Consider the following 56,613-nt stretch of genomic DNA (forward strand, 5'->3'; position numbering starts at 1 on the left):
CCCCTGGCCGGGTACGCCCGCCCTTCAGAGGTACGTCGATTCCCATGAACCGCACCGGCCGCGCCCTTTCACTGGGCTGCCTGTTGCTCCTTCAGCCGCTGCTGGCACATGCAGGCGGTAACTCGTTGTTGATCCCGGCGATGGGTCGCTGCACCCTCAATACCCAGCCGCAGGATCTCGCCGAGGCCCTGACAGCCTGCGAACAGGCGGCCAAGGGTGGTGATGCGGAGGCGCAATACGAGTTGGGCGAGTTCTATTACGACGGCAAGAATGCGCCGCGCGACCTCAACAAGGCCCTGAACCTCTTCGAACAGGCTTCGCTGCAGGGCCACGCCCAGGCGCAATTCCAGCTCGGCACCATGTTCTACAAGGGCGAAGGCGTGCCGGCCAACAATGTCCAGGCTTATATCGTGCTGAAGATGGCGGCGGTCAATGGCGCCGAGGACGCGCTGGACACCGCGGACGAAGTCGCCGCGCAGATGCCGCGGGACGAACTGGAGATGGCGACCCAGGTACTGGGACAGATTTTCCGCAAGTACCTGCTGGAACTGCAGACGGCTGACGGGCGCACGCCCTTCTCACCGCTTCCCTGAATCCATTCCCCTGTAGGAGCCGGCTTGCTGGCGATGGCGGTGTGTCAGTCGACAACGATGCAGGCTGATAGACCGCAATCGCCGGCAAGCCGGCTCCTACAGATATCGGTGTCGGTGCAGGAAATGGCTTATTTCTCGGGCATCGGCATCGGAAACGGCATGACATTGCTCATGCCCCGCGCCTCGCTGATCTTTGGCGTGCCCAGGCGCTCGACCTCGTCGATCCGCACGATCGAATGCATCGGCACGAAACTGCGCACCACGCCTTCGAACTGGGCCTTGAGTTTTTCTTCGCCCGGGTCGACCACCAGTTGCGTACGCTCGCCGAAGACGAACTCTTCGACTTCCAGGAAGCCCCACAGATCGCTCTGATAGATCTGCTTGGCGTACATTTCGAACACCTGGCCCTGGTTGAGGAAAATCACCTTGTAGATCGGGGCTTCACGTTTGGTCATGGTGGGCGGGCAACACATCGGGGATATAAAAGAGGGCGCGAACTATAGCATAGCCGCCGGACGCACAATGCTAGGAAGCGACCGCGATGACCCTTATAATGCGCGGTTCTTTGAATCACTTGATGAAACCCCATGGCCAAGAAGCTTTATATCGAAACCCACGGTTGCCAGATGAACGAGTACGACAGCTCGCGCATGGTCGATCTGCTGGGCGAACATCAGGCCCTGGAAGTCACCGCTCGCGCCGAAGACGCGGACGTCATCCTGCTCAACACCTGCTCGATCCGCGAACGCGCCCAGGACCGGGTCTACTCCCAGCTGGGCCGCTGGCGCGAGCTGAAACTGGCGAACCCGGAGATGGTGATCGCCGTCGGCGGCTGCGTCGCCAGCCAGGAAGGCGCGGCGATCCGCGACCGCGCGCCCTATGTCGACGTGGTCTTCGGCCCGCAGACCCTGCACCGCCTGCCTGAAATGATCGATGCCGCGCGCCTGACCAGACTGCCGCAGGTGGATGTCTCGTTCCCGGAAATCGAAAAGTTCGACCATCTGCCCGAGCCACGCATCGATGGCCCCAGTGCCTATGTGTCAGTCATGGAAGGCTGCAGCAAGTACTGCACCTTCTGCGTGGTGCCCTACACCCGCGGTGAAGAGGTCAGCCGGCCGTTCGACGACGTGATCGCCGAAATCATCCACCTGGCCGAGAACGGCGTACGTGAAGTGACCCTGCTGGGACAGAACGTCAACGGCTATCGCGGCAGCACCCACGACGGGCGCCTGGCCGACCTGGCGGAACTGATCCGGGTGGTCGCCGCCGTCGAGGGCATCGAGCGCATCCGCTACACTACCTCGCACCCGCTGGAGTTCTCCGACAGCCTGATCCAGGCCCATGCCGAGGTGCCCGAGCTGGTCAAGCACCTGCATCTGCCGGTGCAATCGGGCTCGGACCGGATTCTCGCGGCGATGAAACGCAACCACACCGCGCTGGAATACAAGTCCAAGCTACGCAAGCTGCGGGCCGCGGTGCCGGGAATCTGCATCAGTTCGGACTTTATCGTCGGCTTCCCGGGCGAAACCGAGAAGGACTTCCAGCAGACCATGAAGCTGATCGAAGACGTCGGCTTCGACTTCTCCTATTCGTTCGTCTACAGCCAGCGTCCGGGCACCCCCGCCGCGGACCTGCCGGACGACACCCCGGAAGAGCTGAAAAAGCAGCGCCTCAATGCCCTGCAGCACCGCCTGAACCAGCAGGGTTTCGAGATCAGCCGACAAATGGTCGGCTCGACCCAGCGCATCCTGGTGACCGATTACTCGAAAAAGGACCCCGGCGAACTGCAGGGGCGGACCGAGAATAACCGTATCGTCAACTTCCGCTGCGACAATCCGCAACTGATCGGCCAGTTCGTCGACGTCCATATCGACGCAGCACAGCCACATTCGCTCCGCGGCTCGATGCTGCAATGAGCGCTTTCACCCCCAGGCTGCTAGCGTTATCCTTGAATCCATATCCATTGCCGTCGGGCGGCTAAAAACAACCTTGAACGCACCCATAGAACCCCATCGTTTCATTCTCGAGCCTTTCGAGGCTCGCCGCTTCGCCAATCTGTGCGGGCAATTCGACGAGCATTTGCGCTTGATCGAACAGCGCCTGACGATCGAGATCCGCAACCGCGGCAATCAGTTCGAACTGATCGGCGAACCCAAGCTCACCACTTCCGCAGAAAACCTGCTGCGCCGCCTGTACCGGGAAACCAAGGGTACCGAGCTGTCTCCGGACATGGTGCACCTGTTCCTGCAGGAGTCGGCCGTCGAAGACCTGAACAGCAACCCGGTGGCCGAAGCCGCCGTGGCCCTGCGCACCAAGAAAGGCATGATCCGCCCCCGCGGCATCAACCAGCAGCGCTACGTCAAGGAAGTCCTGGCCAACGATATCAACTTCGGTATCGGCCCGGCGGGCACCGGCAAGACCTACCTGGCCGTGGCCTGCGCGGTGGACGCCCTGGAGCGCGAGCAGGTGCGACGCATCCTGCTGGTGCGCCCGGCGGTCGAAGCCGGGGAAAAACTCGGCTTCCTGCCCGGCGACCTGGCCCAGAAGATCGACCCGTACCTGCGCCCGCTCTACGATGCGCTGTACGAGATGCTCGGCTTCGAATACGTGGCCAAGCTGATCGAGCGCCAGGTGATCGAGATCGCCCCGCTCGCCTACATGCGCGGGCGCACGCTGAACAACAGCTTCATCATCCTCGACGAAAGCCAGAACACCACCGTCGAACAGATGAAGATGTTCCTGACGCGGATCGGCTTCGGCTCCACCGCCGTCATCACCGGTGACATCACCCAGGTCGACCTGCCCAAGGGCACCAAGTCCGGCCTGGCCCATGTCATCGAAGTGCTCAAAGACGTACCGGGCATCAGCTTCACCCACTTCCAGCCCAAGGACGTGGTCCGCCATCCGCTGGTGCAGCGCATCGTCGAAGCCTACGAGCGCTTCGAGAATCGCCCGGTCGAACCGTCTGCATCGAAGGACAGCCGTCGCGATGCTTGAACTCGACCTGCAACTGGCCAGTGAAGCACCAGCCCCGAGCGAAGCGGACTTCCGTACCTGGTGCGAACTGGCCCTGCGCCAGCGCAGCGCCGACTCGGAACTGACCATCCGCCTGGTGGACGAAGCCGAAGGCCGCGAACTCAACCATACCTGGCGACAGAAGGACTACGCGACCAACGTGTTGTCCTTCCCCGCCGATGTGCCGGACGAACTGCTGGATATCCCCTTGCTGGGAGACCTAGTGATCTGCGTACCGGTGGTCGCCCGCGAGGCGGCCGAACAAGGCAAGGCACTGGACGCGCACTGGGCCCATCTGGTCATTCACGGCTGCCTGCATCTATTGGGTTACGACCATATCGATGACGAGGAAGCCGAGGAAATGGAAGCACTGGAACGAGAGTTGCTTGCTGAACTGGGTCATCCCGACCCGTATATCGATGACGAAAACTGATCACTCAACAACCAAGGGAAACGAGTAAATCGCTATGAGCGAAGACCGATCGAGCAACGGGCAGAAGTCCTGGCTGGGTAAACTGACCCAGGCTTTTGCCCATGAGCCGAAAAACCGCCAGGAGTTGCTGGAGCTGCTGCGCGAAGCCCACCAGAACAAGTTGCTGGACAGCGAAGCGCTGGCCATCGTCGAGGGCGCCATCCAGGTTGCCGACCTGCAGGTACGGGACATCATGGTCCCGCGTTCGCAGATGATCAGCATCAAGGCGACCCAGACACCCCGGGAATTCCTCCCTGCCGTGATCGACGCGGCGCACTCGCGCTATCCGGTGATCGGTGAAAGCCACGACGACGTCATGGGCGTCCTGCTGGCCAAGGACCTGCTGCCGCTGATCCTCCAGGAGAACGGCGACGGCTTCAACATCAAGGACCTGCTGCGGCCGGCGACCTTCGTCCCCGAGTCCAAGCGCCTGAACGTCCTGCTGCGCGAGTTCCGCGCCAACCACAACCACATGGCCATCGTCATCGACGAATACGGCGGCGTGGCGGGCCTGGTGACCATCGAGGACGTGCTGGAACAGATCGTCGGCGATATCGAAGACGAGCACGATGTCGAGGAAGACAGCTACATCAAGCCATTGCCCAGCGGCGACTTCCTGATCAAGGCGCTGACGCCGATCGAGAACTTCAATGAGTTCTTCGACAGCGAATTCTCCGATGACGAGTTCGACACTGTCGGCGGGCTGGTGATGAGTGCGTTCGGGCATCTGCCCAAGCGTAATGAAATCACCGAAATCGGCGCGTATCGTTTCCGCATCCTGAATGCCGACAGCCGTCGGATTCATTTGATTCGCCTGACTCCCATCAGCCGCTAAGGATCCACATGCTGCGCTTAACCCGTCCCGGCTGGCCCGGTAATCTGCTGGCCGTGGTGGCTGGCGCACTGACCACCCTGGCCCTGGCGCCGTTCGACATCTGGCCGCTGGCACTGCTCGCGGTCGGTCTGTTCTATGCCGGCCTGCGCGAGCTTTCGCCACGCCAGGCGCTATGGCGCGGCTGGTGCTTCGGTTTCGGCCTGTTCGGCGCGGGCACCAGTTGGATCTACTACAGCATTCACCACTTCGGCGGCGCCTCGGTGCTGTTGGCGAGCATGCTGATGCTGCTGTTCACGGCCGCCATTGCCTGGTTTTTCGCCTTGCCCGCCTGGGTCTGGGCACGCTGGATTCGCCGCAATGAAGCACCACTGGCCGACGCGCTGGCCTTTGCCGCCCTGTGGGTGGCGCAAGAGGCCTTCCGCGGCTGGTTTCTCACCGGTTTTCCCTGGCTCTACTCCGGTTACAGCCAGCTCGACGGGCCACTCTCGAGCCTGGCACCGCTGGGCGGGGTGTGGCTGATTTCCTTTGCCCTGGCCCTCACCGCTGCCCTGCTGTACAACGCACCGCGCCTGTTCAAGACCGGGCGCAAGGCCTTTATCGCCATTGGCCTGGTGTTGCTGCTCGGCCCCTGGGCCATCGGCCTGGCGCTCAAGCACTACGCCTGGACCAGCCCGGCGGGCGAGCCGCTGAGCGTGGCGGCAATCCAGGGCAATATCGAACAAAGCATGAAGTGGGACCCCGAACAGCTCAATGCGCAGCTGGCCTTGTACCGCGACATGAGTTTCACGGCCAAGCGAGTCGACCTGCTGGTCTGGCCGGAAACCGCGGTGCCGGTACTGAAGGAGTCCGCCGAAGGCTACCTGTCGATGATGGGCAACTTCGCCGCCGACCGGCATACGGCACTGATCACCGGCGTGCCGATCCGCCAGGTCGTGCATAACGAAAAACGCTACTTCAACGGCATTACAGTCGTAGGCGAAGGCGATGGTATCTATCTCAAGCAGAAGCTGGTGCCGTTTGGCGAATACGTGCCGCTGCAGGATGTACTGCGCGGCCTGATCGCCTTCTTCGACCTGCCGATGTCCGACTTCGCCCGCGGCCCGGCCGACCAGGCGCTGCTGCAGGCCAAGGGCTACCAGATCGCCCCGTTCATCTGCTATGAAGTGGTGTACCCGGAGTTTGCCGCCAGCCTGTCGGCGCGCAGCGACCTGCTGCTGACCATCAGCAACGACACCTGGTTCGGCACTTCGATCGGCCCGCTGCAACACCTGCAGATGGCGCAGATGCGCGCCCTGGAAGCCGGGCGCTGGATGATTCGCGGCACCAACAACGGGGTGACCGCGCTGATCAACCCGTTCGGCCAGATCACCGCGCAGATTCCCCAGTTCGAACGGGGCATCCTCTACGGTGAAGTGGTGCCGATGCACAACCTGACGCCTTACCTGCAATGGCGCTCGTGGCCGCTGATCATCCTCTGCGGCCTGCTGTTCGGCTGGGCGCTGCTGGCCAGCCGGATCGCCAAGATCGTCTGAGCCTGACCCACTGTGGGAGCCGGCTTGCCGGCGATGGCGCCCGCGAGAGCAACGCAAGACTCACGGGCCTCATCGCCAGCAAGCCGGCTCCTACAAGGTTGACTTGATCGTTCCCACGCTCTGCGTGGGAATGCCTGTCAGGACGCTCTGCGTCCGCCTTTTTGACGCAGAGCGTCACGGGCTGCATTTCCACGCGGAGCGTGGGAACGATCGGGGAGTGATTTCAACGGTAAAACAGCTGGTAGCCAACCTGCCCCACCGCTTCATTGATCAACTGTCCGCTGCGCCAGATCGCCTTGAACTCCGGCAGCCAGCCGCCCAGCGGGCTGGCGTTGTCTCGTCCGAGAAAGCCGACCGGTGCCGGCACGACACTGAAGCCGGCCTTTTCAAAACTCCACACCGCCCGCGGCATATGGGCCGCATGGGTCACCACGACCACCCGCCGGATACCCAGCGGCGCCAGCAGCTCATGACTGAACTGGGCATTTTCCCAGGTGGTGGTGCTGCGCTCTTCCTGCCAGCGCACGGTCACGCCGGAATCGTCCAGCATCGACTGCGCCATCAGCGCCGCCTCGCTGGGTGGCGAACCGTAATGCAAACCACCACTGGTCAATACCGGCAGGCCCGAGGCCTTGGCCAGGCGCGCCGCGTAGCGCTGGCGCTCGAGGCCGATACCGGTGGGCTGGTCGCTGCCCCAGGCCGGATCGCCCCGCTCCCGCCCCGAGCCCAGCACCACGATCGCATCGGCCCGCTGCGCCAGGCCCGCCCATTCATCGCGCTGCAGGGGCGGCACGGTTTCCAGCACCCGCGCGGACCATTCGACCACCACCGGCAGGCTGATCAGCCAGAACCCTCCCAGTCCCAGGGCGAAACACAGCCCCGCCAGGCGTGGCCGGCGGCGACGAAACCACCAGGCAAGCGCCAGCAGCAGCAATAAGAGACCGGGCGGCAGGAGTAATTGTTTCAGGATGAAGCGAACAGGCATCGAGCACCTCCAGAAGATGCTCGAAGCCTAAGTGCATCAGGATCAATCAACAACATTCCAGATCCATGGCTTTCGAATACCAGCCAGGTCAACGACAGACAACAGGATGCAGCCGGGCAGATCCTCACTTGATCCGCAGTGACTTGAAGCGCGCCGAATAGAGCTTGGGCGCCCTGTCCTTCAGCCAGACAACCTCGGCCGAACGCACCCCTTCCTTCTGTTGCGCCACGGCTGTGGCCGACTCGGGCACGTCGCCACCGCTCAGGTCCAGGTAGGCCCTGATCAGCTCGAACTCGGCACGACTCAAGCCTCGTAACTCCAGCTCGGCAGGACGCTCGTCACGCAAGCGGACCGCCGTCCTTGCAGCGTCGAGGGCAAGCCCAAGACGCGTGATCAGACGCTCGTACAACTCGGGATTAGTTACATTTCGCTGCGACTCCACCATCCGTTCACCTCATTGAAGATAAGAATCACTCCCCCTCTATGAGCTTAGCGGTGCCCGGCCAACCGGCTGGCCGCCGCGACCAACGGCTTTTGTCGCGCAATCAGGGTTTCCCTCGATAGAGCGGCGTCATGTATGCTACGGCGCTTCCTGTAACTCCACTTCCAGCAGCACCCAGACGGTGCGTTGAAGAGGATTAGGCCACCCTTTCCAGTACAAGTAGCCATGCACGAACACTATCAGCCCCGTGAAATCGAAAACGCCGCCCAATCGTTCTGGGATGAGCAAAAGTCCTTTGAAGTCAGTGAACAGCCAGGCAAGGAGACTTACTATTGCCTGTCGATGTTCCCTTACCCCAGCGGCAAGCTACACATGGGGCACGTGCGCAACTACACCATCGGTGACGTGATCGCGCGCTATCAGCGCATGCAGGGCAAGAACGTCCTGCAACCGATGGGTTGGGACGCCTTCGGCATGCCGGCGGAAAACGCCGCGATGAAGAACAACGTCGCACCGGCCAAGTGGACCTACGAAAACATCGCCTACATGAAGACCCAGCTGCGCAGCCTGGGCCTGGCGGTGGACTGGTCCCGCGAAGTGACCACCTGCAAGCCGGACTACTACCGCTGGGAACAATGGCTGTTCACCCGCCTGTTCGAAAAAGGCGTGATCTACCGCAAGAACGGCACCGTCAACTGGGACCCGGTGGACCAGACCGTACTGGCCAACGAGCAAGTGATCGACGGCCGCGGCTGGCGTTCCGGCGCGCTGATCGAAAAGCGCGAAATCCCGATGTACTACTTCAAGATCACCGCCTACGCCGATGAGCTGCTGGAAAGCCTCGACGACCTGCCGGGCTGGCCCGAGCAAGTCAAGACCATGCAGCGCAACTGGATCGGCAAGTCCCGTGGCATGGAAGTGCAGTTCCCGTACGATGTCGCCTCCATTGGCGAAGCCGGCGCCCTGAAAGTCTTCACCACCCGTCCGGACACCCTGATGGGCGCGACCTATGTCGCGGTTGCCGCCGAACACCCGCTGGCGACCCAGGCCGCTCGCAACAACCCCGAACTGCAGGCCTTCATCGCCGAATGCAAGGGCGGCAGCGTGGCCGAAGCCGACGTCGCCACCCAGGAAAAGAAAGGCCTGCCGACCGGCCTGTTCGTCGAACACCCGCTGACCGGTGAGAAACTCCCGGTGTGGGTCGCCAACTACGTGCTGATGCACTACGGCGACGGTGCCGTGATGGCGGTTCCGGCTCACGACGAACGGGACTTCGAGTTCGCCACCAAGTACAACCTGCCGGTCAAGTCGGTGGTGCGCACCAGCTCGGGCGACACCAACCCGGCGCCCTGGCAGGACGCCTATGGCGAGCACGGCACGCTGATCAACTCCGGTGAATTCGACGGCCTGGACTTCGCCGGTGCGTTCGACGCCATCGAAGTCGCACTGATCAAGAAAAACCTCGGCGCCTCGCGCACCCAGTTCCGCCTGCGCGACTGGGGCATCAGCCGCCAGCGCTACTGGGGCTGCCCGATCCCGATCATCCATTGCGACACCTGCGGCGACGTTCCGGTACCGGAAGACCAACTGCCGGTGGTGCTGCCGGAAGACGTGGTGCCGGACGGCGCCGGTTCGCCGCTGGCGCGCATGCCCGAGTTCTACGAGTGCACCTGCCCGAAATGCGGCGCACCGGCCAAACGCGAAACCGACACCATGGACACCTTCGTCGAATCGTCCTGGTACTACGCTCGCTACGCCTCGCCTCACTACGAGGGTGGCCTGGTCGACCCGAAGGCCGCCGACCACTGGCTGCCGGTGGACCAGTACATCGGCGGTATCGAACACGCGATCCTGCACCTGCTCTACGCGCGCTTCTTCCACAAGCTGATGCGCGACGAAGGCCTGGTCAGTTCCAACGAGCCGTTCAAGAACCTGCTGACCCAGGGCATGGTGATCGCCGAGACCTACTACCGTCGCGAAGCCAATGGTGCCTACACCTGGTTCAACCCGGCGGACGTGGAGCTCGAGCGTGACAGCAAGGCCAAGGTCATCAGCGCCAGGCTGATCTCCGACGGTTTGCCGGTGGAGATCGGCGGCACCGAGAAGATGGCCAAGTCGAAGAACAACGGCGTCGACCCGCAGTCGATGATCGACCAGTTCGGCGCGGACACCTGCCGCCTGTTCATGATGTTCGCCTCGCCACCCGACATGAGCGCGGAATGGTCCGACTCGGGCGTCGAAGGTTCGCACCGTTTCCTCAAGCGCGTCTGGCGCCTGGCGCAGGCCCACGTTTCCCAGGGCCTGCCGGGCAAACTGGACGTCGCCGGCCTGAACGACGAGCAGAAAGCCATTCGCCGTTCGATCCACCTAGCCATCAAGCAGGCCAGCCACGACGTCGGCCAGAACCACAAATTCAACACCGCCATCGCCCAGGTGATGACGCTGATGAACGTGTTGGAAAAAGCCCCGCAAGACACCGCGCAGGATCGCGCCCTGATCCAGGAAGGCCTGGAAACCGTGACCCTGCTGCTGGCGCCGATCACCCCGCATATCTGCCACGAGCTGTGGCATCGCCTGGGTCACGCCGATCCGGTGATCGACGCCGGCTGGCCGGTGCAGGATGACAGCGCGCTGGTGCAGGACAGCCTGGTGCTGGTGATCCAGGTCAACGGCAAGCTGCGCGGCCAGATCGAAATGCCGGCCAGCGCCACTCGCGAAGAAATCGAAGCGGCGGCGCGGGTCAACGAAAACGTACTGCGCTTCATCGATGGCCTGACGATCCGCAAAGTGATCGTCGTGCCCGGCAAGCTGGTCAATATCGTCGCTAGCTAATTGGACCAGGTGCCCGTCCCGGACGAGCACCTTACAAGACTTCCGGGGTCGCAGTGTCGACCCACGGTTTCAAGGGGAGCAACAAGATGATCAAACGCAATCTGCTGGTAATGGGCCTTGCAGTGCTGCTGAGCGCATGCGGCTTCCAGCTGCGCGGCACCGGCAATACCGAACTGACGATCAAGGAACTGTCGGTCAGCGCCCGCAACGCCTACGGTGACACGGTCAAGCAGTTGACCCAGGTCCTGGAGCACAGCGGCGTCAAGGTCTACAACGGCGCGCCCTACAAGCTGATCCTGACCAGTGAACAGGAAACCCAGCGGGCAGCCAGCTACAGCGGCTCGGGCCGTACCGCCGAGTACGAACTCAACACCGTGCTGACCTATGAAATCCATGGCGACAAGGACCTGACACTGCTGGGCGGCAAGCTGGAAGTGCAGAAGTACTACGTGCACGACGGCAACAACATCACCGGCGGCGACGCCGAGGCCGAGCAGCTGCGCAAGGAAATGCGTCGTGACCTGGTACAGCAGATGGTCATCCGCCTGCAACTGCTGACCCCGGAACAACTCGACGGCCTGCAGCAAACTGCCGATGCCAAGGCCAAGGCGGATGCCGACGCCCTGGAAGCCGCGCGCAAGTACGAAGAGTCGATACCGAAGCAATCACCTCTGGAACTGCCGCAGCAGTAAGCCGGACGGGGCGCCCCAGGCGCCCCGCCGCTATCCGCCTATGAAACTCGCCCCCGCCCAACTCGCCAAACACCTGCAAGGCAGCCTCGCGCCCGTCTACATCATCAGCGGCGACGATCCGTTGCTGTGCCAGGAAGCCGCCGACGCCATTCGCGCCGCCGCGCGCCAGCAAGGCTTCGACGAACGCCAGGTGTTCAGCGCCGACGCCAACTTCGACTGGGGCACGCTGCTGCAAGCCGGTGCCAGCATGTCGTTGTTCGCGCAAAAGCGCCTGCTGGAACTGCGCCTGCCCTCGGGCAAGCCCGGCGACAAGGGTGCCGCCGCCCTGATGGAATATTGCGGCCGGCCGGCCGAGGACACCCTGCTGCTGATCAGCCTGCCCAAGCTCGATGGCAGCGCGCAGAAAACCAAGTGGGGCAAGGCCCTGGTCGAAGGCCAGCAGACCCAGTTCATCCAGATCTGGCCGGTGGACGCCAACCAGTTGCCGCAATGGATTCGCCAGCGTCTCTCGCAAGCCGGGCTGTCCGCGCAGCAGGATGCGGTGGAGCTGATTGCCGCGCGGGTCGAAGGTAACCTGCTGGCGGCGGCCCAGGAAATCGAAAAGCTCAAGCTGATGGCCGAGGGCGGCCAGATCACCGTCGAAACGGTGCAGGCCGCAGTGGCCGACAGCGCCCGTTTCGACGTGTTCGGACTGGTCGATGCCGTGCTCAATGGCGAATCGGCCCATGCCCTGCGCATGCTGGAAGGCTTGCGCGGCGAAGGGGTCGAGCCGCCGGTGATTCTCTGGGCCCTGGCCCGGGAACTGCGGCTGCTCGCCAGCCTGTCCCAGCAGTACAGCCAGGGCGTGCCGCTGGACAAGGCGTTCAGCCAGGCCCGGCCACCGGTCTGGGACAAACGCAAGCCGCTGATGAGCAAGGCCCTGCAACGGCATTCGGCACAACGCTGGAGCCAGCTGCTGATGGACGCCCAGCGGGTCGATGCGCAAATCAAGGGACAGGCCGCCGGTTCGCCCTGGAGCAGCCTGAGCCGTCTCAGCCTGCTGATGTGTGGGCAACGGCTGGCATTGCCGCCGGAATAACCCCGCGCCGCGAGCATCACCCTACCCACTGGACAGGCAACCCCATCTGCCCGATCATTCGCACTCTTCACCCAACCCGAGAGTGCACCCTCATGAGCAAGCCGTCCCGGCGCCGTCCCAACAAGGCCAAATCGATCATCGCCCAGCCACTGTTCCGCAGCCGTCAGGAACAACCCGCCAAGGGCAAAGGCAGCTACCGCCGCGAAGCCTTCCAGTCTAAAAGCTGGGAGGCTTCTGACTTTCTGGCCGCGTAAAAGTGTCATCACGACCTGCACCCCTCTGGCGTGATAAGGTCAGCACCTGATTCGCATTCTCCGGACCCGCGCATGCCCTTTAGTCTCACCCTCCGTTGGCCGTTGCGCCGACTGTTCGCCGCCACCAGCTTCATCCTGCTCGTCGCCTGTGCGGAAAAGCCCACCGCCGCCGACGCCCAGCCGCTCCAGACCTTGCCCGCGGCCCCTGCTCCCGTCCCTGCGCCACAGCCCGCCAGCGACGAGTTGAGCATCCAGCCCGCCCAGAGTTTCGATGACTGGCAAGCCGCCTTCCGCGCCGAAGCCTTGCGCGCCGGTATCACGGCGAGCACCTTCGACACCGCCTTTGCCGGCGTCACCCCGGACATGAGCGTGATCAAGGCCGATCGCAGCCAGCCGGAATTCACCCGCCCCGTATGGGAATACCTCGACGGCGCACTCTCGGCGCTGCGCGTGCGCAAGGGCCAGTCGCTGCTGGTCCAGAACAGCGCCCTGCTGCAAAGCATCGAACAACGTTACGGCGTCGACCGGGAAGCCCTGGTCGCCGTGTGGGGCATGGAAAGCAATTTCGGCCAGTTCCAGGGCGACAAGTCGGTGATCCGCTCGCTGGCGACCCTGGCCTACGAAGGCCGTCGCCCCGGTTTCGCCCAGAGCCAGTTGCTCGCGGCGCTGCAGATCATCCAGCACGGCGACATCCTGCCCGGGCAGATGCTCGGCTCCTGGGCCGGAGCCATGGGCCAGACCCAGTTTATCCCGACCACCTACAACACCTATGCCGTGGACTTCGATGGGGACGGTCGCCGCGACATCTGGAACGACTCCGCCGACGCCCTGGCCTCGACCGCCAACTACCTGCAAAGCTCCGGCTGGCAGAAAGGCCAGCCCTGGGGATTCGAAGTCACGCTGCCGACCGGCTTCGACTACGCCCTGGCGGACGGTGCCATCCGCAAGCCGGTGAGCGAGTGGCTGCAGATGGGCGTGCAGCTCCCTCCAGGGGTCGCCCTGCCCTATGGCGCCGCGCCGCTGTCGGCCTCGCTGCTGCTGCCGGCAGGCTATCGTGGACCGGGTTTCCTGGTGCTCGACAACTTCCGCGCCATTCTCAAGTACAACAATTCATCGTCCTATGGCCTGGCCGTCGGCCTGCTGTCCCAGCGTTTCAATAGCGGTGGCGTGATTCGCGGGAGCTGGCCGAAAGACGACCTGCCGCTGAGTCGCAGCGAGCGGATGGAATTGCAGACGGTGCTCAGCGCCAATGGCCACGACGCGGGCAATCCCGACGGGATCATCGGAGCCAATACCCGCAAGGCGATCCGCAGCGCACAGCAGTCGCTGGGCTGGCCGGCGGATGGGTATCCGACCCACAAGCTGCTGGAGAGCTTGCGCAACCGATAGATCCGCCGGAGCCCTCAAGACCGCCAAAAGCTTCGGGGGCAAGCCCCCTCCCACAGGTATTGCAAGGACCGCAATACCCGGTACCACTCGAACACCGTGGGAGCGGGCCGGGCGGCTGAACAGGCGAGCGGACTTACGCGATCAGCACCACGTCCTGCTCCAGGACAAGCTGCCGGGCATCGGCATCCAGGCGCACCTGAGCCCCCAACGGCAGCGTCAGGTTCGGGTCGCAATGTCCGCTGCGCCACCCCGCCAGCACCGGAATCCCCAAGGGCGCCAGCTCCTGCGTGAGCAGGCGCGTCAGCGCATCGCGGTCGACACCGGCGAAATCCCCCACCAGCACGCCCCTGAGGCCTTCCAGCTTGCCGGCCAGGCGCAGGTGGGTCAGCAGCCGATCAACCCGGTACAGCGGCTCGTTGACGTCCTCGATCAGCAGGATCAAGCCATGGGTGTCGATTTCATAGGGCGTGCCCAACGTAGCGCAGATCAACGACAGGTTGCCGCCTTGCAGACGTCCCGAGGCGGCGCCCGGAACAACGGTGGTCAGCGGGAACGCGGCGGGATGCTCGAACAGGCTACCGGCGCGCACCTGCCCGGTCAGCAGGTTGAATAACGAGGATTCGGTCGGCGGCAGTTTGTCCCCGAGCAGATCCGCATTGAACAGCGGCCCGTGAAAGGTCATGAACCCCGCGTAACGGGCGATCGCCAGATGCAGCGCGGTGATGTCGCTGTAGCCGACCAAGGGTTTTGGATGTTTTTTGAGCAATTCGAAATCAATAGCGTCCAGCAGGCGCGGGCAACCGTAGCCGCCACGCAGGCAGAGGATCACATCGATTTCAGGATCAGCAAAGGCATCGTGCAAGTCCCGCAAGCGGACCTCATCGCTGCCGGCCAGGTAACCGTCCCGTTGCGAGACACCCGGAAATATCCGCAGCCCATAGCCACGGGCTTGCGCCCACTGCTTTGCCTTCAGCGGATCAAGGGCCGCCGGACCGGCCGGGGCGATCAAACCGATCACCCCGCCCTGACGTAGCGCCGGCACCGCGCTCTGGACCTGACAAGAAGCCTGCACGGGTCGACGACGGTTCAAGGTTACGCTCCGATCAGCTCTGCCTTGACCAGCTTGGCCTGCTCGTCGGCGTGATACGAGGAACGTACCAGCGGGCCCGAGGCAACGTTCTTGAAGCCCATCTTGTAACCTTCCTCGGCGAACCAGGCGAAGGTGTCCGGGTGCACGAAACGCTGCACCGGCAGGTGGCTGCGGGACGGTTGCAGGTACTGGCCGAGGGTCAGCATGTCGATGTCGTGTTCGCGCATGCGCTTCATGACTTCGATGACTTCGTCGTCGGTCTCGCCCAGGCCGAGCATCAGGCCGGACTTGGTCGGAATGTGCGGCATCATCTGCTTGAAGCGTTGCAGCAGGGTCAGCGACCACTGGTAGTCCGAGCCCGGACGCGCGGCCTTGTACAGGCGCGGTACGGTTTCCAGGTTGTGGTTGAACACATCCGGCGGCTCGGCGGCGGTGATTTCCAGCGCGATGTCCATGCGTCCACGGTAGTCCGGGACCAGGGTCTCGAGCTGCACGTTCGGCGACAGCTTGCGGATCTCGCGGATGCAGTCGGCGAAGTGCTGGGCACCGCCGTCACGCAGGTCGTCGCGGTCCACGGAGGTGATGACCACATACTTCAGGCGCAGGTCGGCGATGGCGATGGCCAGGCTTTCCGGCTCGTTGACATCCAAGGGCTTCGGCCGACCGTGGCCGACGTCGCAGAACGGGCAACGACGGGTGCAGATATCGCCCATGATCATGAAGGTCGCGGTGCCGCCGCTGAAACACTCGCCCAGGTTCGGGCAGGAAGCCTCTTCACAGACGCTGTGCAGCTTGTGCTTGCGCAGCAATTGCTTGATGCGGTCGACTTCCGGCGATACCGGGATGCGTACGCGAATCCAGTCCGGCTTCTTCGGCAGCTCGGTGGTCGGGATGATCTTCACCGGAATCCGCGCCACCTTCTCGGCGCCACGCAGCTTGACGCCGGTTTCGACTTTCGCACGGGCCGGACGCTCGGAAACATCCAGCGCCGGGATCAGGGTTTGCACAGCGTCTTGCGCAGTAGTCATATCAATCGATTCCGCCCGTTAGGGTCGTCTGCTCAGCATAGTCGAGGTGTTTGACGAGCTGCGCGCGCAGCCGGGCACTTACCTCGGCAAATTCAATCGGTCCTGTGTGGTCACGCAGCTGGGTCATCGCCAGCCCAGCATAACCGCAGGGGTTAATCCGCCGAAACGGCTCCAGATCCATGTCGACGTTCAACGCCAGGCCATGGAAGGAACAACCGTTGCGAATCCGCAGGCCCAGGGAGGCGATTTTCGCGCCGTTGACATACACCCCGGGGGCGTCGGCCCTGGCTTCGGCATCCACACCGTAGCTGGCCAGCAATTCGATCAGGCAGCGCTCCATCCGGCTGACCAGTTCGCGCACGCCAAAACCCAGGCGGCGAACGTCCAGCAACAGATAGGCCACCAGTTGGCCAGGCCCATGATATGTCACTTGGCCGCCGCGATCGACCTTGACCACCGGAATATCGCCCGGCAGCAGCAGATGCTCGGCCTTGCCGGCCTGGCCCTGGGTGAAGACCGACGGGTGCTGCACCAGCCAGACTTCATCAGGAAATTCCGCGGACTTGCGTCCATCGGTGAATCGCTGCATGGCATGCCACACCGGCTCGTAAGGGGTCTGGCCGAGCTCGCGAAAGCCCAACACGCCCGCCATCACAGCACCATGTGTACGAAGCCGGTGGCCCGCAACTCGCTGTTGATGTTGTACAGCTGGTCCTGGTCGGTGGCCACGATGTGCAGCTGGATCGTGGTGTACTTGCCGTTGGTGCTCTGGCGTTCGTCCACCCGGTTGTCGTTGATCGTCGCGTGTTTCCTGACGATCTCGACGATCTTGTCCTTGTTGCCCACACCCGTGTCACTGATCACCTTGACCGGATAGTCGGTGACGGGGAATTCGATTTTCGGCGCTTTTACTTCAGTGTCTGTCATGACAATAACGGCCTCGTAAGCCCAGGCAACGGACATACCTCGCGCCCGGGTCAGGCGCGAGGTACGTAAATCGACACTATTGGTTCAAATTGCTACGTGTTCAAACTGCTGCAGTTCAAGGTGCTTCAGTTGAACATGCCGTAGAAGAACATGCGGATGCTATCCCACAGGCGACGGAAGATACCACCTTCCTCGACCGCTTCCAGCGCGATCAGATCGGCACTGTGAACGACCTTGTCATCCAGTTTGACTTCCACTTTACCGATCACGTCACCCTTGGCGATAGGAGCGACCAGTTTCGGGTTGATGGTCATGCTGGCGGCAAGCTTCTTCAGCTGGCCTTTAGGCATGGTCATGGTCAGGTCTTCGGCCAGACCGGCCTTGATCTGGTGGGTGGTGCCTTTCCAGACCGGGGCCTGGGCCAGTTCGGTGCCCTTCTGGTAGAAGGTCTGGGTTTCGAAGAAGCGGAAACCGTAGGTCAGCAGCTTCTGGGTCTCGGCCGCACGGGCCGATTCACTGTTGGTACCGAACACCACCGCGATCAGGCGCTGGCCGTCACGGACCGCCGAGGACACCATGCAGTAGCCGGCTTCTTCGGTGTGACCGGTTTTCAGACCGTCGACGGTCTTGTCACGCCACAGCAGCAGGTTGCGGTTCGGCTGCTTGATGCCGTTCCAGAAGAATTCCTTCTGCGAGTAGATCGCGTAGTGCACCGGGTCGACACGGATGATCGCGCGGGCCAGCAGCGCCATGTCGTGAGCCGACGAGTAGTGCTCCGGGTTCGGCAGGCCGGTCGGGTTCATGAAGTGGCTGTTGCTCATGCCCAGGTCGCCGGCGGTCTTGTTCATCATGTCGGCAAAGGCGTCTTCGCTGCCGGCGATGTGCTCGGACAGCGCCACGCTGGCGTCGTTGCCGGACTGGATGATGATCCCGTGCAGCAGATCGCTGACGGTGACCTGCGAGCCGACCTTGATGAACATCCGCGAACCGCCGGTACGCCAGGCGTTCTCGCTGACCGTCACCGGATCGTTTTCGCCGATCTGGCCACGACGGATTTCCAGGGTCGCGATGTAGGCGGTCATCAGCTTGGTCAGGCTGGCCGGTGGCAGGCGCTGGTCGCCGTTGTTCTCGACCAGCACGTTGCCGCTGGCGGCATCCATGAGCACATAGGCTTTGGCGGCGAGTTGCGGCGAAGCCGGCAAGGCCATGTCATCGGCGGCCCAGGCAGCGGGCGCAATGATCAACGGCACAAGCAGGCACAAACGTTTGGCAAAGGTGGTGATGTTCATCCGTCTCTCGAAATCGCTAATGGAAACTTGCCCTTGCGGACAAAACTAATCAGACAGCCAACGGCTGCCCCGTGTTAGGTTGCTCGCTCCACCACCCTTTTATCAGGGCGCATGAAAACTGCTGCGCTCGGTAATACGGCGTTAAAATCAGGCCCAGAATGCTCATTTACAGCAGTAAACTGCGCTTCCTCGCCTGCTTTTGCCTTGTCTTGCCTTCGCTCGCTACGTTTTCAAGCGCCCTTGAGGCTTTTATTATCAGACGAACCAACAACCAGGACCCGGCCCTTCGGATGCGGCCGAATCCACAATTGTGCCTGTGTTATTCCGACGTCACCAGACTTGGCGAGCCGAGATTGGCCAGGCGGACGCTGTTCTGTACCTGCTGCACTTCATCCGGCGTGCCGATCGGCCCCATCCGGACCCGATGCAGCGTCTGCTGGTTGCGCACGATCGAACTGACGAACACCGGCGCCTTGACCATCGAGCTTAGCTTCGATCGCAGCAGTTCGGCAGCGTCCGGGTTCGCGAAGGCGCCCACCTGGAGATACTGGCCAGAGGCTGGTACAGAACCGTTTTTTTTTGCATCGGCCTGTACAGGGACAACGTCGGTCGCGTGTTGTTGCGGCGGCGGAGTCCATTGCTCGATGGTCCCGGTGGACGCGGTCAGGGCCGGTGCAGGAGCCTGCGCGACTTGCGGCTCATTGAGCATCAGCGGCGCCGGGCGACCGCGCTGGGCCCACCATTGCTGCGGATCGATACCTTCGACCTTGACCCGCGCGGTGCCGATCTCGGCGTAGCCGAGCTTCTTGGCGGCGGCGTAGGACAGGTCGATGATCCGGTCCGAATAGAACGGCCCGCGGTCGTTCACCCGCAGGATCACGCTGCGATTGTTGTCCAGGTTGGTCACCCGCACATAGCTGGGCAGCGGCAGGGTCTTGTGCGCGGCACTCATGCCGTAGAGGTCGTAGACCTCGCCGTTGGCGGTGTTCTGGCCATGGAACTTGGTGCCGTACCACGAGGCCGTGCCCTGGGCGACATAGTTTTTCGAGTCCGGCAGCGGGAAGTAGGTCTTGCCCAGCACGGTGTAGGGGTTGGCCTTGTAGGCACCGGTATGCAGGGTCGGCGTGGCATCGGGAATCCGCGACACATCCACGTCCCACCACGGCGCGCCGTCCTTGTGGGCCCGGTTGATATCCAGCCCCGGCTTGGCGCGGATGGCATTGGAAGACGACGACTGGTAAGGCGAGCGGCTGGTCGAACAACTGACCACCAGCACCGCCAACGCGGTGTAAGCCAGCAGTTTCAGTGGTTTTTGAATCGGCAAAGCCTGCATTACTTGACGCCCCGTGCTTGGACCAACAGGTCAGACAGCTGATGCACGGCCATGGCGTACATTACGCTGCGGTTATAGCGCGTGATCGCATAAAAATTCTTCAGGCCCATCCAGTATTCAGGGCCATTGTCGCCTTCCAGGCGAAATGCCGTGACCGGCATATCATCGCGCAGCGCATCATGACTCGACCAGCCCAGCGCCCGCAACTCCCCAACGGTCTTCACCGGGTCGATACCCGGGCTCAAACCCTGGTCGACCAGGTCGCCGCGCACGTCGGCGCGACTCACCACCGGCTCGCCGGCCACCCAGCCATGACGCTTGAAGTAGCTGGCAACGCTGCCGATGGCATCGTCGGCGTTGGTCCAGATATTGATATGGCCGGTGCCGTCGAAGTCCACCGCATAGGCGCGGAAACTGCTCGGCATGAACTGCGGCAGGCCCATGGCGCCGGCGTAGGAACCCTTGAGACTGAGGGGATCGAGCTGTTCCTCGCGGGCCAGCAGGAGGAACTCGCGCAGCTCCTTGCGGAAAAACTCGGCGCGGGGCGGATAATCGAACCCCAGGGTCGACAAGGCATCGATCACCCGGTAGTTGCCGGTGTTGCGACCAAAGAAGGTTTCCACGCCGATGATGGACACGATCACCTGGGCCGGCACACCGTATTCCTGCTCGGCGCGGGCCAGGGCCGCCTCATGCTGGCGCCAGAAGTCGACACCGCGGGCAACCCGGGCATCGGTGAGGAACATCGGCCGGTATTCCTTCCACGGCTTGACCCGCTCGGCCGGGCGGGAAATCGCATCGAGAATGCTCTGCTTGCGCTCGGCCTGGCGGAACACCTCCATCAGCTGTTCGCCGGCGAAACCGTAGTCGCGGGTCATTTCACCGACGAACTCGGCCACTTGCGGTGATCCTTCGTAATCACCGGCCAGCGCACTCTGCGCCGCCCCCAGGCAGCCGACAAGGCTCATCCATGGAGCGCATCGAGCCGCCCAGCCGCGCATCACTTGCATTGAATTCTTCACCTTAATCAAACCTGTGCGATCCACTTGCGGTGGGTATGGATCGACATCAAAACCCCAAACGCTGACAGCAGCGTCACCAGCGAAGTTCCGCCATAGCTAATGAATGGCAACGGCACGCCCACCACCGGCAACAGGCCACTGACCATACCGATGTTGACGAAAACATAAACAAAAAATGTCATGGTCAGGCTGCCCGCGAGCAGCTTGCCGAAGAGGGTCTGGGCCTGGGCGGTGATCACCAGCCCCCGGCCGATCAGCAGCAGGTAGATCAGCAGCAGGGCGCAGATGCCCACCAGGCCGAACTCCTCGCCCATGACCGCGATGATGAAGTCGGTGTGGCTTTCCGGCAGGAAGTCCAGGTGCGACTGGGTGCCCAGCAGCCAGCCCTTGCCGAACACGCCGCCGGAACCGATGGCGGCCTTGGACTGGATGATGTTCCAGCCGGTGCCCAGCGGATCGCTTTCCGGGTCGAGGAAGGTCAGGATCCGCTGCTTCTGGTAGTCGTGCATGATGAAGAACCACATGCCGACCGCCACCGGCACCGCCGCCGCCAGCACGCTGAGGATCCAGCGCCAGCGCAGGCCGCCCATGAACAGCACGAAGGCGCCGCCGGCCAGGACCAGCAGCGAGGTACCGAGGTCGGGTTGGCGCACGATCAGGATAAACGGCACGCCGATGAGCATCAGGCTGATGCCCACGTGCTTGAGCTGCGGCGGCAACGTGCGCTTGGACAGGTACCAGGCGATGGTCGCCGGCATCAGGATCTTCATGAATTCCGACGGCTGGAAGCGGATCACCCCGGGAATATTGATCCAGCGCGTGGCGCCCATGGCGTTGTGGCCCATGACATCCACCACCACCAGCAGCATCACCCCCAGCACGTAGGCCAGCGGCACCCAGCGGGCCATGAACCGCGGTTCGAGCTGGGCGATGACGAACATCGACACCAGGCCGATACCGAAGGAAGTCGCCTGCTTGATCAGCAGGTCCCAGCTTTTGCCGCTGGCCGAATACAGGACGAACAGGCTGCCGGCCGCCAGGGTCAGCAGCAGGACCAGCAGCGGCCCGTCGATGTGCATGCGCTGCAACAACGTGGCCCGGCGGCGCATCACATCCTCACTGGAGAGGATGCGATCGAAATTGGCGATCAAGGCGTAGCCTCCGCGGTAGTGGTGCCTGCATATTCAGGTTTGATCCGGCCATCCGGGCCCAGCAACCAGGCGTCCATCACCTGGCGGACCACCGGCGCCGCGACGCCGGAACCGGACTCACCGTTCTCGACCATCACCGCCACGGCAATCTTCGGATTGTTGGCCGGCGCAAAGCCGACGAACAGGGCGTGGTCACGATGGCGCTCCTGGACTTTCGAGCGATCGTACTTCTCGCCCTGCTTGATCGCCACGACCTGGGCCGTACCACTCTTGCCGGCGATCAGGTACTGCGAGCCGATCGCCGCCTTGCGCGCGGTCCCCCGGGCGCCGTGCATCACCTGCTGCATGCCGTGGCTGACCTTGTCCCAGTCGGCAGGGTTGCGCAGGACGATATCCGCCATCGGGTTCTCATCCAGCGGCTTCTGGCCTTCGATGGTCTTCGCCAGGTGCGGACGGTTCCACACGCCCTTGTTCGCCACCAGCGCCGTGGCCTGGGCCAGTTGCAGCGGCGTCGCCTGCATGTAGCCCTGGCCGATGCCGAGGATCAGCGTCTCGCCGGGGAACCAGGCCTGGCGGCGCGTGGTGCGCTTCCACTCGCGCGACGGCATCAGCCCCGGCGACTCTTCGAACATGTCCAGGGAGACCTTCTGGCCCAGGCCGAACTTGTTCATGTAGGACGACAACCGGTCGATCCCCAGCTTGTGGGCCAGGTCATAGAAGTAGGTATCGTTGGAACGCATGATCGCCGTGTCCAGGTCGACCCAGCCGTCACCGGTGCGGTTCCAGTTGCGATACTTGTGGTCGTAGTTCGGCAGTTCGTAGTAACCGGGGTCGAAGACCCGCGTCGAGGCATTGACCACACCGCTGTCCAGGCCGGCAATCGCCACCGCCGGCTTGATGGTCGAACCCGGCGGATACAGGCCGCGCAAGACCCGGTTGAACAGCGGACGGTCGATGGAGTCGCGCAGTTCGGCGTAGGCCTTGAAGCTGATGCCGGTGACGAACAGGTTCGGGTCGAAGCTCGGCTGGCTGACCATCGCCAGCACCTCGCCAGTATTCGGGTCCAGCGCCACCACCGCGCCACGACGGCCACCGAGGGCTTCTTCGGCGGCTTCCTGCAGCTTGATGTCCAGGCTCAGGACAATGTCCTTGCCCGGCACCGGATCGGTGCGCTTGAGCACCCGCAGGATGCGCCCGCGGGCGTTGGTCTCGACTTCCTCGTAACCGACCTGGCCGTGCAATTCCGCCTCGTAGAAGCGCTCGATGCCGGTCTTGCCGATATGGTGGGTGCCGCTGTAGTTCACCGAGTCGAGGACTTTCGCCTCTTTCTCGTTGATCCGCCCCATGTAGCCCACCGAATGCGCGAAATGCGCCCCCTGTGGATAGTGGCGAACCAGTTGCGCCACCACCTCGACGCCCGGCAGGCGGAACTGGTTCACCGCCACCCGGGCGATCTGCTCTTCGGTCAGCTCGAACAGGATCGGCACCGGCTCGAACGGCCGCCGCCCCTGGCGCATGCGCTTCTCGAAGAGCACGCGGTCCTCGGGGGTCAGTTGCAGGACTTCGACGATCACATCGAGGACCTGTTGCCAATCGCCGGAACGCTCGCGGGTCATGCTCAGGCTGAAGCTGGGCCGGTTATCGGCCACCACTACGCCATTGCGGTCATAGATCAGGCCGCGAGGCGGCGGGATCGACTGCACATGGACGCGATTGTTTTCCGACAGGGTCGAGTGGTAGTCGTACTGGATCACCTGCAGGAAATACAGGCGGGCAATCAGTACCGCAATAAGCAGCACGACCACGACTGCACCGACCACGACACGGTTACGCACCAGACGGGCGTCTTTCTCGTGGTCCTTGAGGCGGATCGGCTGGGTCATTCGGCAGGCTTATTTGTGGTAAGGGTGCCCGGACAGCACGGTCCAGGCGCGATACAGCTGTTCACCGATCAGGATCCGCACCAGCGGGTGCGGCAGGGTCAGCGGCGACAGCGACCAGCGCTGATCGGCCCGCGCACAGACTTCCGGCGCCAGCCCCTCGGGGCCGCCGACCATGAAGTTGACCGTGCGCGAATCCAGCCGCCAGCGATCCAGCTCGACCGCCAACTGCTCGGTGCTCCATGGCTTGCCATGGACTTCCAGCGTGACGACGCGCTCGTTGGGACCGACCTTGGCCAGCATGGCCTCGCCTTCCTGACGGATAAAGCGCGCCACGTCGGCATTCTTGCCCCGGGTATTGAGCGGTATTTCCACCAGTTCCAGCGCCAGTTCGGATGGCAGGCGCTTGGCATATTCATGCCAGCCTTCTTCCACCCACTTGGGCATGCGGGAACCGACAGCAATCAGGCGCAGGCGCACAACCGCACCTTATTCCTGGTCTTTGTTGAGCTTGATGAAATGCTCATGGGTGTTTTCCGGGCTGTGGTGTGCGGCGCTGGCCGAACGGCTCTGCTCGGCACCCTGCCACAGACGCTCCAGGTCGTAGAACTGACGGGCGCTGGCGGTCATCATGTGGACGATCACGTCGTCCATGTCCAGCAGGACCCAGTCGCTGTCGCCCTTGCCTTCTTCGCCCAGCGGCTTGACGCCCAGGGCCTTGACCGCTTCGCGGACCTTGTCCAGCATCGCGCCGATCTGGCGGTTGGAGGTACCGGTGGCGATGATCATGTAGTCGGTGATGCTCTGCTTTTCGCGAACGTCGATCACCAGGATGTCCTGGGCCTTGACGTCTTCCAGGGCCGCCACGGCGATCTTGACCAGCTCATCGCCCTTGAGGGGCTCACCGCTGATCACTTTCTCAGGCAGCGGAGCACTTTTGAAGGTGCCTTTGCGCTTTGCTTTGTTTACGTCGTTGTTCGTCATATAAAACTCGTTTTGCTCGTATGTTCGGGCGCTTCAATACACGATTGTCCGTGCTTTCAAGCGCGCCTTTTCAGTTCGACGCACGGTACAGCCCGTGCGCATCGATATAGGCCAGGACCGCGTCAGGCACCAGGTAACGTACCGACTTACCGCTGGCCAGCAGTTGACGGATCTGGGTGGCCGACACCGCGAGGGGTGTCTGCCAGACGAATGTAATGTGCCCGCCAGGCCCCGGCAGGGCCTTCGGGTCGCTGACCGACCGCGCGGCCAGCAGGTTGCGCAAGGCATCCGGCGGTTCGCTGTCGGCATCCGGGCGTTGCAGCACCAGGATATGGCAATGCTGGAGCAACTCTTCCCAGCGATGCCACGTGGGCAGGCCGCAAAACGCGTCCCAGCCCAGTAACAGAAACAACTGGTCCTCGGCGGCCAGCTCGGCCCGCATGAGTTCCAGGGTGTCGATAGTGTAGGACGGCTTGTCCCGTTGCAGCTCGCGATCATCGACCACCAGCGGCGAGACGCCGGCCACCGCGCAATCGACCATCGCCAGACGGTCGATCGCCGAAACCTGCGGCGTATCCCGATGGGGCGGCCGGGCGCTGGGCGTCAGGCGCAACTCATCGAGCTCCATCAATTCCGCGACTTCCAGGGCACTGCGCAAATGGCCGATGTGCACCGGGTCGAAGGTTCCACCGAGCACACCGATGCGCCGAGGCGGAACTTCGCGAGCGGTCACGGCGGCTGACTGGCGTTTCTCGACCAAGTCAGACCGACTCCTGACCACGCAACTGCCCGTCGCCGACCACGATGTACTTCTCGCAAGTCAGGCCTTCCAGACCTACCGGTCCGCGGGCGTGCAGCTTATCAGTAGAAATGCCGATCTCGGCACCCAATCCGTACTCGAAGCCATCGGCGAAGCAGGTCGGGGTGTTGAGCATCACCGAGCTGGAGTCGACTTCGGCCATGAAACGCCGGGACTCGGCCAGGTTTTCGGTGACGATCGAGTCGGTGTGATGCGAACCGTAACCGTTGATGTGCTCGACGGCCATGTCCAGCCCGTCGACGACACGGATCGACAGGATCGGCGCCAGGTATTCGGTATTCCAGTCTTCTTCCGTCGCGGCCAGCGCCTCGATGATCGCCCGGGTGCGTTCGCAACCCCGCAGCTCGACACCCTTGGCGCGGAACTGCTCGGCCATGGCCGGGAGGAATTCGGCGGCAACGGCCTGGTCCACCAACAGGGTTTCCATGGCGCCGCAGATGCCATAGCGGTAGGTCTTGGCGTTGAAGGCGATACGACGGGCCTTGGCCAGGTCGGCATGGGCACTGACGTAGACGTGACAGATGCCGTCCAGGTGCTTGATCACCGGCACCCGCGCATCACGGCTGACCCGCTCGATCAGGCCCTTGCCGCCGCGGGGAACGATCACGTCGACGTACTCGGGCATGCTGATCAGCGCGCCGACGGCGGCACGGTCGGTGACTTCCACCACCTGCACCACGGCGGCCGGCAGGCCGGCCTCGTCCAGGCCACGCTGGATGCAGGTGGCGATGGCGCGATTGGAGTGGATCGCCTCGGAGCCGCCACGCAGGATGGTGGCATTGCCGGACTTCAGGCACAGGCTGGCGGCATCGATGGTCACGTTCGGACGCGACTCGTAGATGATCCCCACGACACCCAGCGGTACGCGCATCTTGCCGACCTGGATACCCGACGGCCGGTAGCTCATGTCCCGGATCGCCCCGACCGGGTCCGGCAGGCTTGCCACCTGGCGCAGGCCGATAATCATGCTGTCGATCCGCGCCGGGGTCAGTGCCAGACGCTCGACCAGCGCCGGCTCCAGACCATTGGCGCGGGCAGCGGCCAGGTCGAGCTCGTTGGCCGCGCCCAGCTCGTCGCGGGCCGCATCCAGCGCGGCGGCGGCGGCATGCAACGCGCGATTCTTCTGCGCGGTGCTGGCACGGCCGATCACGCGGGAAGCCTCGCGGGCTGCGCGACCCAGGCGGGTCATGTAGTCAAGAACGGACTCAGTCATGGTCTAAGGGGGACTTGGCAAATAGGAAAGCGGCCGATTATAGCTGTCGCGCCGCCTCACGCACAGCGGTGCCGGGCGGATGGTCGAAATCGGGCACAAATAGCCGCCATTCAGCTTGGATTAAGGGCAAAATCGGTATGATTGGCGTCCGACCAGCCTTGAATGCCTCTCAGGAACGATGTCCAACCTGACACCCCCGCCCCTGCCGAACGCCCTGCCCGATGCCTTTTTCGACCGCGACGCGCAACTGCTTGCCCGCGAACTGCTGGGAAAAGTCATACGCCATCGCGTCGGCGATCTGTGGCTCGCGGCGCGCATCATAGAGACCGAAGCCTATTACTTCGAGGAAAAAGGCAGCCACGCCTCCCTCGGCTATACAGAAAAGCGTAAGGCTTTGTTTCTGGATGGCGGACACATCTATATGTACTACTCCCGGGGTGGCGACTCGCTGAACTTCAGCGCCCATGGGCCGGGAAACGCGGTGCTGATCAAATCCGCCTATCCCTGGGTCGACGACCTGTCGGGCCCGGCCAGCCTGGCGCAGATGCTCCTCAACAATCCCGACGCCAACGGTGCGGCGCGGCCATCACAGAAGCTGTGTGCCGGGCAGACGCTGCTGTGCAAGGCCCTGGGCCTCAAGGTACCGGCCTGGGACGCCAAGCGCTTCGACCTGCAGCGGCTGTTTGTCGAGGATGTCGGCAACCGGCCGGCGCAGATCATCCAGACCACCCGCCTGGGCATTCCCCTGGGTCGGGACGAGCACCTGATGTACCGCTTCGTCGACGCCGCCTATGCCCCGCATTGCACGCGCAACCCATTGCGACGCGGACAGGTCGAAGGTCGCGATTACCACATTCTTTCACCAAACCTGTAGGAGCCCGGCTCCTGCAGTAACAAGCGCAATGCCGACGGTTGTCTGGCCTGCATAAGGAAATCCTCCATGGGCCCATGGCTCGATAGCATCACCGGCTGGTTGACGGCTAATCCGCAATGGCTCGGCCTGGCCGTATTCATCATTGCCTGTGTCGAATGCCTGGCCATTGCCGGCATCATCGTGCCGGGCACCGTGCTGCTGTTCGCCATTGCCGTCCTGGCCGGCAGCGGCGCCCTGACCCTGGGCGAAACCCTGCTGCTGGGATTCCTCGGCGGCTTGCTCGGTGACGGGTTGTCCTACGCCCTCGGCCGGCGCTTTCACCAGAACATCCGGCGCTTGCCGGGCCTGCGCCAGCATCCGGAGTGGATGAGCGGCGCCGAATCCTATTTCCAGCGCTACGGGATCGCCAGCCTGCTGGTCGGGCGCTTTATCGGCCCGCTACGGCCGATGTTGCCGATGATCGCCGGTATGTGCGACATGCCGCTGCCACGGTTTATCGGTGTCAGCCTGATTGCCGCCGCCGGCTGGTCCGTGGCCTACCTGCTGCCGGGCTGGGCCACCGGCGCGGCCTTTCGCCTGCCGTTGCCTGAGGGTTTCTGGCCGCAGACCGCGGTGGTCGCGGCCGGCCTGGCGGCGCTGATCGGGCTGTGCATTCATTGCAGTCTCAAGCGCCACCCGAAGGCGACGATCCTGATCTCGGCCCTGAGCCTGGCACTGCTGGGCGGCCTGTTCTTCGGCTACCCGCACCTGAAGGCCTTCGACCAGGGCCTGATGACGCTGGTGCAGGAGCACCGCGAGAGCAGCCTTGATTTCGTCGCGGTGATCATCACCCGCCTGGGCGACTTCCGCACCCAGTTCACCGTCGCGGCGGTGCTCACGGTCCTGCTGTTCCTCGCCCGCCAATGGCGCCACGCGCTGTTTTTCGGTGCCACCCTGGCGGTCACCGCCCTCGGCAACACCGTGACCAAGCACCTGTTCGCGCGCATGCGCCCGGAGGTGCTGACCGATCCGATCACCAGCTACAGCATGCCCAGCGGCCACAGCTCCGGATCGTTCGCGTTCTTCCTGATGCTCGCCGTGCTGGCCGGGCGCGACCAGCCGCCACGGATGCGCGTGACCTGGCTGCTGCTCGGCTGCCTGCCGGCCTTTGCGGTGGCGTTGTCGCGGGTGTATCTCGGCGCGCATTGGCCGACCGACATCCTCGCCGGCGCACTGCTGGCGATTGGCGTGCTGGCGGCCAGCCTGACCCTCAGCCAGCGCTACATGCCGCTCAATGCCATGCCGCCGCGCGCCTGGTGGCTGATCCTGCCGGCCGCCGTGGCCCTGTATGGATTCCACGCGTTATGGCATGTGCAGCACCAGGTGCTGCGGTACGCCTACTAGAGAGAACCGCGCCCCCTGCTCACGCAAACAGTTCGCCCTGCAGCTCGTCGAGCAGGGCCTGGATCGCATCCAGCCGCTGCTGGGGATCGTCGAGTTCCAGCAGATCGATCTTGTCCAGATCGGAAAACGGCAGCAGATAAGCCAGCTGGTTCGCCAGCGACTGCTGTCCGGTGGCTTCGGTGCCCATGTTCAACGCCGCCACCATCGGGTGTTCGGCCAGGGCCTTGAGCAGGGCCACCAGGTCCTCGTCCTCGTCCTGTAATGGCTGCTCGGGAATTTCGTCCAGCCATTCGACGTCGGCGACGGTCAGGTTGTCCTTCTGCAGCTCGCTGCCCAGCACACGGAAACGTCGCCCGCCTTCCACGCGAATGCCCAGCAGGCCATTGTCCTGCTGCTGGAAGTCGCGGATCAGCGCTTCACAGCCGACCCGGGCAAAACCTTCCGCGGCGCGACCGACCTCTTCGCCCTCGAGAATACACACCACGCCAAAGCCACTGCCTTGCTTCATGCAGCGACTGATCATGTCCAGGTAGCGCGCCTCGAAAATCTGCAGGTCGAGGGTGCAGCCGGGGAACAGCACGGTGTTCAGGGGAAACAGCGCCAGGGTCATAAAGGTTTCCTTAAACCAGCCATGTCACCACCAGCGGCAACAACACCGCCGTGGCCACGCCCATCAAACTCATCGCCAGCGCCGCGAAGGCACCGCATTCGTCACTTTCCTGCAAGGCCACCGAGGTGCCCACCGCATGGGCCGTCATGCCCAGCGCCATGCCACGAGCCTCGGCACGCTGCACACCCAGGCGCGTCAGCATGTTCGGCCCGGCAATGGCGCCGATCACGCCGGTGATCAGCACGAAGACCGCCGCCAAGGCTGCCACACCACCGATCTGCTCGGCCACCAGCATGGCAATCGGCGAAGTCACCGACTTCGGCGCCATGGTCATCAACATCCGGTGGTCGGCGCCGAACAGCCAACCCAGCAGGACACACAACCCGGTGGCGATCACCCCGCCAATCACCAGCGTAGTAAAAATCGGCCAGAACAACTGCCGGATCCGCCGCAGGTTGAGGAACAACGGCACCGCCAGCGCGACGGTCGCCGGACCGAGCAGGATACTGAGGATTTCCGTGCTCTTGCGGTACTCGGCATAGTCCAGGTCGCACAGCAGCAGGACCCCGACCACCAGTGCCATCGACGCCAGCACCGGTTGCAGGAAGATCCAGCGGGTTTTCTCGAACCCGGCGAGCACCAACTGATAGGCGCCCAGGGTAATGCCGATGCCGAACAGCGGATGGTGAATCACCGCGCTCCAGGCGCCTTGCCAGTCGAGCGTCATGGCTTGCCCTCCCGCCGGTCCTTGCGTTGCACCAGCCAGTTCATCAGGACGCCGGCCAAGGCCATGGAGATCAGCACCGAGAGCACCAGCGAGCCGGCGATCGCCCAGAAGTTCGCCGCGATCTCCGTGGCATAGACCATCACGCCCACGGCCGGCGGCACCAGCAGCAACGGCAGGTAGCGCAACAGGCTGGAGGCCGCCTCGCTCAACGGCGCGCCCACTTCGCCACGCACCATCAGGAACGCCAGCAACAGCAGCAGGCCGATGATCGGCCCCGGCAACATCGGTACACACAAATGATTGATCGCCGTGCCAAGCAACTGAAACAGCACCAGCCAGGTCAGGCCGCGTAGCAACATCAGACACTCCCTTGGATTCTTCCCCGATAACGCGGCCCATTATAAGCACGCCGATACGGCGGCATTCGCCAAAGCCATGGTGGCTTGACCGAGCACAAGTGCCGTGATGATCTACAGTGGATGCCAAGGGCTGCAAGGCCCCGGCCAGAAAGAACTGGATAAACCAAGGAGAGGCTCAATGCCCTATGTACCCGTAGCGCAACTCAACGACTATGTCGGCAAGGAACTGGGATGTTCCGAATGGCTCACCATCGACCAGGAGCGTATCAACCTGTTCGCGGAAGCCACCGGCGATTATCAGTTCATCCACGTCGACCCGGTCAAGGCCGCGCAAACGCCGTTCGGCAGCACCATTGCCCATGGTTTCCTCTCGCTGTCGCTGATGCCCAAGCTGATGGAAGACATCCTCGTGCTGCCCGAAGGCCTGAAGATGGTGGTCAACTACGGCCTCGACAGCGTGCGCTTCATCCAGCCGGTGAAGGTCGACTCGCGGGTGCGCCTCAAGGTCGAGCTGACCGAGGTCACCGAGAAAAAGCCCGGCCAATGGCTGCTCAAGGCCACCGCCACCCTGGAAATCGAAGGCCAGGAAAAACCCGCCTACATCGCTGAACCTCTATCGCTCTGCTTCGTCTGAGGTAACGCCCGAGTGCTGGCACGAAACAGTGACACGACTGTTTCGTGCTCTCCCCCCTAGACACAACATAATGCTACGGCATACTCGGTCCCCTAATTGCCCGGATCCCGTTATGCGCCCACTTGTGCCCCTTGCTCTGACCCTGCTGCTCGCCGCCTGCGGTGATGGCGAATCGCTACTACCGCCAGACGCCCGTCTGCCGGATGGCGGTCGTTATCGTGGGGAAGTGATCAATGGCCTGCTGCAAGGCCAGGGGCGCATCGACTACCCGAGCGGCAGCTGGTACGCGGGTCAGTTCGACAAGGGCCAATGGCATGGCGACGGCGAGTGGCACGGCAGCAACGGCGAGGTCTACAAGGGCCAGTTCCAGCAAGGCCTGTTCCACGGCCAGGGCACCCTGACCACCCATGACAGCAGCTACACCGGCGCGTTCAAGCTGGGGCGCCGCAACGGCGAAGGCACCCTCAAAGAAGCCGGCATGACCTACCGCGGCGAATTCAAGGACGACCAGTATTCCGGCCTCGGCCACCTGGAGCTGGAAGACGGCAGCCAGTACCAGGGCCAGTTCGCCCATGGCAAACCCAATGGCGAAGGCCAGCGCAGCGATTCGAGCGGCAACCAGTTCACCGGGCGTTTCGTCAACGGCCAGCTGGAAGGCATCGGGACCTTCAACAGCGCCGAAGGCGACCAGTACGCCGGCGGCTTCAAGCACAACCAGTTGAACGGCAAGGGCCGTTATGAAAACGCCGACGGCGATGTCTGGATCGGTGAGTTCAAGGACGGCGTGCTCAGTGGCAAGGGCGAGCTGATCGGTGTCGATGGCAGCCACTATCGCGGTGAATTCAGCGAATGGCGCTTTACCGGCTTCGGCCACCTGAGCCTCGGTGATGGCAGCGTCTATATCGGCGAGTTCGCCGGCGACACCTATCAGGGCCGCGGCATCCTGACCCTGGCCGACGGCAGCGTGCAGAGCGGTGTCTGGGCCAATGGCCAGCGGGTTCGCGATGCCGAGGGCAAGCTGCTGCCGGACGCCCTGGAGCTGGGTCTGCTGGCCCAGGGCTCGCTGCTGGAAAAAGCCCTGGCCGCCGTTCCTGCCTCCACCCCGGCCATCGAGCTGTACAGCCTGGTACTGGCGGGCGATGGCAAGCAGAGCGTGTTCCTGCGTGAAGCCGACTACGTCAACAAGATGCTCGCCACGCGCTTTGGCGCCTACGGCCAGATCAGCCTGGTGAATCACCGCGACCATCTGATCGACCGTCCGATGGCCACCCGCGAGAACCTGCGCCGCGCCGCCCAGACCCTGGCCGACCGTAGCGGCCCGGAAGACCTGATCTTCATCTACCTGACCAGCCACGGCACCCACGAGCACGAACTGGTGCTGGACCAGCCGCGCCTGGAACTGGCCGACCTGCCGGCGGATGAAATGGCCTCGGCCCTGGCCCCGCTGAAGAACCGCGACAAGGTCATCGTCATCTCGGCCTGTTATTCCGGTGGTTTCATTCCCGCACTGAAAGATGAAAGAACTTTAATAATGACCGCCTCGCGGGCTGATAGGGTGTCCTTCGGCTGCTCCGAGGAAGCGGATTTCACCTACTTCGGCGACGCCCTGTTCGCCCAGGCCCTGAACCAGACCGACGATTTGCAGCAAGCTTTCAACCTCGCCAAGGCCCATGTTGCCGACCGCGAACAGGCAGACAACTTCGAGGCTTCGGAACCCCAGATCTGGGCACCCAAGGGCGTGCTGGCCCATTGGCAGCAACTACGCAAGCAACAAGCACGAAAAGCGTTGCAAAGCGCTTCGCTGGACAGCAAGGAAGCCAAGAGCAACTAAGCTGATTCGTATCAAGGGAGATATTTTATGTACTTGACGCCTCAGCACATCCTGCTCGCTGGAGCCACCGGCCTGACCGGTGAACATCTACTCGACCGCCTGCTCAACGAGCCCACGGTCAGCCGCGTACTCGCCCCGTCGCGGCGGCCCCTGGCGGAACATCCACACCTGGAAAACCCGGTCGGCGACCCGGCGGTATTCCTGCCGCAACTGAGCGGCCGTGTCGACCTGGCCATCTGCTGCCTCGGCACCACCATCAAGCTAGCCGGTTCCGAAGAAGCCTTTCGCGCCATCGACCATGACATGGTCGTAGCCTTTGGCAAGCGCGCCCGGGAAATGGGCGCACGGCACCTGATCGTGGTCAGCGCGATTGATGCCAACCCGAAATCCAAGGTGTTCTACAGCCGGGTCAAGGGGGAGATGGAGGAGTCGTTGAAGGCGCAGGACTGGCCGCAACTGACCATTGCCCGGCCGTCGCTGTTGCTGGGCGAGCGCACGGAACCGCGCCTCGCCGAACAGTTGGCGGGTCCCTTGTCGAAGTTGATTCCCGGCAAGTATCGCGGGATCGAAGCCTGCCAGCTGGCCCGGGCACTGTGGCGCCTGGCGCTGGAAGAGCAGGATGGCGTGCGGATCGTCGAGTCGGATGAATTGCGCCGGTTGGGCAAGTAACTCACGGGACTGCTCGGTCCCTTGTGGTGAGCGGTGCTTGTGTGGAGCAGTGCTTATTTATGTGGGAGGGGGCTTGCCCCCGAAGCTTTTAGCGATCTCACCGGCCCCTTCGGGGGCAAGCCCCTCCCACACAAGCTCCACGCAACCCAGCGCCACAAAGCCATCAATCAATGCTACAACCCGCCCGTCGCCTGAAAACCAACCCCCAATACCGTCAACACCGACAGCGGCAACAGCAAGGTGTCGAGCAAGGCGCTGGCCGGCAGGTCGACGCCGGGATAGCTCGGCGCCTCGGCCCCGAAGCGGTCGCTGGCACAACAACCGCCCTGCATCGCGTACAGGTCCAGCCGCGTCCCCGAATAGACGATCGGCGCACCGGTCTTGCCCGCGTCCAGGGTACGCACCGTCGCACAGCCCGCCAGTTGCACGGCCAGCAGCAGGTACAGCAGCGACTTATTCATCGCTGCTCAAGTGATGCTCGCCCCAGCGCGGCAACATGTCCTGAGGAATATTCAGCACATTGAGAATCCGTGCCACGACAAAATCCACCAGGTCGTCGATGGTCTGCGGCTGGTGATAAAAGCCCGGCGACGCCGGCAGGATAGTTACGCCCATATTCGACAGCTTGAGCATGTTCTCCAGGTGGATACTCGAGTACGGCGCTTCCCGCGGCACCAGGATCAACTGCCGCCGCTCCTTCAGCGTGACGTCCGCCGCCCGCTCGATCAGGTTGTTGCAGGCCCCCGTGGCAATCGCCGACAAGGTCCCGGTGGAACACGGCACCACCACCATCGCCGCCGGCGAACCGGAGCCCGAGGCGACGGGCGACATCCAGTCCTCCTTGCCGTAGACACGGATCTGCCCCACTTGCGCCCCGGTGTATTCGGTGAGGAACGCCTGCATCGTCTGCGGCTTGGGTGGCAGGGTGACATCCGTCTCCGTCGCCATCACCAGTTGCGCGGCCTTGGAAATCAGGAAGTGCACCTCGCGGTCCTCGCGCACCAGGCAATCGAGCAGGCGCAAGCCGTATTGCGCGCCGGACGCGCCGGTCATCGCCAGGGTGATGCGTTCCGGGCCGCTCACTGCAAGGCCTCGGCAAGCTTGCCGTGCAGGCCGCCGAAGCCGCCGTTGCTCATGATCACCACATGGGTGCCGGGTTTGGCCTGGCTTTTCACTCGCTCGATAATGCCGTCGAGGGAGTCACTGACAATCGACGGCACGGTACACAAGGCCGCGGTCGCGCCCAGGTCCCAGCCGAGGTTGGCCGGCGCATACCAGATCACCTGGTCGGCCTGGACCACGCTTTCCGGCAAGCCGTCGCGGTGGGCCCCGAGCTTCATCGAGTTGGAGCGCGGCTCGATAATGGCGATCACCGGCGCGTCGCCGACCTTCTTGCGCAAACCGTCGAGGGTGGTGGCAATGGCCGTCGGGTGGTGGGCGAAGTCGTCGTAGATGGTCACGCCATGGACTTCGGCGACCTTTTCCATGCGCCGCTTCACACTCTTGAAAGCACTCAGGGCCGCGATGCCCATGGCCGGCACCACGCCGACATGGCGGGCGGCAGCCAGGGTGGCCAGGGCATTGGCGACGTTGTGCTGGCCGGTCATATCCCACTCGACCACACCCTGGGCCACGCCTTCGAACATCACTTCGAAACGCGAGCCGTCTTCACTGAGCAGCTTGACCTGCCACTGGCCACCGGCACCGGTGGTCTGCACCGGCGTCCAGCAGCCCATCTCGATCACGCGCTTGAGCGCCGGCTCGGTGGTCGGGTGGATCACCAGGCCTTCGCTCGGGATGGTCCGCACCAGATGGTGGAATTGCCGCTCGATGGCTGGCAGATCCGGGAAGATGTCCGCGTGATCGAACTCCAGGTTGTTCAGGATCGCCGTGCGCGGGCGGTAGTGGACGAACTTGGAGCGCTTGTCGAAAAACGCACTGTCGTATTCATCGGCTTCGATCACGAAGAACGGCGTATCGCCCAGCCGTGCCGACACCGAGAAGTTCTGCGGCACACCGCCGATCAGGAAGCCCGGGCTCATGCCCGCGTGTTCCAGCACCCAGGCCAGCATGCTGCTGGTGGTGGTCTTGCCATGGGTGCCGGCGACGGCCAGGACCCAGCGGCCCTGCAACACATGGTCGGCCAGCCACTGCGGGCCGGAGACATAGGGCAGGCCCTTGTTCAACACGTACTCGACGGCGGGATTGCCACGGGACATGGCATTGCCGATCACCACCAGGTCGGGGGCCGGATCAAGCTGGGCCGGGTCGTAGCCCTGGGTCAGCTCGATGCCCTGCGCCTGCAGTTGCGTGCTCATCGGTGGATAGACGTTGGCATCGGAGCCCGTCACGTGATGGCCCAGCTCTTTGGCCAGAACCGCCATCGACCCCATGAAGGTGCCGCAGATACCCAGAATATGAATGTGCATAGTCGACCTCGTAAAACATGGCCGCAGGTTAGCCCAGAGCGGACGAAATCGCACCTTGTGTTTCAGGTTCGCGGACATGAGGGAACCGAGCCTCCTCAGCGGGCGATGCCATGCTTGCGCAGCTTTCTATACAGGGTATTGCGACTGACCCCCAGTTGCCCGGCGGTATGGGTCATGTGCCAGCGCTGCTGCTCCAGGGCATTGAGCAGGGCCAGGCGCTCGGCCTCTTCCAGCGGATGCTCCGAGAGCTCGTCAACCGGCATCGGCGCAAGGGCGGGGCGCGCCTGGCGAATCATCGCCGGCAGGTCCGCCACGGCGATCCGCCCGTTATCACACAGCGCCACCAGCGTGCGCAGCACCGTGCGCAACTGCCGCACATTGCCCGGCCAGGCGAAATCCAGCAGGGCCTGGCGTGCCGCCGCCTCGATCAGCACAGGCTGCCCGGCGGCCTCCTCGGCCAGCAGGAAATCCAGCAACTGGGACCTGTCGCTGCGTTCACGCAAGGCCGGCAAGCCGATCTCCAGCCCATTGAGCCGGTAATACAGATCCTCGCGGAAGCTGCCGTCCTGCACCCGCTCCAGCAGATTGCGGTGGGTCGCGCTGACGATCCGCACGTTGACCGCCTCGGGCTCGCCGCCGATCGGCACCACCTGGCGGTCTTCCAACACTCTCAGCAGGCGGGTCTGCAATGCCAGCGGCATATCGCCGATCTCATCGAGGAACAGCGTGCCGCCATCGGCCTGCTGCAACTTGCCACGCATGCCTTCCTTGCGCGCGCCGGTAAAACTGCCACCGCGATAACCGAACAGTTCGCTTTCGATCAGGCTTTCCGGGATGGCCGCGCAGTTGAGGGCGACAAAGGCCTTTTCCGCACGCTGGCTGGACTGATGCACCGCCTTGGCGAATGCTTCCTTGCCCGAACCGGTTTCGCCGTTGATCAACAGCGGCACATCGCGCTCGAAGACCCGCAACGCCTTGCGAAAATCACTCTGCAAGCCTTCGTCGCCCAGGCAGATGCCCGAGAGGCCTGCTCGTTCGGCGATGACCGGCGACGATACCAGCGGCTTGGGCACACTGCGCGGCTGGCCGCGCAACACCGCGAACAAGCCGCGGCCATCCCGCGTGCGCAATGGCCAACTGGCGCTGGCCTGGGCACTCGCACGCCCCAGCAAGTCATCCAGCGAGCAATCGAAAAACGCTTCCACCGGCTGCCCCAGCAGCCCGCCGCGGGCATGCCCCAGCAGGTTCAGCGCGCTCTGGTTGACCGCACTGATCCGCCCTTCGCCGTCGAATGCCAGCAGCCCTTCGCTGAACAGGCCCACGGACTCGGCCTGCAAGTGAAAGCGCAACAACCAGTGCTTGTCGTAATAACGCAGGAAATAGCAGCTCTCGATCATCTTCGCCGAGAGGTTCACCAGGGCCATGGTATGGAACTGGCTCTGCCGGGATACATCCGGACGCGCGGACGACACATCGAGCACCGCCAGCAGTTCGCCCTGGGGATCGAAGACCGGGCTCGCCGAACAGGTCAGGCCGGTGTGGCGGCCACGAAAGTGTTCGTCCTGGTGAATGGTCAGCGACTGCCGCTCCACCAGGCAGGTGCCGATACCGTTGGTGCCTTCGCAGGCCTCGCTCCAGTCGGCGCCGAGCCAGAGCCCGGCACGCTCGAAGATCTTGCGTTCGGCGGGAGCGGTGACGCAGTTGAGGATCACGCCCCGGGAATCGGTCAGCAACACCGCATGCCCGGCACCGGAGAGTTGCTGATGCAGGCTGGTCATCTCGTTGCCGGCGATCTGCAACACCTGCTTGAGGCGCTCGCGGCTTTCCAGGAGGCGATCGTGCTCCAGCACCGTGGGGGCGATGCTCAACGACGGATCGAGGTGATAATCCTCAAGGCAGCGCAGCCAGGAACGGGCAATGGACGGATCACTGCCCGGCCCATGCAGTTGAGGCTTGCCCTGGGTCACGGTCAGCACCTGGCGGGCGTGACGGCTCAAATGGTTGTTCTGCATTTCTTATTGTTCTCCCTTGTAGGAGCGCGGCCGGTCGAGGCTCGATTGCCAGCGATAGAGCCAGTGGGCCTCGCATCGCCTGATCGACCGCCATCGCCAGCAAGCCGGCTCCTACAGGTTTCGCGGGGTGTTCAGAATCCATGCGCCTGACTCTGGCCCATCAGCATCCTCCTGCGCCGCAAGCATTGCAATCACCCCACGACCGATGAGTCACAGGCTGTGCCATCGGCGTTACAAAGTGTCACCCTTGGTTGTACCAGACGCGCCACAGTGCATCGGCGACGACTTCGAGCGAATCCTGCCAGGCCCCGTTGCTGCGGGGTTCGGACGCACTGGCCCGACCTTTGCTCTACGCTTGATAAGCGCAACTCCCTTATAAGCACAAAAGCCAAGGAGACACTCACCATGCGTTACGCCCACCCTGGTACTGCCGGCGCCATCGTTTCGTTCAAGGCCAAGTACGGCAACTACATCAATGGCGAATTCGTCGCTCCCGTGGACGGCCAGTACTTCACCAACACCTCGCCGGTGAACGGCCAGCCGATCGCCGAGTTCCCGCGCTCCAATGCCAAGGACATCGACAAGGCCCTGGACGCCGCCCACGCCGCGGCCGATGCCTGGGGCAGCACCTCGGTCCAGGCGCGCTCGCTGATCCTGCTGAAAATCGCCGACCGCATCGAACAGAACCTCGAACTGCTGGCCATCACCGAAACCTGGGACAACGGCAAGGCCGTGCGTGAAACCCTCAACGCCGACATCCCGCTGGCCGCCGACCACTTCCGCTACTTCGCCGGTTGCCTGCGCGCCCAGGAAGGCAGTGCCGCCGAAATCGACGGCAACACCGTGGCCTATCACATCCATGAACCGCTGGGCGTGGTCGGGCAGATCATCCCGTGGAACTTCCCGCTGCTGATGGCCGCCTGGAAACTCGCCCCGGCCCTGGCCGCCGGCAACTGCGTGGTGCTCAAGCCCGCCGAGCAGACCCCGCTGGGCATCTGCGTACTGATGGAACTGATCGGCGACCTACTGCCGCCCGGCGTGCTGAACGTGGTGCAAGGGTTCGGCAAAGAAGCCGGCGAAGCCCTCGCCACCAGCAAGCGCATCGCCAAGATCGCCTTCACCGGCTCGACCCCGGTCGGCTCGCACATCATGAAATGCGCCGCCGAAAACATCATTCCGTCCACCGTGGAGCTGGGTGGCAAGTCGCCGAACATCTTCTTCGAAGACATCATGCAGGCCGAGCCGAGCTTTATCGAAAAAGCCGCCGAAGGCCTGGTGCTGGCGTTCTTCAACCAGGGCGAAGTCTGCACCTGCCCTTCCCGGGCCCTGGTACAGGAGTCGATATACGACGAGTTCATGCAGGCCGTGATGAAAAAGGTCAGCCAGATCAAGCGTGGCGACCCGCTGGACACCGACACCATGGTCGGCGCCCAGGCTTCCGAGCAGCAATTCGACAAGATTCTCTCCTACCTGGAAATCGCCAAGGGCGAAGGCGCCGAGCTGCTGACCGGCGGCAAGGTGGAAAAACTCGAGGGCAACCTCGCCAGCGGTTACTACATCCAGCCGACCCTGCTCAGGGGCACCAACAAGATGCGCGTGTTCCAGGAAGAAATCTTCGGCCCGGTGGTGAGCATCACCACCTTCAAGGACGAAGCCGAAGCCCTGGCAATCGCCAACGACACCGAGTTCGGTCTCGGCGCTGGCCTGTGGACCCGCGATATCAACCGCGCCTACCGCATGGGCCGGGCGATCAAGGCCGGTCGCGTGTGGACCAACTGCTACCACCTGTACCCGGCGCACGCCGCGTTCGGCGGCTACAAGAAGTCCGGTGTCGGCCGTGAAACCCACAAAATGATGCTCGATCACTACCAGCAGACCAAGAACCTGCTGGTGAGCTATGACATCAACCCACTTGGGTTCTTCTAACCCCTGAACCCCTTCGCGGGCAAGCCCGCTCCCACAAGTGCAGCGCCAGGCACCTATCTTGTGTGCATCGCAAACCTGTGGGAGTGGGCTTGCCAGCTCCCACAAGTGCGGCACCAGGCACCTATCTTGTGTGCATCGCAAACCCGTGGGAGTGGGCTTGCCAGCTCCCACAAGTGCGGCACCAGGCACCTATCTTGTGTGCATCGCAAACCTGTGGGAGTGGGCTTGCCAGCTCCCACAAGTGCGGCACCAGGCACCTATCTTGTGTGCATCGCAAACCCGTGGGAGTGGGCTTGCCCGCGAAGAGGCCCTTATAGACACCCCAAAAAGCCTTGGCTGCGCCACTAAGGGCATTGCGTGCCCGCTGTACAAGAAATCGACACCCGCAAGTCCAACAACCCAACAATAAAAAAGACAAGCGAGGACTTATGATTACAAAAACCGAACTCAAACCGACCCTCGGCACCCTGCACCTGTGGGGCATTGCCGTCGGCCTGGTGATCTCCGGCGAATACTTCGGCTGGAGTTATGGCTGGGGGACCGCCGGCACCCTGGGCTTCCTGGTCACCGCGCTGATGGTGGCGACCATGTACACCTGCTTCATCTTCAGCTTCACCGAACTCACCACCGCGATTCCCCATGCCGGTGGACCGTTTGCCTACAGTCGCCGGGCCTTTGGTGAGAAAGGCGGCTTGATCGCCGGCATCGCCACCCTGATCGAATTCGTCTTCGCCCCACCGGCGATTGCCATGGCGATCGGCGCCTATCTCAACGTGCAATACCCCGGGCTCGACCCGAAGCTCGCCGCCGTCGGCGCCTACTTCGTGTTCATGACCCTCAATATCCTCGGCGTCAGCATCGCCGCCACCTTCGAACTGGTGGTCACCGTGCTGGCCGTCGCCGAACTGCTGGTGTTCATGGGCGTGGTCGCGCCGGGCTTCAGCTTCAGCAACTTCGTGCTCAATGGCTGGTCGGGCTCGAACACCTTCAGCATTGACTCGATCCCCGGCATCTTCGCCGCCATCCCCTTCGCGATCTGGTTCTTCCTCGCCATCGAAGGGGCCGCCATGGCCGCCGAAGAAGCCAAGGACCCCAAGCGCACCATTCCCAAGGCCTATGTCAGCGGCATCCTGACCCTGGTCTTCCTGGCCATCGGCGTGATGGTCATGGCCGGCGGCGTCGGCGACTGGCGCCAGCTGTCGAACATCAACGATCCGCTGCCCCAGGCCATGAAAGCCGTGGTCGGCAGCAATTCGAGCTGGATGCACATGCTGGTGTGGATCGGCCTGTTCGGCCTGGTGGCGAGTTTCCACGGCATCATCCTCGGCTACTCGCGGCAGTTCTTCGCCCTGGCCCGGGCCGGCTACCTGCCACGCTCGCTGGCCAAGCTCTCGCGTTTCCAGACGCCTCACCGCGCCATCCTGGCGGGCGGCGTGATCGGCATCGCGGCGATCTACAGCGACGGCCTGGTCAACCTGCAAGGCATGAGCCTGACGGCCGCGATGATCACCATGTCGGTATTCGGTGCCATCGTGATGTACATCATCAGTATGCTGAGCCTGTTCAAGCTGCGCAAAACAGAGCCGAACCTGGAACGGACCTTCCGTGCCCCGGGTTATCCGATCGTCCCCGGCATCGCCCTTGCATTGGCCCTGGTCTGCCTGGTGGCGATGGCCTGGTTCAACATGCTGATCGGCCTGATTTTCCTGGGTTTCATGGCGGCGGGATTCATTTACTTCCAGTTGACCGCCAGCCAGCGCTCGGACGCCCCGGCGGACGCTATGCTCACGGGTAACTGATTGCACCAGTGCGGGGCATTGCATGCACTGCTCCACGCCGATCGTTCCCACGCTCTGCGTGGGAATGCAGCCGGTGACGCTCTGCGTCACAACAGCGGACGCAGAGCGCCCAGAGAAACATTCCCACGGGGACCGTGGGAACGATCGGTAATCAAAAACAGGAGGACACCGCCCATGGCCACATTCGCCCATTCCGTCGGCGCCCAGACCTATCGCTTCGACAGCCTCAAGGAGGTCATGGCCAAGGCCAGCCCCGCACGCTCCGGGGATTTCCTCGCCGGCGTCGCCGCACAGAACGACGGCGAGCGGGTCGCGGCCCAGATGACCCTGGCCAATATTCCGCTCCGGCATTTCCTCGAGGAAATGCTGATCCCCTACGAAACCGATGAAATCACCCGGCTGATCGTCGACACCCATGACAAACAGGCCTTCGCTGCCGTCAGCCACCTGACCGTCGGCGGCCTGCGCGACTGGCTGCTCAGCGACGCCGCCGACGAACAGAGCCTGCGCGCCCTGGCCCCGGGCCTGACCCCGGAAATGGCCGCCGCCGTGTCGAAGATCATGCGCGTGCAGGACCTGGTGCTGGTGGCGCAGAAAATCCGCGTCGTCACCAAATTCCGCGGCACCCTCGGCCTGCGCGGCCGCCTGTCGACCCGCCTGCAACCCAACCACCCGACCGACGACCCGGCCGGCATCGCCGCCAGCGTCCTCGATGGCCTGCTCTACGGCAACGGCGACGCCATGATCGGCATCAACCCGGCCACCGACAGCCTGACCTCGATCTGCGACCTGCTGAACATGCTCGACGCGGTGATCAAGCGTTACGAGATCCCGACCCAGGCCTGCGTACTGACCCACGTCACCACGTCCATCGAGGCGATCAACCGTGGCGTGCCGCTGGACCTGGTGTTCCAGTCCATCGCCGGCACCGAAGCGGCCAACGCCAGTTTCGGCATCAACTTGAACGTCCTGCAGGAAGGCTACGACGCCGGCCTGAGCCTGAATCGCGGCACCCTCGGGCAGAACCTGATGTATTTCGAGACCGGCCAGGGCAGCGCCCTCTCGGCCAACGCGCATTTCGGTGTCGACCAGCAGACCTGCGAAACCCGCGCCTACGCCGTGGCCCGGCATTTCAAGCCGTTCCTGGTGAACACCGTGGTCGGCTTTATCGGTCCGGAATACCTGTACAACGGTAAGCAGATCATCCGCGCCGGCCTAGAAGACCACTTCTGCGGCAAGCTGCTGGGCGTGCCCATGGGCTGCGACATCTGCTACACCAACCATGCCGAAGCCGACCAGGACGACATGGACACCCTGCTGACCCTGCTCGGCGTGGCCGGGATCAACTTCATCATGGGCATCCCCGGCTCCGACGACATCATGCTCAACTACCAGACCACCTCGTTCCACGACGCCCTCTACGCCCGCCAGACCCTGGGCCTGAAGCCCGCGCCGGAATTCGAACAGTGGCTGGCGAAGATGGGTATCTTTACCCAGGCCGATGGCAAGGTGCATTTTGGCAACAGCCTGCCGCCGGCGTTTCGCCAGGCACTGGCGCAGCTCGGATGAACGACATGGCCAAAGAGATCGACAACGACAACCCCTGGCTGGAACTGCGCCGCCTGACCCCGGCGCGGATCGCCCTGGGCCGCACCGGCACCAGCCTGCCCACCAGCGCGCAGCTGGATTTCCAGTTCGCCCACGCCCAGGCCCGCGATGCCGTGCACCTGCCGTTCGACCATGCCGGCCTGAGCGCCCAACTGACCGGGCGCGGGCGTGACACCCTGCTGCTGCACAGCGCCGCCGACGACCGCCACGGCTACCTGCAACGCCCGGACCTGGGGCGCAAGCTCAACAGTGCCTCGGCCCAACGGCTGCGCGAACATGCCCTGGCCCACCCCGGCGGAGTCGACCTGGCCATTGTCGTCGCCGACGGGCTCTCGGCCCTGGCCGTGCATCGCCATGCGGCCCCCTTCCTGGCGCGCCTGGAAGAACAGATCGCCGCCGAAGGCTGGTCGTTGTCGCCAGTGATCCTGGTGGAACAGGGGCGCGTGGCGGTCGCCGATGAGGTTGGCGAACTGCTCGGGGCGAAAATGGTGGTGATCCTGATCGGCGAACGCCCGGGCTTGAGCTCGCCGGACAGCCTGGGATTGTATTTCACCTATAATCCCAAAGTCGGCCTGACCGACGCCTACCGCAACTGCATCTCCAACGTCCGGCTGGAGGGCATGAGTTACGGCATGGCCGCCCACAAATTGCTGTACCTGATGAAAGAAGCCTGCCGCCGGCAGCTGTCGGGGGTCAATCTCAAGGACGAGGCCCAAGTGCAAACATTGGAAAGCGAATCGGATGTCCACTCAAACGGCAACTTCCTACTGGGCCCGACCCAGGACTGATCGTCATCCGGATTGCGCTTTTCCCGCGCTTTGGGCAGCATCGGCGTTACGGCTGCCCGAGTGAACCGTTTGCCGTCATATCCACGAAGTTGAGGCCTGATCTATGCGGATTACTCAAGCGACCCTGGAACATCTGGACCTGTTGACGCCCCTGTTCGTCAAATACCGCGAATTCTACGGTGCACTGCCCTTCCCCGATTCGTCCCGCAGCTTCCTGGAAAAGCGCCTGCGCCGCAAAGAGTCGGTGATCTACCTGGCCCTGGCCGACGATGACGACAAGAAACTGCTCGGTTTCTGCCAGCTCTACCCCAGCTACTCCTCGCTGTCGCTCAAGCGCGTATGGATCCTCAACGACATCTACGTGGCCGAAGATGCCCGGCGCCAGCTGGTGGCCGACAACCTGATGCGCACGGCGAAGAAAATGGCCCGCGAAACCCATGCCGTGCGGCTACGGGTCTCCACCAGCAGCGACAACAAGGTGGCGCAGAAGACCTACGAATCCATCGGTTTTCGCGAAGACACCGAATTCAAGAACTACGTGTTGCCCATCAGCGAAGATTGATCGCTCGCCCCGACTCCCTGTGGGAGTGGTGCTAATTGTGGGAGCGGGCTTGCCCGCGAAGAGGCCCCTCAGACCGCCAAGGCTTCGCGGCGGTACGGAGTCCCGACATGCCCGCCCCCACAATGCCGGACGCCTACGCCCCGCAACCCGACGACATCCCTAGCTACAAACTCGACAGGCAGAATCCTCTCCAGCTCTTATAATCCGCCTTTCCCAGGAATGTACGAAAAAACTACATTCGATGTAGTTAACTACGTGTCTACTTTTCTTCGCACAGGTCTGCCGAGTCGGACCGTCAACACAGGTGCCACCCATGGATTTCAACCCGCTGGACCTAATCCTGCATCTCGATGTGTACCTCGACCTGCTGGTGAACAATTACGGGCCATGGATCTACGCCATCCTGTTTCTGGTGATCTTCTGCGAAACCGGCCTGGTGGTGATGCCTTTCCTGCCGGGCGACTCGCTGCTGTTCATCGCCGGCGCGGTGGCTGCCGGTGGCGGCATGGACCCGGTCCTGCTGGGCGGCCTGCTGATGCTCGCGGCAATCCTGGGTGACAGCACCAACTACATCATCGGCCGCACCGCCGGGGAAAAACTCTTCAGCAACCCGAACTCGAAGATCTTCCGCCGCGACTACCTGCAGAAGACCCACGACTTCTACGACCGCCATGGCGGCAAGACCGTGACCCTGGCGCGCTTCCTGCCGATCCTGCGGACCTTTGCGCCGTTCGTCGCCGGTGTCGGCAAGATGCCTTATGCGCGCTTCTTCATGTTCAGCGTCCTCGGCACCGTGCTCTGGGTGGGTGGCCTGGTGACCCTGGGCTACTTCTTCGGCAACGTGCCCTTCATCAAGAAAAACCTGTCGCTGCTGATGGTCTTCATCATCGTGCTGTCGCTGGTACCGATGATCATCGGCGTGCTGCGTAGCCGCTTCGGCGGTACGTCCAAAGCCGAGACCCACTGAAACCGTGTGGTCCCTGAGTGCCTGGCGGCGCCGGCGGGTCCTCGCCCGCCATCCCGTCGCCGCGCAAACCTGGCAGCGGGTACGCGAACACCTGAGTTTCCTCGACGGCCTGAGCGACGCCGAGGACCGCTGGCTGCTGGAGCACAGCGTACTGTTCCTCGCTGACAAGCACCTGACCACCCTGCCCGGTGTCGAACTGGACCAGCAAAACCGCCTGCTGCTGGCGGCCCAGACGCAATTGCCGTTGCTGCATCTGGGTGACCTCGAGTGGTATTCGGGTTTCCACGAGATCATTCTCTACCCGGACGACTTTCTCAGCCCCCAGCGCCACCGCGATGCCAGCGGCGTCGAGCACGAATGGGACGGTGAACACAGTGGTGAAGCCTGGCAGCGCGGACCGGTGATCCTGGCCTGGCCTGGCGTGCTCGCCAGCGGTGCCTGGGAAGGCTACAACCTGGTGATCCACGAACTGGCGCACAAGCTCGACATGCTCAACGGCGACGCCAATGGCCTGCCGCCACTGCATAGCGACATGCGGGTCGGCGAGTGGGCCGAGGTGATGCAGCACGCCTACGATGACCTCAACCGCCAGTTGGACCGCAATCCCGATGCCGAAACCGCCATCGACCCCTACGCGGCGGAAAACCCGGCGGAATTCTTCGCGGTCACCAGCGAATACTTCTTCAGTGCCCCGGATTTGCTGGTCGCGGCCTATCCACGGGTCTACGAGCAACTGCGCACGTTCTACCGCCAGGATCCGCTGGCCCGACTGCGGCACCTGCAGGCCCACGACCCACGGTATAAGACTGAAGCCTAAGGCCCGCACGTCCTGCGACACGTGGCATCCACCCTGGAATGTGCCTATAATCGCCGCCACTTTTTGGTCAATCCGACCAGTTTTTTTGGTCAACTAACGGGGGCATCGCCCAATGAGCTACAGCAAGATTCCGGCTGGCAAAGACCTGCCGAACGACATCTACGTCGCGATCGAAATTCCGGCCAACCACGCGCCGATCAAATACGAAATCGACAAAGACAGCGATTGCCTGTTCGTTGACCGTTTCATGGCCACCCCGATGTTCTACCCGGCCAACTACGGTTTCATCCCCAACACCCTGGCCGACGACGGTGATCCCCTCGACGTGCTGGTCGTGACCCCTTACCCGGTCGCTCCAGGCTCGGTGATCCGCGCCCGTCCGGTCGGCATCCTGCACATGACCGACGACGGCGGCGGCGACGCCAAGGTCATCGCGGTCCCGCACGACAAGCTGTCCCAGCTGTACGTCGACGTGAAGGAATACACCGACCTGCCACCGCTGCTGCTGGAGCAGATCAAGCACTTCTTCGAGAACTACAAGGATCTCGAGAAAGGCAAGTGGGTGAAGATCGAAGGTTGGGGCGACGCTGAAGCCGCTCGCGCCGAAATCACCAAGTCGGTTGCCGCCTACAAGGGCTGATCTGCCCCTGTACGCATCCGCTGTCGAAGAACCCCGGTCCGCCGGGGTTTTTTGTGTCTGTTTACCCACAAATAAACAAATGGTTTAATCAATAAACACAACGAAACAGGCGTCCACGCGTCAGAGTAGGATTAGTCAACCAGATCAATCACTTTGTGTGCTTTTATCGACCATTTTTGAACACCTCGTTTATTTAAACAGGTGTAGCACGCCAGTAAACTCTGTGTTCATGAATACATCAGGTGACCGCTTAAGAGCCCTCCTGCGGGAGTGCCATCTTTCCGCTTCGGACTTCGCTGCCAACCGGCAAGTGACGCCGCAGCACGTCAATAACTGGTTCAAACGTGGCATTCCAATGGCACGCATGGATGAGATAGCCGAGCTTTTGTGTGTCAACAGCCGCTGGCTACGCACGGGCGATGGTCCGAAGCATCCCGGCGCCTCGGCCGACGAAACCGCGGGCGACCACTCGCACCTGCACACCCACGAAAAAGCTCCCTACTCGGCCCGTGAAGACTTGGCCGCCACCGAACGCAACGACGTGCAGGTCCCCCTCTACAAGGAAACCCCCACCGGCCCCGGCTCGAAGCAGACCCAGGTCACCGCCATGCCCGGGCGCAAGGTGCGCCTGCCCTACCGGATCCTGCAGGCCATGGGCGTCGACCCGGACAAGGCCATCTGCGCGCCGATGACCGGCAACAGCATGGCCGAGAAGATCCAGGACGGTTCCACCATCGCCGTCGACCGTAGCCTGACCCAGGTGGTGGACGGCGAAATCTATGCCCTGGAGCACGACGGCATGCTGCGGGTGAAGTACGTCTATCGCCTGCCGGCGGGCGCCCTGCGGCTACGCAGCCACAACAGCGACGAATACCCCGATGAAGTGTTCACGGCGGAACAGATCGAGCGGCAGAACATCCGCATCCTCGGCTGGGTGTTCTGGTGGTCGACTCTGAACAAGCGCCGCCCGCCGGTACCCTTCAAATAGTTTCAAAACGTTGTTTTCACTAAAAACGACAGCTCTGCGCAGCGCTTTTCGCTGGGAATCTGTCGTAAATGTGGGTATCCTGCGCGGCACATTTGGGCAGCGTCCCGCGAAAGCAGGCCAGCGCGCCCCTGATGCTATGCAAGACTGTTGCGCAGCATCCTACAACCAGACATTGCGATTCTGGATGTCGTTTTGAAGGCGGGCGAGGCTTACCAAAAATGAGCCAAACCCGTCCCCGAGAAGCCGGCCACAAGCCGGCTTTTTAATGCCTGTTTGAAAGTCATCCTGGGCTGAGCTCTGCGGCCTTGTAAAATGAGTCTGATCATTCCTATCAGCGCTCTCATTTCGGACTCTCAACCCGTGCAGAACCCCGACCGCAACGCCCTGATCGCCCGCCTCCGCACAGCCCCCGATGACATCGCGACGCGGGCGGCGCTTTATCGCGATCTGCTCGACAGTGCAGAGGCTTCGCTGGATGGCTTGCGCGTGGCGGCGGGCCTGGGTGATCCGGCCGCGAAGGTCGCGGTTGCCCGGTTGAACGCCACACCCCATGCCAATCGCCCGGCCGCATGGTTGCCACAGCTTCGTGGACTGCCCGTGGATCATGTCGAGCTGGACAACGCCGAGCTGGCCTGGTGTGACGCCCTGGCTGACCTGCCCTTGCGGACCCTGATACTCAACGGCCCGAACTTCAGCTGCGGTCCGGATAGCTGGCGGCGCTTGCCGGACGTTGCCCTGGAAACCCTGGAAATCAGCGGGTTTTCGCGCGATGACGACGCCACCAGCCTGCCTTCGCTCGAACGACTGCGCCGGCTGAAGTTGCAGACCTACGGTGAAGACTTCAACGACGGTTTCCTCCAGCAACTCGGCAGCGGTCCGTTGCAGGAGCTGTCGTTGAACCGTTGCGATGAGATCACCGACGATGGCCTGCAAGCCCTGTCACGCCTAAAGCTGCGCTCGCTGACACTGGAGCGCGCGGGAGAACTTACTTCACGTGGAGTGCGCCATCTGGCCAATCATCCGCTCGAACAGCTGTCGATCAGTTCGAATGGCGCCGTCCTGAAAGACCCTGCCTGGCTCGCAGACCTGGCAGTCTTGCGCTCGCTGAGCCTTGACGGCTGCTACGCAACAGACGCCCTGCTGCACGCCATCAAGGACCTGCCGATCGAGCGGCTGTCACTGCACTCCTCGTATATCGGCGAGGACGACATTGCGCTACTGGAAGGCATGCCGCTGGCCGAGCTGGATCTCAAGTCCTCACAGCAAATGATCGAGCGGCTCGACACGCTGCACGCGTTCCCGCTGAAACGCCTGGGACTCGCCGATGTGCAGGGCATCGACGCGCGCACGCTGTCCGATCTGCGTGGTCTGGATCTGGAATCCCTCGACCTGTCGTTGAACGACATCACCTGGAAAGAACTGAAGCAACTGGCCGGACTGCCACTTAAAAAGCTGAATCTCAGTTTCTGTGAGGGAGTCGACGGCAAGGTTCTGCGAATGCTCGTCGAACTGGGATTGCCGTTGGAACAACTTGAGCTCGGCGGCCTGAAGCTATGCGACGCCGACCTGGCCTGCCTGCACGAACTCCCCCTGCGGCGTCTCGGTTTGTATGAAAGCCCCTGGCTCACCGACGCCGGCGTTGCCCACCTCGCCCGTCTGCCGCTGCAGGATCTGACGCTTGGGGCAGGCCCAGGGGAATCGCGGATCACTTCAGCAGCGGTGTACGTGCTGGAGCAGTTGCCACTGCAGACACTGTGGTTGCCGAACAGTTGTGCAATCAACGCGGACGGTTGGGACCGCCTGGCCCGATTGCCGGCACGCGTGACGGGGCCCGGCATCTGAGACCCGCGCTACGATCACAACCGCCGCCCTACCCTCAGCCTGCCGGCAACCCCCTTACAGGTTTGCCATCCACAAAGTTGCGCACGACAAGGACAATGGTGTCCGGCGCCTCTTCCATCAACCAATGCCCCGCGCCAGGTACGACAAACTCCGTCACATTGCTGGCAACGTTACGCATCATTATTGCCTCGTTGGCACCAAACAGTTTTTCCGAACCGATGGCGAGCACCGGCATGGTCAGCCGGGTAGCCATGACCATCCGGTTGTCCTTGACGTCCTGCCGTATGGCTTGAAACTGTGCAAAAGAAGAACGCATGGCCCCAGGGCGAGCGTACAACCCTGCATAGTGACTGCGAGTGGCTTCATCGATCTTCGCCGGATTACCCGAGAACTCATTCCAGAAACGATCCAGGTAAATCCGCTCACGGCCCGCCACCAATCGCTCCATGTCTTTTCCGCCAAAATCGAAATGCCAGAGGATTGGCAACTTGATGACTTCATCCCAAGGAGGAATCCCCGGCAACGGCGAATCCATTACAACCAACTTGTCGGTCTTGTCGGGATAACGTGCGGCATAGGCGTAGGCAACCATGCTGCCGATGTCATGCCCAACCACCACGGCATGGTCGATATTGAGTTTCATCAATACATTGCGAATGTCCATGGCCTGCGTTTTTTTGTCATAACCATCCTCCGGATGGGATGACAGCCCCATGCCACGCAGGTCAGGGACGACAACGGTATGGTCGCGCGCCAGATTGACGGCCAAGGGTTCCCACATATCCCCGGTATCGCCGAAACCATGCAGAAGTACAACTGCAGGCCCCTTGCCACCGACACGAACATGCAACTGCGCGCCCTGAGTCTGGATGGACTCGTTTCGGAATGAAGTCGGGAATGAGGTGATATCCGCCATTACCGGAAGACTGACAGTCGCGAAAAGACACGCCATGAAAAATGGTCGAATCATGAGATTCCTCTTCCAGATGAAAGGCTGATAATTTTCAACGCGCCCAGGCAGATAACGCCTGTCCGTTACATGACCGGCGACGTTTGTTCACTGTATGAATATTCAACAGGCCAAAGAATGCCTGCCGCCCGCTAAACAGTTTTGCGCGTCGCGTTGTAATCGTCGCGACTGGCCCTGGCCCTTCATTGGCTAAGGGATGCGAAACGGGAACGCAGGTGCGGCAGCGCGAAGTCGATAAAAGCGCGAACCTTGGGCACGGCGAGGCGGCCAAATGGCGAAACGATATGCACCGGCATGGGCGGCGGCTCCGCATCAGCCAGCACGATTTGCAGCAGGCCCTGACTGACCTCCGGCGCCACATGGTAGGAGAGCAGGCGGGTCACGCCATGCCCCTCCACCGCCGAGGCAATGGCCGCACGGACACTGTTGATGATCAGCCGCGGCGTGAATGAAATGAAGCGAGGCACCGACGAGCCTTCCAGTGGCGGAAAACTCCAGGAGTTCAGGCCCATGTGATCCATGGCGATGATCGGGTGTTTGCAAAGGTCGGCCGGTTTGGTGATATCGGGATGCTTCTCCAGGTAGCACGGCGACGCCACCACCACCCGCCGTACCTCGCCGATCCGATGCGCCACCAGCGTGGAGTCCGGAAGGTGGCTGATACGCAGCGCCAGGTCCATGCCCTCGTCGATCAGGTTGACCTGTCGATCCAGCAGATGCAGCCGTACATTGATGGAGGGATATTCGTCCATGAAGGCATCGATGATGGGCCGCAGGATCTCCACCCCGGCGAACTGGGTGGCGGACAGGGTCAGGGTCCCTCGCGCGACGCTCGACTCATCGGCCGCGCTGCGCTCGGCCTCATCCAGCTCCATCAGGAGCTTTCGGCAACTGACCGCATAACGCTCCCCCGCTTCGCTCAACCGGATCGAGCGCGTGGTGCGGTGCAACAGCGGCACGCCCACGCGAGCTTCAAGAAAGGCAATGGCACGACTGACCGCGGCGATCGAGCGACCGGTCTTGCGGCTGGCGCCGGTAAGGCTTCCTTCGTCCAGCGTGGCGACGAAGACTTTCATGGCATCCAGGCGATCCATGGTGCTTTCCTCTTCTGGACACTTGCGGGCGGATGGGGCAAACGCGGGCAGCGCGACTCATGACGCCCGCAGCTCGCGGACACCCTTGCCCAAGCGTCGGCGCAACAACGTGCGCAACGTGACACCGTTTGCATAGCCGACCTGCTCGGCAATGCGCTCGACCGTAAGCTCGCTGGTCCTGAGCAGGTGCACGGCGCGCTCTATCCGCAGGTCCTGAATGTATTCGACCGGTGTTTTCCCCAGCACCTCGTTCAGATGCCGCGTCAGCGTTCGCTTGGTGGTTGCCAGTGCCCGTGTCACGACGTCGAGGGCAATGGCCGTGTCGAGGTGCTCGCGCACCCAGCGATCGAATCGCTCGACGAGCGGGTCCGAATGCTTGAGGTGATCGGAGATCGCATAGACGGACTGCGACAGCCGCGTATCAAACACGAGGTACTTGGCCACCAGTGCCGCCAGTTCGGGGCTGTGGTTGCGGATCAACCAGAGCGTAAGGTCAAGGTGGCTCAGGGCCGCACCGGCCGTCAGCACGCGGGCACTGGGAACGATGATGCGATGCGCGTCCAGGTGCACCTGCGGGTAGCGCTGCCGGAACAGCGGCGAAAGCCACCAGGTCGTCGTCGCGTCCCCGCCGTCGAGCAAACCGCTTTCGGCCAGCAGGAATGTCCCCGTACACGCCGCTGCAACACGGGCTCCTTGGCGGTGCCACAAGCGCAACGCATCCAATGCATCATGCACATCATCGCGGGCGAGTTCCGGGACAAGCTCCTCGGCCGTCATGTGGTTGAGCGCCGGGATGACCACCCAATCAGGGGTGATGCCATCGGTCATATCGCCCACGGGCACCTGCATGCCCAACGCCGTGCGCACCGTGGGTCGTACACCCACCACACGGATCTCGAAGCCCGCCGTACCGCTCCCCGCCACACCGGCAAGCCGGTTGGCCATGTTCAGGCTATCGAGCACCGTGGTCAGGCCGGTGTCGAACACCCCTTCGAGCACAAGGACAAAAATACGCATGGCAGGATCGGTATCAAAATTGTCGATCGGGCTAGTATTGCCGTCGACATCGGGTTTGTACAGTAGCTCTCGCCGCATAAGCATTCAGGCGCAGGCGGAAGGACAAAAACAACTATCAGGGACGACAACAAGTTTGCGAGCGCAAGTTCGCCCGACTCATCGATACAACCCACAGAACAATCTCAACGCTATAAATGGAGTAACTCGTGTCGACTCATTACAAATTAGCCACCCTATTCGCCGCCATTCTCTTTTCGGGCATATCCCTGGCACAAACCCCTGATGTCAAACCGGAGCGGATTCGTGGGGACATCGTGTCTTTCGAAGGCGAAATGCTGAAGGTGCACCGCAATGGCGGCGACATTATTTCGGTGGATATCAACCCGGAGCTCGCTGTTTCGGCGCTCAAGAGTGCCAGGCTGTCCGATGCCAAAGTCGGCTCATACGTGGGGACCCCGGCACTGACCGGCAGCGATGGAAAACTGACCGCCACCTCGATGATCATCTTTCCGGAGGCCGCGCGCGGTGTAGCCGAGGGGCACTTCCCTTATGACTTCGGCGCCAACAGCACAATGACCAATGCGAATGTGGTCAAGGTGGTCACCGGCAGCAGCGGCCGGAAGCTGGACCTGTCGTACAGGGGAGGCAGCAGCCAGGTGACAGTACCGGAAAACGTGCCCGTGGTGACGCCGGTCCCCGCGAGCCGGGCAGATCTGATAACGGGGAAAAAAGTCTTTCTGGTGGTGACACCGGGTACGACTGGAAAGTATGACGCACAAGTACTGTTTGTTGAAAAGGACGGTGTATTGCCGCAGTTCTGAAGCCCCGCCCTCCACGGCTGTCTTCAATAAGTCATCAACAGGATCGCGACAAGTACCTGTGTTATCCGACCCGTATTGAAACTCTCCCGCTCATCTACTGAGCAACTTCAATAAACCTTGGCATTTTTGCCGGAGGATTGAACATGCGCTTTCCCAAATTACGGCTGGCCGCAACACACGTTGCCGCCCTATCGTGCCTGCTTGTCACGGCGTCCGCTTTTGCCGCACCGATAAAGAACATTGTGGTGGTCCACGGCGCATTTGCCGATGCCGCGGGCTGGCGTCCTGTTTATGACATCCTGACGAAGGATGGCTATCACGTGACGCTGGTGCAACAGCCCCTGACGTCATTCAAGGACGATGTGATTGCCACCCGACGCGTGCTCGATAGCCAGGACGGTCCCTGTGTGCTGGTCGGTCATAGCTATGCCGGCACGATCATCAGCGAAACCGGGAATGACGAGCACGTGAAGTCGCTGGTCTACATCACGGCGCATGCGCTCGATAGCGGTGAAACCATCGCCGGCAACAGCAAGCAGTACCCTTCGGCGGCGCCCTTGTCCATCGTCGCGACGGCGGACAATTTTGTGTACCTGAAGCCGACTGACTACCCGGCGCAGTTCGCGCCCGACTTGCCGCGTCGGCAAGCCGACTTCGAAGCCCATGCACAGATCCCCCTGGCGGCGTCCCAGTTCTCTGCGCAGGTCGACGACCCGGCGTGGAAGAAAAAGCCGAGTTGGTACCTGGTGGCCAAGGCGGACAAGATCATGAGCCCGGATCTCGAGCGGATGTATGCGGCGCGGGCCCACGCCAGGACGGTGGAGATCGATGGCGCCAGCCATGCCGTGTTTGAATCCCATCCACGCCAGGTCGCGGCGCTGATAGAGCAGGCGGCGCGGCAGTCCGCTCGGTAAAAGCCGCGTGTGCGCCGGGCTTTGCGCGATGTCATGCCCTACCCGGCGGTCGGCGGTGTCACAAGCTTGCTGCCATGCACCCGCATCCACTGCTCAAGGGCCTCCAGCGCTCCAATGAGTTCACGCGCCACCGGCGTGGCTTCGTACTCCACGCGGGGTGGCATTTCGGGGAAGACCGTCCGCCGCACCAGGCCCGGCGTTTCCAGCAGTCGCAGTTGCTTGGTCAGTTCCTTCTGGGTGATCGGCCTTGCCGCCCTCTGCAACTCCCCGAAGCGGATAGGCCCGTCCGTGACGATAAGCCGATACAGGATGGGGATCGCCCATTTCCCCGCCACCAGGTTTACGAAGGCAGACAAGGGGCAGTCTTCCAGCGTGTCGCGGTTCAGGAGGTGCGTAGCTTCTGTCATCGGATATCTCACGCCCACGGTATACAAAAAGTGCCTACTTTTCTTTTCAGGCCTGGCTTTCTAAGGTGATCGTCTCTTTCCACGACATGAGCCTACCAGATGAATATGCCACTTTCCGATGAGCTGCTGGACCAGGTTTTTCGCAAAGCCCGAACCTACAACAGCTTCATTGACCGGCCCGTTGCGCAGAGCACAATGCGCGCCCTCTACGACCTGCTGAAGTGGGGCCCCACCTCGACGAACCAGCAGCCATTGCGGGTGGTGTGGTGTCACAGTCCCGAGGCCAAGGAACGACTCGCCGCGCTCTGCTATGCGGGTAACGCGGAGAAAGTCCGCGCCGCGCCGGTGACCGCGATCCTGGGTATGGAGCTGGATTTCGTCCGTTACCTGCCACGGCTGTTTCCCCATGCGGATGCCCGCGGATGGTATGGGGACGACCAGCGCCTGATCGCCGAATCGGCCTTTCGCAACTCCTCCCTGCAAGGCGCCTATTTCATCATTGCCGCGCGCATGCTCGGGCTGGACACCAACCCGATGTCGGGCTTCGACGAAGAGCAGATCAATGCGAGTTTCTTCGCCGACTCCAGCATTCGCGTCAACTTCATCGCGACCCTGGGTTACGGCGACTCGACGACGCTTTACGAGCGCGCGCCGCGCCTGGACTTCGACGAGGCCAACCGTTTTATCTAGGCGAACAAACGCTGAACGCTTTTCACCCACCCGCCTGCGCCAGCACCACCAGGCGCTGATCCCGCACCGTCGCCCTCATCGGCCCGGACCCGGCGCCAGCCAGCAGGTAATCGGCAATCGCCGGTTCCAGCTCGACCCGCACCCGCCGCACCAGGGCCCGGGCACCGAAACGCGGATCATGCCCGCGGCACAGCCAGGCACGGCCCGCATCGTCCAGCGATAGCGAGCGATGCGGGCCCAGGCGCTTGTTGAGTTTGCCCAGTTCAATATCCAGCAGCGCCTCCAGCCAGCGGCCCTCGATGCGCTCGAATACCAGGATGCGGTCGATCCGGTTGAGAAACTCCGGTTCGAAACGGCTGTGCAAGGCACGCTCCAACAC

57 protein-coding genes (1 of these 57 only partly in view) are annotated in these 56,613 nt (G+C 62.8%); 29 read left to right on the forward strand and 28 right to left on the reverse strand.

Features of this window, described 5'->3' with window-relative positions; genetic code table 11:
* Positions 1–44: 44 nt before the first annotated feature.
* Complete coding sequence (locus ACL9RJ_RS12790; protein WP_017123368.1) at positions 45–593, forward strand: tetratricopeptide repeat protein; 549 nt, start codon at positions 45–47, stop codon at positions 591–593.
* A gap of 128 nt (positions 594–721) precedes the next feature.
* Here the strand turns inward: ACL9RJ_RS12790 and ACL9RJ_RS12795 are convergent, their stop codons facing one another.
* Entirely contained in the window at positions 722–1,048 is a 327-nt protein-coding gene (locus ACL9RJ_RS12795; protein ID WP_003215457.1) for a DUF1820 family protein, read from the reverse strand.
* Positions 1,049–1,180: 132 nt separating this feature from the next.
* Here ACL9RJ_RS12795 and miaB point away from each other — a divergent pair, with 132 nt between their 5' ends.
* From miaB to lnt, 5 genes are all read left to right on the forward strand, one after another.
* Entirely contained in the window at positions 1,181–2,509 is a 1,329-nt protein-coding gene (gene miaB, locus ACL9RJ_RS12800) for a tRNA (N6-isopentenyl adenosine(37)-C2)-methylthiotransferase MiaB (protein WP_017123367.1), read from the forward strand.
* 73 nt (positions 2,510–2,582) lie between these two features.
* Entirely contained in the window at positions 2,583–3,590 is a 1,008-nt protein-coding gene (locus ACL9RJ_RS12805; RefSeq protein ID WP_042934207.1) for a PhoH family protein, read from the forward strand.
* Positions 3,583–4,041 (forward strand): rRNA maturation RNase YbeY, encoded by a 459-nt coding sequence (gene ybeY, locus ACL9RJ_RS12810; protein WP_017123365.1) that lies wholly within the window; start codon positions 3,583–3,585, stop codon positions 4,039–4,041. Before ACL9RJ_RS12805 ends, ybeY begins: the two co-directional genes overlap by 8 nt.
* A gap of 34 nt (positions 4,042–4,075) precedes the next feature.
* Positions 4,076–4,915 (forward strand): HlyC/CorC family transporter, encoded by an 840-nt coding sequence (locus ACL9RJ_RS12815; protein ID WP_017123364.1) that lies wholly within the window; start codon positions 4,076–4,078, stop codon positions 4,913–4,915.
* A gap of 8 nt (positions 4,916–4,923) precedes the next feature.
* Positions 4,924–6,447: an apolipoprotein N-acyltransferase gene (gene lnt, locus ACL9RJ_RS12820; protein ID WP_422765306.1), complete on the forward strand. Its 1,524-nt coding sequence runs from the start codon at positions 4,924–4,926 to the stop codon at positions 6,445–6,447.
* A gap of 223 nt (positions 6,448–6,670) precedes the next feature.
* Here lnt and ACL9RJ_RS12825 read toward each other — a convergent pair whose 3' ends face one another.
* Both ACL9RJ_RS12825 and ACL9RJ_RS12830 read right to left on the reverse strand, forming a co-directional pair.
* Positions 6,671–7,432: a YdcF family protein gene (locus tag ACL9RJ_RS12825; protein ID WP_017123362.1), complete on the reverse strand. Its 762-nt coding sequence runs from the start codon at positions 7,430–7,432 to the stop codon at positions 6,671–6,673.
* 124 nt (positions 7,433–7,556) lie between these two features.
* Positions 7,557–7,877, reverse strand: coding sequence for a hypothetical protein (locus tag ACL9RJ_RS12830; protein ID WP_017123361.1), 321 nt, complete (start codon positions 7,875–7,877; stop codon positions 7,557–7,559).
* Between the two features lie 222 nt (positions 7,878–8,099).
* Between ACL9RJ_RS12830 and leuS the strand changes: the two genes are divergently transcribed.
* The 5 genes from leuS (at position 8,100) to ACL9RJ_RS12855 (ending at position 14,119) form a co-directional block, all read left to right on the forward strand.
* Complete coding sequence (gene leuS, locus ACL9RJ_RS12835) at positions 8,100–10,706, forward strand: leucine--tRNA ligase (RefSeq protein WP_422765308.1); 2,607 nt, start codon at positions 8,100–8,102, stop codon at positions 10,704–10,706.
* An 86-nt stretch (positions 10,707–10,792) separates the two neighbouring features.
* Complete coding sequence (gene lptE / locus ACL9RJ_RS12840; RefSeq protein ID WP_042934385.1) at positions 10,793–11,398, forward strand: LPS assembly lipoprotein LptE; 606 nt, start codon at positions 10,793–10,795, stop codon at positions 11,396–11,398.
* Between the two features lie 40 nt (positions 11,399–11,438).
* Positions 11,439–12,476, forward strand: a complete 1,038-nt coding sequence (gene holA, locus ACL9RJ_RS12845) for a DNA polymerase III subunit delta (RefSeq protein WP_017123358.1) — start codon at positions 11,439–11,441, stop codon at positions 12,474–12,476.
* Between the two features lie 92 nt (positions 12,477–12,568).
* The gene (gene arfA / locus ACL9RJ_RS12850; protein ID WP_017123357.1) at positions 12,569–12,730 is read left to right on the forward strand and encodes an alternative ribosome rescue factor ArfA; all 162 of its coding nucleotides are present in this window, start codon (positions 12,569–12,571) and stop codon (positions 12,728–12,730) included.
* Positions 12,731–12,802: 72 nt separating this feature from the next.
* Positions 12,803–14,119, forward strand: coding sequence for a lytic murein transglycosylase (locus ACL9RJ_RS12855; protein ID WP_177083954.1), 1,317 nt, complete (start codon positions 12,803–12,805; stop codon positions 14,117–14,119).
* Positions 14,120–14,252: 133 nt separating this feature from the next.
* Here ACL9RJ_RS12855 and ACL9RJ_RS12860 read toward each other — a convergent pair whose 3' ends face one another.
* The 13 genes from ACL9RJ_RS12860 to ACL9RJ_RS12920 all read right to left on the reverse strand — a co-directional run bounded on the left by ACL9RJ_RS12860 (position 14,253) and on the right by ACL9RJ_RS12920 (position 26,856).
* A complete protein-coding gene (locus tag ACL9RJ_RS12860; RefSeq protein ID WP_218643276.1) occupies positions 14,253–15,209 on the reverse strand; it encodes a S66 peptidase family protein in 957 nt (318 codons plus the stop codon).
* 2 nt (positions 15,210–15,211) lie between these two features.
* Positions 15,212–16,237 carry a lipoyl synthase gene (lipA, locus tag ACL9RJ_RS12865; RefSeq protein ID WP_042934203.1) on the reverse strand — a complete coding sequence of 342 codons (1,026 nt, stop codon included), beginning with the start codon at positions 16,235–16,237 and terminating at the stop codon, positions 15,212–15,214.
* A gap of 1 nt (position 16,238) precedes the next feature.
* Positions 16,239–16,889, reverse strand: a complete 651-nt coding sequence (gene lipB, locus ACL9RJ_RS12870; protein WP_017123353.1) for a lipoyl(octanoyl) transferase LipB — start codon at positions 16,887–16,889, stop codon at positions 16,239–16,241.
* On the reverse strand, positions 16,889–17,164 hold the full coding sequence (locus tag ACL9RJ_RS12875) for a DUF493 domain-containing protein (RefSeq protein WP_042934383.1): 276 nt from the start codon (positions 17,162–17,164) through the stop codon (positions 16,889–16,891). Before ACL9RJ_RS12875 ends, lipB begins: the two co-directional genes overlap by 1 nt.
* Positions 17,165–17,289: 125 nt before the next feature.
* Complete coding sequence (locus tag ACL9RJ_RS12880) at positions 17,290–18,453, reverse strand: D-alanyl-D-alanine carboxypeptidase family protein (protein WP_017123351.1); 1,164 nt, start codon at positions 18,451–18,453, stop codon at positions 17,290–17,292.
* Positions 18,454–18,772: 319 nt separating this feature from the next.
* Positions 18,773–19,786 (reverse strand): septal ring lytic transglycosylase RlpA family protein, encoded by a 1,014-nt coding sequence (locus ACL9RJ_RS12885; RefSeq protein ID WP_017123350.1) that lies wholly within the window; start codon positions 19,784–19,786, stop codon positions 18,773–18,775.
* Complete coding sequence (gene mltB, locus ACL9RJ_RS12890) at positions 19,786–20,796, reverse strand: lytic murein transglycosylase B (RefSeq protein ID WP_042934202.1); 1,011 nt, start codon at positions 20,794–20,796, stop codon at positions 19,786–19,788. Before mltB ends, ACL9RJ_RS12885 begins: the two co-directional genes overlap by 1 nt.
* Before the next feature lie 17 nt (positions 20,797–20,813).
* Positions 20,814–21,917, reverse strand: a complete 1,104-nt coding sequence (gene rodA / locus ACL9RJ_RS12895; protein ID WP_042934380.1) for a rod shape-determining protein RodA — start codon at positions 21,915–21,917, stop codon at positions 20,814–20,816.
* 38 nt (positions 21,918–21,955) lie between these two features.
* On the reverse strand, positions 21,956–23,842 hold the full coding sequence (mrdA, locus tag ACL9RJ_RS12900) for a penicillin-binding protein 2 (protein ID WP_103033144.1): 1,887 nt from the start codon (positions 23,840–23,842) through the stop codon (positions 21,956–21,958).
* A gap of 9 nt (positions 23,843–23,851) precedes the next feature.
* A complete protein-coding gene (gene rlmH / locus ACL9RJ_RS12905) occupies positions 23,852–24,319 on the reverse strand; it encodes a 23S rRNA (pseudouridine(1915)-N(3))-methyltransferase RlmH (protein WP_007937439.1) in 468 nt (155 codons plus the stop codon).
* Positions 24,320–24,328: 9 nt separating this feature from the next.
* Positions 24,329–24,823 (reverse strand): ribosome silencing factor, encoded by a 495-nt coding sequence (gene rsfS, locus ACL9RJ_RS12910; RefSeq protein ID WP_017123347.1) that lies wholly within the window; start codon positions 24,821–24,823, stop codon positions 24,329–24,331.
* A 70-nt stretch (positions 24,824–24,893) separates the two neighbouring features.
* Complete coding sequence (gene nadD, locus ACL9RJ_RS12915) at positions 24,894–25,583, reverse strand: nicotinate-nucleotide adenylyltransferase (protein WP_017123346.1); 690 nt, start codon at positions 25,581–25,583, stop codon at positions 24,894–24,896.
* Position 25,584: 1 nt separating this feature from the next.
* Positions 25,585–26,856, reverse strand: a complete 1,272-nt coding sequence (locus ACL9RJ_RS12920; protein ID WP_042934198.1) for a glutamate-5-semialdehyde dehydrogenase — start codon at positions 26,854–26,856, stop codon at positions 25,585–25,587.
* A 178-nt stretch (positions 26,857–27,034) separates the two neighbouring features.
* Between ACL9RJ_RS12920 and ACL9RJ_RS12925 the strand changes: the two genes are divergently transcribed.
* Together ACL9RJ_RS12925 and ACL9RJ_RS12930 are read left to right on the forward strand one after the other, a co-directional pair.
* A complete protein-coding gene (locus ACL9RJ_RS12925; protein ID WP_177083950.1) occupies positions 27,035–27,730 on the forward strand; it encodes a DNA-3-methyladenine glycosylase in 696 nt (231 codons plus the stop codon).
* Between the two features lie 66 nt (positions 27,731–27,796).
* Positions 27,797–29,113: a bifunctional DedA family/phosphatase PAP2 family protein gene (locus ACL9RJ_RS12930; protein WP_017123343.1), complete on the forward strand. Its 1,317-nt coding sequence runs from the start codon at positions 27,797–27,799 to the stop codon at positions 29,111–29,113.
* 19 nt (positions 29,114–29,132) lie between these two features.
* Here the strand turns inward: ACL9RJ_RS12930 and ACL9RJ_RS12935 are convergent, their stop codons facing one another.
* The 3 genes from ACL9RJ_RS12935 to ACL9RJ_RS12945 are packed head-to-tail and all read right to left on the reverse strand — an operon-like array spanning position 29,133 to position 30,809.
* Positions 29,133–29,723: an LON peptidase substrate-binding domain-containing protein gene (locus ACL9RJ_RS12935; protein ID WP_177083948.1), complete on the reverse strand. Its 591-nt coding sequence runs from the start codon at positions 29,721–29,723 to the stop codon at positions 29,133–29,135.
* A gap of 10 nt (positions 29,724–29,733) precedes the next feature.
* On the reverse strand, positions 29,734–30,450 hold the full coding sequence (locus ACL9RJ_RS12940) for an LrgB family protein (protein WP_017123341.1): 717 nt from the start codon (positions 30,448–30,450) through the stop codon (positions 29,734–29,736).
* Positions 30,447–30,809: a CidA/LrgA family protein gene (locus ACL9RJ_RS12945; RefSeq protein ID WP_017123340.1), complete on the reverse strand. Its 363-nt coding sequence runs from the start codon at positions 30,807–30,809 to the stop codon at positions 30,447–30,449. The genes ACL9RJ_RS12940 and ACL9RJ_RS12945 overlap by 4 nt, the downstream gene beginning before the upstream one ends.
* Before the next feature lie 178 nt (positions 30,810–30,987).
* Between ACL9RJ_RS12945 and ACL9RJ_RS12950 the strand changes: the two genes are divergently transcribed.
* The 3 genes from ACL9RJ_RS12950 to ACL9RJ_RS12960 all read left to right on the forward strand — a co-directional run bounded on the left by ACL9RJ_RS12950 (position 30,988) and on the right by ACL9RJ_RS12960 (position 33,943).
* A complete protein-coding gene (locus ACL9RJ_RS12950) occupies positions 30,988–31,443 on the forward strand; it encodes a MaoC family dehydratase (RefSeq protein WP_017123339.1) in 456 nt (151 codons plus the stop codon).
* A 112-nt stretch (positions 31,444–31,555) separates the two neighbouring features.
* Positions 31,556–33,274 (forward strand): C13 family peptidase, encoded by a 1,719-nt coding sequence (locus ACL9RJ_RS12955; protein WP_017123338.1) that lies wholly within the window; start codon positions 31,556–31,558, stop codon positions 33,272–33,274.
* A 27-nt stretch (positions 33,275–33,301) separates the two neighbouring features.
* Complete coding sequence (locus tag ACL9RJ_RS12960; protein WP_017123337.1) at positions 33,302–33,943, forward strand: oxidoreductase; 642 nt, start codon at positions 33,302–33,304, stop codon at positions 33,941–33,943.
* 173 nt (positions 33,944–34,116) lie between these two features.
* Here ACL9RJ_RS12960 and ACL9RJ_RS12965 read toward each other — a convergent pair whose 3' ends face one another.
* The 4 genes from ACL9RJ_RS12965 to ACL9RJ_RS12980 all read right to left on the reverse strand — a co-directional run bounded on the left by ACL9RJ_RS12965 (position 34,117) and on the right by ACL9RJ_RS12980 (position 38,384).
* Entirely contained in the window at positions 34,117–34,404 is a 288-nt protein-coding gene (locus ACL9RJ_RS12965; RefSeq protein ID WP_017123336.1) for a YceK/YidQ family lipoprotein, read from the reverse strand.
* Complete coding sequence (gene ubiX, locus ACL9RJ_RS12970) at positions 34,397–35,026, reverse strand: flavin prenyltransferase UbiX (RefSeq protein WP_017123335.1); 630 nt, start codon at positions 35,024–35,026, stop codon at positions 34,397–34,399. Before ubiX ends, ACL9RJ_RS12965 begins: the two co-directional genes overlap by 8 nt.
* Complete coding sequence (gene mpl, locus ACL9RJ_RS12975) at positions 35,023–36,372, reverse strand: UDP-N-acetylmuramate:L-alanyl-gamma-D-glutamyl-meso-diaminopimelate ligase (protein ID WP_017123334.1); 1,350 nt, start codon at positions 36,370–36,372, stop codon at positions 35,023–35,025. The genes ubiX and mpl overlap by 4 nt, the downstream gene beginning before the upstream one ends.
* 95 nt (positions 36,373–36,467) lie before the next feature.
* Positions 36,468–38,384 carry a sigma-54-dependent Fis family transcriptional regulator gene (locus tag ACL9RJ_RS12980; RefSeq protein WP_017123333.1) on the reverse strand — a complete coding sequence of 639 codons (1,917 nt, stop codon included), beginning with the start codon at positions 38,382–38,384 and terminating at the stop codon, positions 36,468–36,470.
* Between the two features lie 405 nt (positions 38,385–38,789).
* Between ACL9RJ_RS12980 and ACL9RJ_RS12985 the strand changes: the two genes are divergently transcribed.
* The 10 genes from ACL9RJ_RS12985 to ACL9RJ_RS13030 all read left to right on the forward strand — a co-directional run bounded on the left by ACL9RJ_RS12985 (position 38,790) and on the right by ACL9RJ_RS13030 (position 50,321).
* Positions 38,790–40,310, forward strand: coding sequence for an aldehyde dehydrogenase family protein (locus tag ACL9RJ_RS12985; protein WP_422765309.1), 1,521 nt, complete (start codon positions 38,790–38,792; stop codon positions 40,308–40,310).
* Between the two features lie 428 nt (positions 40,311–40,738).
* Positions 40,739–42,109 carry an ethanolamine permease gene (eat, locus tag ACL9RJ_RS12990; protein WP_422765310.1) on the forward strand — a complete coding sequence of 457 codons (1,371 nt, stop codon included), beginning with the start codon at positions 40,739–40,741 and terminating at the stop codon, positions 42,107–42,109.
* Between the two features lie 174 nt (positions 42,110–42,283).
* Complete coding sequence (locus ACL9RJ_RS12995) at positions 42,284–43,678, forward strand: ethanolamine ammonia-lyase subunit EutB (protein WP_017123331.1); 1,395 nt, start codon at positions 42,284–42,286, stop codon at positions 43,676–43,678.
* On the forward strand, positions 43,675–44,505 hold the full coding sequence (gene eutC / locus ACL9RJ_RS13000) for an ethanolamine ammonia-lyase subunit EutC (protein WP_422765311.1): 831 nt from the start codon (positions 43,675–43,677) through the stop codon (positions 44,503–44,505). Before ACL9RJ_RS12995 ends, eutC begins: the two co-directional genes overlap by 4 nt.
* A 103-nt stretch (positions 44,506–44,608) precedes the next feature.
* Entirely contained in the window at positions 44,609–45,067 is a 459-nt protein-coding gene (locus ACL9RJ_RS13005; RefSeq protein WP_017123329.1) for a GNAT family N-acetyltransferase, read from the forward strand.
* Positions 45,068–45,380: 313 nt separating this feature from the next.
* The gene (locus ACL9RJ_RS13010; protein WP_422765312.1) at positions 45,381–46,034 is read left to right on the forward strand and encodes a DedA family protein; all 654 of its coding nucleotides are present in this window, start codon (positions 45,381–45,383) and stop codon (positions 46,032–46,034) included.
* A 4-nt stretch (positions 46,035–46,038) separates the two neighbouring features.
* Positions 46,039–46,851, forward strand: a complete 813-nt coding sequence (locus tag ACL9RJ_RS13015; protein ID WP_422765313.1) for a zinc-dependent peptidase — start codon at positions 46,039–46,041, stop codon at positions 46,849–46,851.
* A 112-nt stretch (positions 46,852–46,963) separates the two neighbouring features.
* Entirely contained in the window at positions 46,964–47,491 is a 528-nt protein-coding gene (gene ppa, locus ACL9RJ_RS13020) for an inorganic diphosphatase (RefSeq protein ID WP_017123326.1), read from the forward strand.
* 229 nt (positions 47,492–47,720) lie between these two features.
* Positions 47,721–48,479: a LexA family transcriptional regulator gene (locus tag ACL9RJ_RS13025; RefSeq protein ID WP_177109290.1), complete on the forward strand. Its 759-nt coding sequence runs from the start codon at positions 47,721–47,723 to the stop codon at positions 48,477–48,479.
* Positions 48,480–48,839: 360 nt separating this feature from the next.
* Positions 48,840–50,321, forward strand: a complete 1,482-nt coding sequence (locus tag ACL9RJ_RS13030; RefSeq protein WP_422765319.1) for a leucine-rich repeat domain-containing protein — start codon at positions 48,840–48,842, stop codon at positions 50,319–50,321.
* A gap of 34 nt (positions 50,322–50,355) precedes the next feature.
* On the opposite strand, the gene ACL9RJ_RS13035 is transcribed toward ACL9RJ_RS13030, so the two are convergent.
* The 3 genes from ACL9RJ_RS13035 to ACL9RJ_RS13045 form a co-directional block, all read right to left on the reverse strand.
* Positions 50,356–51,291: an alpha/beta fold hydrolase gene (locus ACL9RJ_RS13035; RefSeq protein ID WP_178990089.1), complete on the reverse strand. Its 936-nt coding sequence runs from the start codon at positions 51,289–51,291 to the stop codon at positions 50,356–50,358.
* Positions 51,292–51,473: 182 nt separating this feature from the next.
* On the reverse strand, positions 51,474–52,385 hold the full coding sequence (locus ACL9RJ_RS13040) for a LysR family transcriptional regulator (protein WP_017123322.1): 912 nt from the start codon (positions 52,383–52,385) through the stop codon (positions 51,474–51,476).
* Positions 52,386–52,442: 57 nt separating this feature from the next.
* Positions 52,443–53,402 (reverse strand): GlxA family transcriptional regulator, encoded by a 960-nt coding sequence (locus tag ACL9RJ_RS13045; protein WP_177084545.1) that lies wholly within the window; start codon positions 53,400–53,402, stop codon positions 52,443–52,445.
* 206 nt (positions 53,403–53,608) lie between these two features.
* Between ACL9RJ_RS13045 and ACL9RJ_RS13050 the strand changes: the two genes are divergently transcribed.
* Positions 53,609–54,223, forward strand: a complete 615-nt coding sequence (locus tag ACL9RJ_RS13050; protein ID WP_042934192.1) for a hypothetical protein — start codon at positions 53,609–53,611, stop codon at positions 54,221–54,223.
* Between the two features lie 143 nt (positions 54,224–54,366).
* Positions 54,367–55,137 (forward strand): alpha/beta fold hydrolase, encoded by a 771-nt coding sequence (locus ACL9RJ_RS13055; protein ID WP_177118396.1) that lies wholly within the window; start codon positions 54,367–54,369, stop codon positions 55,135–55,137.
* A gap of 38 nt (positions 55,138–55,175) precedes the next feature.
* Here the strand turns inward: ACL9RJ_RS13055 and ACL9RJ_RS13060 are convergent, their stop codons facing one another.
* Positions 55,176–55,493, reverse strand: a complete 318-nt coding sequence (locus tag ACL9RJ_RS13060; RefSeq protein WP_246356478.1) for a winged helix-turn-helix transcriptional regulator — start codon at positions 55,491–55,493, stop codon at positions 55,176–55,178.
* Between the two features lie 150 nt (positions 55,494–55,643).
* On the opposite strand from ACL9RJ_RS13060, the gene ACL9RJ_RS13065 reads away from it, so the two are divergent.
* Entirely contained in the window at positions 55,644–56,234 is a 591-nt protein-coding gene (locus tag ACL9RJ_RS13065; RefSeq protein WP_177118395.1) for a malonic semialdehyde reductase, read from the forward strand.
* Positions 56,235–56,256: 22 nt separating this feature from the next.
* On the opposite strand, the gene ACL9RJ_RS13070 is transcribed toward ACL9RJ_RS13065, so the two are convergent.
* Positions 56,257–56,613: the end of an AAA family ATPase gene (locus tag ACL9RJ_RS13070; protein ID WP_017123316.1), read on the reverse strand. It continues 660 nt past the right edge of the window; the window shows 357 of its 1,017 coding nt (coding positions 661–1,017); the start codon falls outside the window, past its right edge; the stop codon is at positions 56,257–56,259.

It is taken from the genome of Pseudomonas sp. Mn2068 (genome assembly GCF_049319725.1).
In the GTDB taxonomy this organism is placed as follows: Bacteria; Pseudomonadota; Gammaproteobacteria; order Pseudomonadales; family Pseudomonadaceae; genus Aquipseudomonas; species Aquipseudomonas gingeri.

Coding starts and splice junctions, on each gene's coding strand:
- ACL9RJ_RS12790 (WP_017123368.1), top strand. CDS start 45: ATGAACCGCACCGGCCGCGCCCTTTCACTGGGCTGCCTGTTGCTCCTT.
- ACL9RJ_RS12795 (WP_003215457.1), bottom strand. CDS start 1,048: ATGACCAAACGTGAAGCCCCGATCTACAAGGTGATTTTCCTCAACCAG.
- miaB (WP_017123367.1), top strand. CDS start 1,181: ATGGCCAAGAAGCTTTATATCGAAACCCACGGTTGCCAGATGAACGAG.
- ybeY (WP_017123365.1), top strand. CDS start 3,583: ATGCTTGAACTCGACCTGCAACTGGCCAGTGAAGCACCAGCCCCGAGC.
- ACL9RJ_RS12815 (WP_017123364.1), top strand. CDS start 4,076: ATGAGCGAAGACCGATCGAGCAACGGGCAGAAGTCCTGGCTGGGTAAA.
- lnt (WP_422765306.1), top strand. CDS start 4,924: ATGCTGCGCTTAACCCGTCCCGGCTGGCCCGGTAATCTGCTGGCCGTG.
- ACL9RJ_RS12825 (WP_017123362.1), bottom strand. CDS start 7,432: ATGCCTGTTCGCTTCATCCTGAAACAATTACTCCTGCCGCCCGGTCTC.
- ACL9RJ_RS12830 (WP_017123361.1), bottom strand. CDS start 7,877: ATGGTGGAGTCGCAGCGAAATGTAACTAATCCCGAGTTGTACGAGCGT.
- leuS (WP_422765308.1), top strand. CDS start 8,100: ATGCACGAACACTATCAGCCCCGTGAAATCGAAAACGCCGCCCAATCG.
- lptE (WP_042934385.1), top strand. CDS start 10,793: ATGATCAAACGCAATCTGCTGGTAATGGGCCTTGCAGTGCTGCTGAGC.
- holA (WP_017123358.1), top strand. CDS start 11,439: ATGAAACTCGCCCCCGCCCAACTCGCCAAACACCTGCAAGGCAGCCTC.
- arfA (WP_017123357.1), top strand. CDS start 12,569: ATGAGCAAGCCGTCCCGGCGCCGTCCCAACAAGGCCAAATCGATCATC.
- ACL9RJ_RS12855 (WP_177083954.1), top strand. CDS start 12,803: ATGCCCTTTAGTCTCACCCTCCGTTGGCCGTTGCGCCGACTGTTCGCC.
- lipA (WP_042934203.1), bottom strand. CDS start 16,237: ATGACTACTGCGCAAGACGCTGTGCAAACCCTGATCCCGGCGCTGGAT.
- lipB (WP_017123353.1), bottom strand. CDS start 16,889: ATGGCGGGCGTGTTGGGCTTTCGCGAGCTCGGCCAGACCCCTTACGAG.
- ACL9RJ_RS12875 (WP_042934383.1), bottom strand. CDS start 17,164: ATGACAGACACTGAAGTAAAAGCGCCGAAAATCGAATTCCCCGTCACC.
- ACL9RJ_RS12880 (WP_017123351.1), bottom strand. CDS start 18,453: ATGAACATCACCACCTTTGCCAAACGTTTGTGCCTGCTTGTGCCGTTG.
- ACL9RJ_RS12885 (WP_017123350.1), bottom strand. CDS start 19,786: ATGCAGGCTTTGCCGATTCAAAAACCACTGAAACTGCTGGCTTACACC.
- mltB (WP_042934202.1), bottom strand. CDS start 20,796: ATGCAAGTGATGCGCGGCTGGGCGGCTCGATGCGCTCCATGGATGAGC.
- rodA (WP_042934380.1), bottom strand. CDS start 21,917: ATGCGCCGCCGGGCCACGTTGTTGCAGCGCATGCACATCGACGGGCCG.
- mrdA (WP_103033144.1), bottom strand. CDS start 23,842: ATGACCCAGCCGATCCGCCTCAAGGACCACGAGAAAGACGCCCGTCTG.
- rsfS (WP_017123347.1), bottom strand. CDS start 24,823: ATGACGAACAACGACGTAAACAAAGCAAAGCGCAAAGGCACCTTCAAA.
- ACL9RJ_RS12920 (WP_042934198.1), bottom strand. CDS start 26,856: ATGACTGAGTCCGTTCTTGACTACATGACCCGCCTGGGTCGCGCAGCC.
- ACL9RJ_RS12925 (WP_177083950.1), top strand. CDS start 27,035: ATGTCCAACCTGACACCCCCGCCCCTGCCGAACGCCCTGCCCGATGCC.
- ACL9RJ_RS12930 (WP_017123343.1), top strand. CDS start 27,797: ATGGGCCCATGGCTCGATAGCATCACCGGCTGGTTGACGGCTAATCCG.
- ACL9RJ_RS12935 (WP_177083948.1), bottom strand. CDS start 29,723: ATGACCCTGGCGCTGTTTCCCCTGAACACCGTGCTGTTCCCCGGCTGC.
- ACL9RJ_RS12940 (WP_017123341.1), bottom strand. CDS start 30,450: ATGACGCTCGACTGGCAAGGCGCCTGGAGCGCGGTGATTCACCATCCG.
- ACL9RJ_RS12945 (WP_017123340.1), bottom strand. CDS start 30,809: ATGTTGCTACGCGGCCTGACCTGGCTGGTGCTGTTTCAGTTGCTTGGC.
- ACL9RJ_RS12950 (WP_017123339.1), top strand. CDS start 30,988: ATGCCCTATGTACCCGTAGCGCAACTCAACGACTATGTCGGCAAGGAA.
- ACL9RJ_RS12955 (WP_017123338.1), top strand. CDS start 31,556: ATGCGCCCACTTGTGCCCCTTGCTCTGACCCTGCTGCTCGCCGCCTGC.
- ACL9RJ_RS12960 (WP_017123337.1), top strand. CDS start 33,302: ATGTACTTGACGCCTCAGCACATCCTGCTCGCTGGAGCCACCGGCCTG.
- ACL9RJ_RS12965 (WP_017123336.1), bottom strand. CDS start 34,404: ATGAATAAGTCGCTGCTGTACCTGCTGCTGGCCGTGCAACTGGCGGGC.
- mpl (WP_017123334.1), bottom strand. CDS start 36,372: ATGCACATTCATATTCTGGGTATCTGCGGCACCTTCATGGGGTCGATG.
- ACL9RJ_RS12980 (WP_017123333.1), bottom strand. CDS start 38,384: ATGCAGAACAACCATTTGAGCCGTCACGCCCGCCAGGTGCTGACCGTG.
- ACL9RJ_RS12985 (WP_422765309.1), top strand. CDS start 38,790: ATGCGTTACGCCCACCCTGGTACTGCCGGCGCCATCGTTTCGTTCAAG.
- eat (WP_422765310.1), top strand. CDS start 40,739: ATGATTACAAAAACCGAACTCAAACCGACCCTCGGCACCCTGCACCTG.
- ACL9RJ_RS12995 (WP_017123331.1), top strand. CDS start 42,284: ATGGCCACATTCGCCCATTCCGTCGGCGCCCAGACCTATCGCTTCGAC.
- eutC (WP_422765311.1), top strand. CDS start 43,675: ATGAACGACATGGCCAAAGAGATCGACAACGACAACCCCTGGCTGGAA.
- ACL9RJ_RS13005 (WP_017123329.1), top strand. CDS start 44,609: ATGCGGATTACTCAAGCGACCCTGGAACATCTGGACCTGTTGACGCCC.
- ACL9RJ_RS13010 (WP_422765312.1), top strand. CDS start 45,381: ATGGATTTCAACCCGCTGGACCTAATCCTGCATCTCGATGTGTACCTC.
- ppa (WP_017123326.1), top strand. CDS start 46,964: ATGAGCTACAGCAAGATTCCGGCTGGCAAAGACCTGCCGAACGACATC.
- ACL9RJ_RS13025 (WP_177109290.1), top strand. CDS start 47,721: ATGAATACATCAGGTGACCGCTTAAGAGCCCTCCTGCGGGAGTGCCAT.
- ACL9RJ_RS13035 (WP_178990089.1), bottom strand. CDS start 51,291: ATGATTCGACCATTTTTCATGGCGTGTCTTTTCGCGACTGTCAGTCTT.
- ACL9RJ_RS13040 (WP_017123322.1), bottom strand. CDS start 52,385: ATGGATCGCCTGGATGCCATGAAAGTCTTCGTCGCCACGCTGGACGAA.
- ACL9RJ_RS13045 (WP_177084545.1), bottom strand. CDS start 53,402: ATGCGTATTTTTGTCCTTGTGCTCGAAGGGGTGTTCGACACCGGCCTG.
- ACL9RJ_RS13055 (WP_177118396.1), top strand. CDS start 54,367: ATGCGCTTTCCCAAATTACGGCTGGCCGCAACACACGTTGCCGCCCTA.
- ACL9RJ_RS13065 (WP_177118395.1), top strand. CDS start 55,644: ATGAATATGCCACTTTCCGATGAGCTGCTGGACCAGGTTTTTCGCAAA.